The organism is Chitinophaga caeni (assembly GCF_002557795.1).
In the GTDB taxonomy this organism is placed as follows: Bacteria; Bacteroidota; Bacteroidia; order Chitinophagales; family Chitinophagaceae; genus Chitinophaga; species Chitinophaga caeni.
The window spans coordinates 1,495,343-1,553,013 of the sequence record NZ_CP023777.1 but is presented as its reverse complement, the minus strand read 5'-3'; the positions used below and the strand labels follow the sequence as shown (position 1 = coordinate 1,553,013).

The 57,671-nt window shown below is 42.0% G+C and carries 40 protein-coding genes (2 of these 40 running past the window's edge); 7 read left to right on the top strand and 33 right to left on the bottom strand.

Annotated features, from left to right (window positions below):
* The 5 genes from COR50_RS06525 to COR50_RS06505 all read right to left on the bottom strand — a co-directional run.
* Window positions 1–1,813 carry the 5' portion of a SusC/RagA family TonB-linked outer membrane protein gene (locus COR50_RS06525; RefSeq protein ID WP_098193248.1) on the bottom strand. 1,433 nt of this gene lie to the left of the window's left edge, so only the first 1,813 of its 3,246 coding nucleotides appear in the window; its start codon is at window positions 1,811–1,813; its stop codon lies off the left edge, out of view.
* Between the two features lie 584 nt (window positions 1,814–2,397).
* Window positions 2,398–3,858, bottom strand: a complete 1,461-nt coding sequence (locus COR50_RS06520; protein WP_098193247.1) for a SusD/RagB family nutrient-binding outer membrane lipoprotein — start codon at window positions 3,856–3,858, stop codon at window positions 2,398–2,400.
* 25 nt (window positions 3,859–3,883) lie between these two features.
* Complete coding sequence (locus COR50_RS06515; protein WP_098196118.1) at window positions 3,884–7,069, bottom strand: SusC/RagA family TonB-linked outer membrane protein; 3,186 nt, start codon at window positions 7,067–7,069, stop codon at window positions 3,884–3,886.
* A 666-nt stretch (window positions 7,070–7,735) separates the two neighbouring features.
* Complete coding sequence (locus tag COR50_RS06510) at window positions 7,736–8,443, bottom strand: IS1595 family transposase (RefSeq protein ID WP_098193246.1); 708 nt, start codon at window positions 8,441–8,443, stop codon at window positions 7,736–7,738.
* Window positions 8,444–8,717: 274 nt separating this feature from the next.
* Window positions 8,718–11,126, bottom strand: a complete 2,409-nt coding sequence (locus COR50_RS06505) for an efflux RND transporter permease subunit (protein ID WP_098193245.1) — start codon at window positions 11,124–11,126, stop codon at window positions 8,718–8,720.
* Between the two features lie 176 nt (window positions 11,127–11,302).
* Here COR50_RS06505 and recO point away from each other — a divergent pair, with 176 nt between their 5' ends.
* Complete coding sequence (gene recO, locus COR50_RS06500; protein ID WP_098193244.1) at window positions 11,303–12,040, top strand: DNA repair protein RecO; 738 nt, start codon at window positions 11,303–11,305, stop codon at window positions 12,038–12,040.
* Here the strand turns inward: recO and COR50_RS06495 are convergent.
* From COR50_RS06495 to rsfS, 4 genes are all read right to left on the bottom strand, one after another.
* On the bottom strand, window positions 12,029–12,826 hold the full coding sequence (locus COR50_RS06495; RefSeq protein ID WP_098193243.1) for a UDP-2,3-diacylglucosamine diphosphatase: 798 nt from the start codon (window positions 12,824–12,826) through the stop codon (window positions 12,029–12,031). The two genes, recO and COR50_RS06495, sit on opposite strands and share 12 nt — an antisense overlap.
* 109 nt (window positions 12,827–12,935) lie before the next feature.
* Window positions 12,936–13,571: a LutC/YkgG family protein gene (locus tag COR50_RS06490; protein ID WP_098193242.1), complete on the bottom strand. Its 636-nt coding sequence runs from the start codon at window positions 13,569–13,571 to the stop codon at window positions 12,936–12,938.
* A gap of 9 nt (window positions 13,572–13,580) precedes the next feature.
* Window positions 13,581–15,620, bottom strand: coding sequence for an ATP-dependent zinc metalloprotease FtsH (gene ftsH / locus COR50_RS06485; RefSeq protein ID WP_098193241.1), 2,040 nt, complete (start codon window positions 15,618–15,620; stop codon window positions 13,581–13,583).
* A gap of 80 nt (window positions 15,621–15,700) precedes the next feature.
* Window positions 15,701–16,102 carry a ribosome silencing factor gene (rsfS, locus tag COR50_RS06480; RefSeq protein ID WP_098193240.1) on the bottom strand — a complete coding sequence of 134 codons (402 nt, stop codon included), beginning with the start codon at window positions 16,100–16,102 and terminating at the stop codon, window positions 15,701–15,703.
* Between the two features lie 163 nt (window positions 16,103–16,265).
* On the opposite strand from rsfS, the gene COR50_RS06475 reads away from it, so the two are divergent.
* On the top strand, window positions 16,266–17,006 hold the full coding sequence (locus COR50_RS06475) for a biotin--[acetyl-CoA-carboxylase] ligase (RefSeq protein ID WP_098193239.1): 741 nt from the start codon (window positions 16,266–16,268) through the stop codon (window positions 17,004–17,006).
* Window positions 17,007–17,576: 570 nt separating this feature from the next.
* Window positions 17,577–18,641, top strand: coding sequence for a DUF2167 domain-containing protein (locus COR50_RS06470; RefSeq protein WP_098193238.1), 1,065 nt, complete (start codon window positions 17,577–17,579; stop codon window positions 18,639–18,641).
* A gap of 93 nt (window positions 18,642–18,734) precedes the next feature.
* Here the strand turns inward: COR50_RS06470 and COR50_RS06465 are convergent, their stop codons facing one another.
* From COR50_RS06465 to COR50_RS06450, 4 genes are all read right to left on the bottom strand, one after another.
* Window positions 18,735–19,064, bottom strand: a complete 330-nt coding sequence (locus tag COR50_RS06465; RefSeq protein WP_098193237.1) for a translation initiation factor — start codon at window positions 19,062–19,064, stop codon at window positions 18,735–18,737.
* Window positions 19,065–19,080: 16 nt separating this feature from the next.
* A complete protein-coding gene (locus COR50_RS06460) occupies window positions 19,081–19,959 on the bottom strand; it encodes a diacylglycerol/lipid kinase family protein (RefSeq protein ID WP_098193236.1) in 879 nt (292 codons plus the stop codon).
* A 17-nt stretch (window positions 19,960–19,976) separates the two neighbouring features.
* The gene (gene nadC / locus COR50_RS06455) at window positions 19,977–20,831 is read right to left on the bottom strand and encodes a carboxylating nicotinate-nucleotide diphosphorylase (protein WP_098193235.1); all 855 of its coding nucleotides are present in this window, start codon (window positions 20,829–20,831) and stop codon (window positions 19,977–19,979) included.
* A 138-nt stretch (window positions 20,832–20,969) separates the two neighbouring features.
* Window positions 20,970–21,374: a DUF4783 domain-containing protein gene (locus tag COR50_RS06450; protein WP_098193234.1), complete on the bottom strand. Its 405-nt coding sequence runs from the start codon at window positions 21,372–21,374 to the stop codon at window positions 20,970–20,972.
* 269 nt (window positions 21,375–21,643) lie between these two features.
* On the opposite strand from COR50_RS06450, the gene gpmI reads away from it, so the two are divergent.
* The 3 genes from gpmI (at window position 21,644) to uvrC (ending at window position 25,818) form a co-directional block, all read left to right on the top strand.
* A complete protein-coding gene (gene gpmI / locus COR50_RS06445; protein ID WP_098193233.1) occupies window positions 21,644–23,167 on the top strand; it encodes a 2,3-bisphosphoglycerate-independent phosphoglycerate mutase in 1,524 nt (507 codons plus the stop codon).
* 258 nt (window positions 23,168–23,425) lie between these two features.
* Window positions 23,426–23,998: a hypothetical protein gene (locus COR50_RS06440; protein ID WP_157760652.1), complete on the top strand. Its 573-nt coding sequence runs from the start codon at window positions 23,426–23,428 to the stop codon at window positions 23,996–23,998.
* An 8-nt stretch (window positions 23,999–24,006) separates the two neighbouring features.
* Entirely contained in the window at window positions 24,007–25,818 is a 1,812-nt protein-coding gene (gene uvrC, locus COR50_RS06435) for an excinuclease ABC subunit UvrC (RefSeq protein WP_098193231.1), read from the top strand.
* A gap of 424 nt (window positions 25,819–26,242) precedes the next feature.
* On the opposite strand, the gene COR50_RS06430 is transcribed toward uvrC, so the two are convergent.
* The 8 genes from COR50_RS06430 to COR50_RS06395 all read right to left on the bottom strand — a co-directional run bounded on the left by COR50_RS06430 (window position 26,243) and on the right by COR50_RS06395 (window position 36,911).
* Complete coding sequence (locus tag COR50_RS06430; RefSeq protein WP_098193230.1) at window positions 26,243–27,592, bottom strand: alkaline phosphatase family protein; 1,350 nt, start codon at window positions 27,590–27,592, stop codon at window positions 26,243–26,245.
* A gap of 179 nt (window positions 27,593–27,771) precedes the next feature.
* Entirely contained in the window at window positions 27,772–28,785 is a 1,014-nt protein-coding gene (porN, locus tag COR50_RS06425) for a type IX secretion system ring subunit PorN/GldN (protein WP_098193229.1), read from the bottom strand.
* A 23-nt stretch (window positions 28,786–28,808) separates the two neighbouring features.
* Window positions 28,809–30,344, bottom strand: a complete 1,536-nt coding sequence (porM, locus tag COR50_RS06420) for a type IX secretion system motor protein PorM/GldM (protein ID WP_098193228.1) — start codon at window positions 30,342–30,344, stop codon at window positions 28,809–28,811.
* A gap of 55 nt (window positions 30,345–30,399) precedes the next feature.
* The gene (gene porL / locus COR50_RS06415) at window positions 30,400–31,137 is read right to left on the bottom strand and encodes a type IX secretion system motor protein PorL/GldL (protein WP_098193227.1); all 738 of its coding nucleotides are present in this window, start codon (window positions 31,135–31,137) and stop codon (window positions 30,400–30,402) included.
* Window positions 31,138–31,262: 125 nt separating this feature from the next.
* Window positions 31,263–32,543 (bottom strand): T9SS ring complex lipoprotein PorK/GldK, encoded by a 1,281-nt coding sequence (porK, locus tag COR50_RS06410; protein WP_098196117.1) that lies wholly within the window; start codon window positions 32,541–32,543, stop codon window positions 31,263–31,265.
* Between the two features lie 266 nt (window positions 32,544–32,809).
* Window positions 32,810–34,876 carry a thioredoxin domain-containing protein gene (locus COR50_RS06405; protein ID WP_098193226.1) on the bottom strand — a complete coding sequence of 689 codons (2,067 nt, stop codon included), beginning with the start codon at window positions 34,874–34,876 and terminating at the stop codon, window positions 32,810–32,812.
* Between the two features lie 123 nt (window positions 34,877–34,999).
* Window positions 35,000–35,767, bottom strand: coding sequence for a uroporphyrinogen-III synthase (locus COR50_RS06400; protein ID WP_098196116.1), 768 nt, complete (start codon window positions 35,765–35,767; stop codon window positions 35,000–35,002).
* A gap of 76 nt (window positions 35,768–35,843) precedes the next feature.
* A complete protein-coding gene (locus tag COR50_RS06395; RefSeq protein WP_098193225.1) occupies window positions 35,844–36,911 on the bottom strand; it encodes a DUF4271 domain-containing protein in 1,068 nt (355 codons plus the stop codon).
* A gap of 100 nt (window positions 36,912–37,011) precedes the next feature.
* Here COR50_RS06395 and hemW point away from each other — a divergent pair, with 100 nt between their 5' ends.
* Window positions 37,012–38,136 (top strand): radical SAM family heme chaperone HemW, encoded by a 1,125-nt coding sequence (hemW, locus tag COR50_RS06390; protein WP_098193224.1) that lies wholly within the window; start codon window positions 37,012–37,014, stop codon window positions 38,134–38,136.
* Window positions 38,137–38,148: 12 nt separating this feature from the next.
* Here hemW and COR50_RS06385 read toward each other — a convergent pair whose 3' ends face one another.
* The 12 genes from COR50_RS06385 to COR50_RS06330 all read right to left on the bottom strand — a co-directional run.
* Window positions 38,149–39,168: an NAD(P)H-dependent glycerol-3-phosphate dehydrogenase gene (locus COR50_RS06385; protein WP_098193223.1), complete on the bottom strand. Its 1,020-nt coding sequence runs from the start codon at window positions 39,166–39,168 to the stop codon at window positions 38,149–38,151.
* A 378-nt stretch (window positions 39,169–39,546) separates the two neighbouring features.
* Window positions 39,547–40,908 (bottom strand): efflux RND transporter periplasmic adaptor subunit, encoded by a 1,362-nt coding sequence (locus tag COR50_RS06380; RefSeq protein ID WP_098193222.1) that lies wholly within the window; start codon window positions 40,906–40,908, stop codon window positions 39,547–39,549.
* Window positions 40,909–40,938: 30 nt separating this feature from the next.
* Window positions 40,939–42,387: a TolC family protein gene (locus tag COR50_RS06375; protein WP_198405790.1), complete on the bottom strand. Its 1,449-nt coding sequence runs from the start codon at window positions 42,385–42,387 to the stop codon at window positions 40,939–40,941.
* A gap of 157 nt (window positions 42,388–42,544) precedes the next feature.
* The gene (locus COR50_RS06370; protein WP_098193220.1) at window positions 42,545–43,213 is read right to left on the bottom strand and encodes an ABC transporter ATP-binding protein; all 669 of its coding nucleotides are present in this window, start codon (window positions 43,211–43,213) and stop codon (window positions 42,545–42,547) included.
* A gap of 52 nt (window positions 43,214–43,265) precedes the next feature.
* On the bottom strand, window positions 43,266–45,650 hold the full coding sequence (locus tag COR50_RS06365) for an ABC transporter permease (RefSeq protein WP_098193219.1): 2,385 nt from the start codon (window positions 45,648–45,650) through the stop codon (window positions 43,266–43,268).
* Window positions 45,651–45,652: 2 nt separating this feature from the next.
* The gene (locus COR50_RS06360) at window positions 45,653–48,082 is read right to left on the bottom strand and encodes an ABC transporter permease (RefSeq protein WP_098193218.1); all 2,430 of its coding nucleotides are present in this window, start codon (window positions 48,080–48,082) and stop codon (window positions 45,653–45,655) included.
* A gap of 38 nt (window positions 48,083–48,120) precedes the next feature.
* Window positions 48,121–50,547 (bottom strand): ABC transporter permease, encoded by a 2,427-nt coding sequence (locus COR50_RS06355; protein ID WP_098193217.1) that lies wholly within the window; start codon window positions 50,545–50,547, stop codon window positions 48,121–48,123.
* A gap of 15 nt (window positions 50,548–50,562) precedes the next feature.
* The gene (locus COR50_RS06350; RefSeq protein ID WP_098193216.1) at window positions 50,563–53,022 is read right to left on the bottom strand and encodes an ABC transporter permease; all 2,460 of its coding nucleotides are present in this window, start codon (window positions 53,020–53,022) and stop codon (window positions 50,563–50,565) included.
* A gap of 41 nt (window positions 53,023–53,063) precedes the next feature.
* Window positions 53,064–53,483, bottom strand: coding sequence for a hypothetical protein (locus COR50_RS06345; protein ID WP_098193215.1), 420 nt, complete (start codon window positions 53,481–53,483; stop codon window positions 53,064–53,066).
* 12 nt (window positions 53,484–53,495) lie between these two features.
* On the bottom strand, window positions 53,496–55,868 hold the full coding sequence (locus COR50_RS06340) for an ABC transporter permease (protein ID WP_098193214.1): 2,373 nt from the start codon (window positions 55,866–55,868) through the stop codon (window positions 53,496–53,498).
* A 26-nt stretch (window positions 55,869–55,894) separates the two neighbouring features.
* A complete protein-coding gene (locus tag COR50_RS06335; RefSeq protein ID WP_098193213.1) occupies window positions 55,895–56,584 on the bottom strand; it encodes an ABC transporter ATP-binding protein in 690 nt (229 codons plus the stop codon).
* A 68-nt stretch (window positions 56,585–56,652) separates the two neighbouring features.
* Window positions 56,653–57,671, bottom strand: the 3' portion of a protein-coding gene (locus tag COR50_RS06330) for an efflux RND transporter periplasmic adaptor subunit (RefSeq protein WP_098193212.1). 229 nt of this gene lie beyond the right edge of the window; the window shows 1,019 of its 1,248 coding nt (coding positions 230–1,248); the start codon falls outside the window, past its right edge; its stop codon occupies window positions 56,653–56,655.

The following is a 57,671-nucleotide window of genomic DNA, read 5'->3' as shown; positions in this document are numbered from 1 at the left end:
TATACCAGCCGGGAATCACCAACCCACCGGAATTGGTTTCAGAATTTAACTGGTTAAATTGACTTTGCCGGATATTATTACCAACTAACAAGGAAGCGCTAAAATCTGTGCTGAACCTTTTCTTGAAAGTAATCATCAAGTCGTTCAACACTTCTGAAACGTTAATCTCAGATTCGCCGTACTTACCTACGTAACCTTGCACATTATCTTCGGCGCTATAGTTACCCGTAGTAGAGTCCGCGGGCATACTGGAGAATTTAGGATATTTAAATTTCCTGCGATCCGAATAATAATCGACACCAGCCCTATTGGTAATATCTATCCATTCGGCAGGCGCCCAGGAAATGGTAAAATTACCGGTAATACGATCCACGTTATTTTGGTTCTTGTATTTGGCCAACAGGTAATACGGGTTTACGGTGTAAGCACCATAAAAGCCGTAGAGGCTATTACCATCACCATCAAATAAGGTTCCTTCCATCGTATTATACGGGTTCTTCAGGTTCTTACCGTTTAATGGAATATCTCTCGGTGTTTGTAATACGTTATCAAATACCGAGGCAACCCCCTGGCCCCCTTGTATCATATCGCTATTTATCTTGATATAATTCAGTGATACGGAAGTTTTGAAATTTTTGGCCAGTTCTGCACTCCCGTTAAAGCGCACGCTATAGCGGTTATATAAATCGGCGGATGTCGGCATTACCCCATCAGAATTCAATGAATTGAGGGACAAATAGTAAGCAGTTTTATCACTGCCCCCCGTTAATGAAAGATTATTTGTTAGTGCTTTACCGGTTACAAAGAAATCTTTCACGTTATCCGGTAAGGCGGAATAATTTTTCATTTGACGCACCCCGTTAATTTCCTGTCCCCATTCCTTCGGTTGACCATCAAAGGGGAAACCCCAGCTGAAATTTTCCTTGGGATCATCATAATTAAAGAAGGTACCATCGGGATTAATCTGGGTGCCACCCTGTCCATATTTGTTTTGCAAATCCGGTAATGACAATACTCTTGACAAGGTACCGGTAGTGCTAAAGGTGATATCCATATTTTTCCGTCCACCCTTACCAGATTTGGTGGTAATGATCAAGGCGCCGTTCGATGCCCTAGATCCGTACAGGGCGGCGGCAGCAGGACCTTTCAGGACTGTCATCGATTCGATATCATCCGGGTTGATATCATTACCCCTGTTACCGAAATCGATGGAAGAAAGCGAGCTGCTTCCGCCGATCACGCTGGAGTTATCAATCGGGATACCATCAATAACAATCAAGGCTTGGTTGCTACCGGTAATAGAAGAACCTCCCCTTAATACGATACGGGAAGAACTACCGGGAGCATTGGCGGTACCTGTAATGTTTACACCTGCAACTTTACCACTGAGAGAATTTAAGGCGCTTTGATTTTGGCCTTTCATGATTTCTTCGCTTTTGATTACTGGGGCCGAATATCCCAGGGAACTTTTATCGCGGCGGATAGCCTGAGCGGTAATGACGGTTTCATTCAAAGTTCTTATATCTTGTTCGAGCGACACATCCATAGTATTTCCGGAGATTGTTATTTCTTTCTCCTTCATACCGATAAATTTGACGATTAACACGTTTCTGCCTTCAGGTACATTAATAGAATAAGTACCGTCTACGCTCGTTACGGTTCCGAGATTAGTTCCTTTAACAATAATTGTTGCGCCAATAATTGGAGTACCATCCTCGGCAGAGGTTACTTTCCCCTTGATGGTTCGGGTTTGCGCAAACACCTGCCCGACAAAGAATATTGCCATGAGCAGGGCGAGTAGAACTCTTTTCATGTAGCATTTGATTTTGGTAAATAAATTTTTAAGATCCAGAGGAAACGGGAATAAATAAGCATGGTAATTGTTTCATCTTACATAGAATTGCTTTTAAAGTGGGTCATTTAATAGTATTTAATACCTTTTAAATCCAAATTGATCTTGATCGTTAACAAATTCGGCTGTTGAAGACTTCCCTACAAGATTTTTCAAGAAATAATCTCCCTGTTTTCAAATACCAAAAGCTTTATTATTGATGCTGGTTCAGCAAATAATAAAGTACTTGGCAAATGAATTTTAACCACTTGCTATAGCAGTTCAAATAGTTCCCGTTTCTTAAATTCTTTGTGCTATTAAGGTTACATCATCCAAATTTTAAAGCAAGGTTTATCTTCTAGTCAACTGTGGGTTATCCATTCTATAGTTTCCGTCTTTGGGTTTCCGTGAAATTCCAGGCAAATTAGCCGCTGTATAAATAACAAACGTAAGTTTAAAAAGTTGATCGAAATTAAAATTTCCTACTGAGAATCAACCGCATAAACAAAAAAATAGGGTGATGGAAGTACTCCATCACCCTAAACTTATCTTGATATGTAAAGAATCTAGTCTTTCACATCCCACCAAACTTTGTCACTGAGACTAACGCCTTTCGGTGTATTAGGATTCCTAACTAATTCATTATTAGGATATAAGAACCGTGTTGGAAACTTACCACCTAAACTTCCTACTTCAGACATTACGAAGAAATCGGGGAATCCCGTCCTGCGCCATTCTGTCCAAGCCTCGAAGCTTTGGTTCCCACACATCGCGAAGTATTTTTGCGTGATAATCGCTTTAACCTGCGCATTAATATCGGATGTGGGAAACTGTGCCACAGGTTCGTTTTGTAAATAGGCCTCAGCATCAGCGGAGCTCACTTCGTAAGCATCAAAACTTGCCTTGATACCTTTTTCAAATAAATCTTTGGCATCACCACTGCTCATTAATCCACGGGCAACTGCTTCCGCTTGCAAGAAATAGCTCTCGGAAGCAGACATTAATTTTACCGGTGCAGTTGCAGAGTTAATATCCTGTGCATCACCGGCTATAGCAGCCGTTGGGAATGATGGATCCTCCTCGGTTGTATTATAACTACCTTGCGGGATACCCATATAAACGGTATCCTTATTTAATTGGAAGAATTTACCAACCCTAGGATCATTATTTGCGTTCAGTTGATTTACTACCGTAGCACTACCCACTACATTCTGAGTTTTACCTAAACCCAGCATTTCTTCATAGAATGGATTACCGAAACCACCCGCAGCATAGTATTCTATCTTTGCATCTTGAGTTAAGAATGTTTTTCCTTCCAGTGATTGCAAAGCTGCTTCTACCATTTCCTGCGCTTCAGGTTGGTAAGACAAACGCATGCACGCCCTAAGTTTCAAGGTATTCGCGAAGGCCACCCATGCATTGATGTCGCCACCAAAGATTAAATCCTCTTTTTTAGGAGTAATAACCCCACCTTCCGCAAAAGAAGCTATCCCTTTATCGATTAAAGAAAAGATAGAATCGTAAATTGCTTTTTGAGATTCGTATTTAGGTGTAATATTCTCGGAACCTTGACCGGCTTCCGTATAAGGAATATCACCGAAGCCATCCGTCAATAACTGTAGATCATACGCTAGCATAATATTCGCCATGGCTCCGTATAATCTATAATCTGTATTCTCGGAAGACAGCTTTATAATATTCTTCAAATCGGTCATGGCACTGCTATACATCAATCCCCACTGCCTATCAAAAGAAGAGTTTACGGACATATACTGATCCAAGACTTTATATTGCGAAGAACCGGGATTCTGGGTAAAATATTGGGCCCAAAATGAACCGTATTGGTGCAAATTATTACCTACCACATGGGCAATAGTTGCTTCTGTTGTAGGCAGTATTAAGTTCGGATCTACCTTTTCCGGCAAGTTCCCGTTTTGGTTAACATCCAGGAACTTCGAACAACCAGTCATTGCCGTGGCACCAATCGCCATGGCAACTACTGTAGTTTTTATATTGATTTTTCTCATTTTCAAACATTTAACTTATCAAATACTAGAAAGAAACTTTCACGTTGAAACCGAAGTTGCGCAATGATGGTTGTGCCGTGAAGTCGAACCCTTGAGCATTTCCAGCACCCGTAGAGTTGATCTCCGGATCTGCGAACTCGTTGGATTTGGCCGTCCATAAGAATAAGTTATTGCCGAATAAACCCAGGGTAATATCACCGAAAGGTGTTCTATTCAACAGGTTTTTAGGCAACCTATATGACAAGCTAGCCTCGCGCAGCCTTACATAAGAAGCATCCACGATGCTTGTTCCCGGGGGCATATTGCTTGGATAATAAACTTCCGGATTAAATTTCCTGTCAGTATTTTCAACATATTTTCCATCTCCATCCAAGTACACAGAATTAGGCCAGATATGAGGATCACGTCCTCCGCGTACTGTTTCCGCGGATGTACCTACGAATGCCATAATATCCTTAGTACGGCTGAAGAATACGCCTCCTTGTTTGGTTTCAAAGAGCATATTAAAATTCCAACCTTTGTAATGGATATTAGTTCCGAGAGATGCTTGGTAATCGGGATTGTAAGAGCCTAAATAGCGTGGGCTATCAGTCCATTCAGGATATCCATCTTCATCTACAATTACACGTCCCTTGTCATCACGGGCAATGTCTACAGCGTAGAACGAACCATAAGGTTGACCTTCTGCTGCTACGATGGACATACCGTTGAATCCACCAACCACTAACTGGCCAGTCTTCACGCTGATTACATTACTAACATTCTTCGTAAATGTACCGTAGAATTCTACATTCAAACCGTAAGAAGTACGGATAGGTGTACCGCGTAATGATAATTCAACTCCCTTATTTTCAATTTTACCGGCATTCAACGTTGCTTGAACATACCCGGAAGAATACGCTAACGGTACCGGGATAATTTGATTCTTGGAAATGTTGTGATAATAACTAAAGTCAACCGTTAAATTGTTATTGAAGAAATTTAATTCGGTACCGATTTCATACGCGGTAGTAATTTCCGGCTCCAAGTTAGGATTCCCTACTTCATCATACACGGTAAAACCCGGTACGCCGTTGAAAGGAAATATTGTTGAACCAAAGCCGCCATTAATACTTGCTTTAGAATAATAGTTTGTTAATGAATACGGATCTGCATCATTACCTACCTGTGCAAAGTTCGCACGCAATTTACCATAGTTCAGGATATTGGAAATTCCTTTATCCTTCAATAACTCGGTAAATACCCATGAACCGCTTACGCTTGGATAAAAGAATGAATTGTTCTTCTTCGGTAATGTTGATGACCAGTCGTTACGCGCTGTCATATCCAAGTACAACATGTCCTTATAACCTAGGTTAATGGCTCCGTAAACCCCTACTAAACGACGTTTTTCGTCATAATTAGAAGTGGTCTGATTCCCGTTACTATTAGCAAGATTATAATAACCCGGAATAACCAAACCGCTGCTATTTGTTGCGGCGCTCAAGGAATGGTAAGCACGTTGACGGATGTTGTTACCTAGCATTACGGAAAGGCTCAAATCCTGCGTTAATTGTTTCTTACCGGTAATCATCAAATCATTGGTGATCTCGGAGAGGTTATATTCTACTTCGGAGTAAGAACCAACATTACTACGAATATTGTTTTGGTTATAATCAACCCCGCTTTGATCTACCGGTTTTACCGAGAATTTAGGCGCGATGTAGTTACGACGATCAGAATACACATCGGCACCTAACCTGTTCGTAACTTCCAACCAACTGTTGGCCTTGTAATGCAACGCGAAGTTACCCGCTACACGATCAACGTAGTTGTTGTTCTGGTAATTTTTCAGGATAAAATAAGGGCTTACTGTATAAGCACCGTAATACCCGTAAGTTCCTTTATCTAAATCATAACCATAATAAGGATTATTCAAATTACCCATCTTGTCCAAAGGAATGTCCCTCGGAGTTTGTAATACGTTGTTGTAAACGGATGAGGCACCTTGACCACCTGCAACCATGTTGCTGTTAATCTTAGTATAACTCACGTTGATAGAGCTAGTAAATTTGTTGCTCAATTCAGTAGTACCGTTAAACCTTACACTGTACTTGTTGTACTTGTCATAATCACCCGGCATTACCCCATCGGAGTTCAAAGCGTTTAAAGACAGGTAATAAGTCGACTTTTCACCGGCACCGGAGATTGACAAATTATTATTAGCAGACCTACCTAATTCAAAGAAATTCTTGATGTTATCAGGTTGCGCTACATAAGGCTTTTCTTGGCGAACGCCGTTGATCTCTTGACCCCAGCCCTGCATTTCGCCGTTGAATTTAGCACCCCAGCTCCAGTTTTCACGAAGATCCAACTGTCCGCCACCACCTTGACCGTACTCATTCTGAAGCTCAGGAAGTTTCAGGACATTGGAAAATGTTACCGCGGAGTTGAAAGTGATTTCATTTTTCTTGTTACCAGCACCTTTCTTACCTGATTTTGTAGTGATGATCACGGCGCCATTAGAAGCACGCGATCCATACAAAGCCGCGGCAGCAGGGCCTTTCAAGATTGTCATAGATTCGATATCATCTGGATTGATATCATTGGCACGGTTACCAAAGTCAGTTGACGCTAAGGAAGAACCACCTATTTGACTACTGTTGTCGATAGGTACCCCATCCACCACGATCAGCGCCTGGTTATTTCCAGCGATGGAAGAACCGCCACGTAATACGATACGGGAAGAACTACCGGGGGCATTAGCAGTACCGGTGATGTTTACACCGGCAACTTTACCGGAAAGACCATTCAAAGCGCTGGGCGCCTGGCCTCTTGTTAACTCATCACTTTTTACCGTGGGAGCAGAATAGCCCAGGGAGCGTTTTTCTCTCTTGATGGCATTTGCCGTGATGACAGTTTCTGTAAGTGTTTTTACATCGGCTTGCAATGTAACATTCACCGTAGAGCCGGAAATTTTCACTTCTTTGTCCGACATGCCGATAAATTTGAATATCAAGATATCCTTACCGTCCGGTACATTAAGCGAGTAAGTTCCGTCTACATTCGTAACTGTACCCAAATTGGTTCCTTTGATTATTACGGTTGCACCGATAATTGGCGAACCGTCTTCAACTGAAGTTACCGTACCGGTAATAGTACGGGATTGCGCCATCCCCTGCCCGGCCAGGGTGACCAGGAGCAGGAAAAGCACGACGAGCCTTTTCCTCATAAGCATGATTTAGTTGTTTAACGAAAATTTAACTCTCAAATATAATATCGTTAACAAATAGGAAAAATTTTTTTATAACTAAAAAATGTTGTAACGGACATTAGGAGAAGAAAACATGGAATAATCTATTAATATAATTCGTGAAATCCGCCAGGGTAAAGGACTTAAAGAGGGGAACAAATTAAGTTTAAAACACAAAAAACAAATTTATATTATAATGATAATTGAATATTTGTAAAAAATGCTATTCGTTTAGTCGTTATCGTTATAATAAAAAAAGCAGGCAATAGGAGTATTGCCCGCTTGTCATCAACCAAAATCTAAATCGAAAAACTTAACGTTTTCGTAATTCAGAAAATCTTTATATCATGATGAAATGCACCAGCATGCTAGTATACATACATATGCATTTAGATAAATATTTTTAAAATAATATTAGAAAAAATGCCAAGTGCTTGTTCCCTATCCGAAGTGAAAAAGTAAGGTTTCCGTTAAGCGATTCTTCCTTGGTTTTACAATTCTAACTTAACGAACATTCACTGACATTTGTTCAATCTTAGTCCTTTAATTTAATTGATATAACATATTTTAAGGAGATTTTAATCACCTAAATATTACATTATTCAATACTTTATTAAATATTAAATAATGATAAAAAATATATTATCATGATAAGTTTAAAGGGTAATTTTTTAGCAAGTCTAACAACACATTATACAAATCCCTGGTGCGATGGTTGTACCTAAACTCGCATTCTTTCAAGTGTAAGTATACCGTATTGCGGTTTAAACCCTTGAATTTTGCCAAGCGATGCTTCGTCAAAATCCAGAATCCGTCCACATCATCGATTATGTGTTGGTGGTGTGCTCCCACCAGGTGCTGCCCCGGGAGATGGTATAAACGGTATTGCCCTAAATCCACTACCCCGTTGTATTTACGTATTCTATCCGCGGTACCTACCGTCTCCAGTATGGATCTACCGCGAACCACGGCTTGTATCATGGAGCGACTGATATCGGGAATGATTTCCGTGAAAACCTGGCTATCAAGGTGATATATGCCAAAAATTACGGGGCGGTTGTTCCTTTCAACATTCAATCGCAAAGCATCGTCTTCTACATCACCATCGTGTTGTAAAACTGGTTGCTTGGCGTGAATAATCTTGGGAAGGGAGTGAACCGGAACAGGGGAAGTTTCTTCACAACTTTTAACTATTTGAGAACGGATCTTCTTCAAATAGCTGTTTACTGTGACGCGGCTTACCCCGCTTATGCTCGCAATTTGCGTAGCTGTGAGGTCTTCGGAGAATAGCTTTAATATCTCCTTAAACTTGCGCTCAGACAGGTGAGCGCCTTTTAAGAACTTATTCTTCATCGGCGGATGCTAAAAAGGTTATAAAATGGCATTATAAACTTCCTACTTTTCATCCGCTTTGGATGGCTAATTTATACGAGCGGTATGTTCTATATTATGAATGTAGGTTACTAGATTATTTTATAAATATATAATTCCTTGCTATACTAGTCCTATAGGGCTTTAAAGCTAAATTATAGTGTAATATTATTAACCTTATTTACAAAAAAAACACGGTGCAACATTTATTTATATTGCACCGTGTCCGGTTTCGTAACATATTTTCTTGTTAGGATTACTTTTCTTCTTCCAAGCCTAAATCGGCCATCTCGATATCCTCTTCTTCATCTAAAGCATTCCATAATTCTTTCTTCTTAGCCTTTCTCAATATTCCCTTTTCCATCCATAACAGCATGGCCGGCAATATGGTAAGGTTCGTGATCATTGCCATCACCAAGGTTAGGGAGGTTAACCATCCCAATGCTTTCGTTCCACCAAACTGTGAGAAACTAAAAATCATGAATCCGGCAAAAAGGATTAAGGATGTATAAATAATACTAAGGCCCGTTTCATGGATCGTTTGTTTAACGGTGGCAGAGATATCGTAATTATTTAAAGGCAGCTCTTGCTTGAAATTGACAAGGAAACGGATCGTCACGTCAATCGCGATTCCCAAGGCTATACTGAAAACCAGCACCGTCGAAGGCTTGATCGCAATTCCCATCCAGCCCATCACGCCTGCCGTCACGATTAGCGGGATTACGTTCGGAATCAGCGAAATAATCAGCATCTTGAAGGAGCGGAATAAATATAGCATACAGAAGATGATCAACACGAATGCCAACAATATACTTTCTGTCAAGCCGCTGATAATAAACCGGCTTCCTTCGAGGAAGATTACCGAGGTACCGGTGAAAGTTACATTATAATGGGCCGTATCGAATATTTCGTTGACTTTAGGTTGTAAGCTGTTTAAAATCGCGGGCAGCTTTTCAGAGCCCACATCGGCCATATTTACGCTCATCCTCGCTATTTGCCGCGTGCTATCCATGAAAGATGAAAGTAACTTCGAATAGGTAGAATTATCTTCATCACCCGTTCCGGATTTCATCCTAAGATACCTCGCCAGGAAGCTAATATCAAAAGAATTGGGAACGGCATAACTGGTACTATCCCCGTTATAAAATGCTTGCCGTGCAAACTTTATTCCTTCAGATATAGACAATGGCCGCGCGAATGCTGGTTGTGCCTCGATCAACTTCGACAGTTCATCCAACTTCGTAAGGGTTTGTAAACTGATTACGCCGTTTTTGCGTTTCGTGTCAACGGCGATCTCCAAGGGCATCACCCCTTTAAAATTATGCTCGAAGAATTTCAGGTCGGTATAAATCTTATCCGTCTTAGGGATATCATCAACCATGAATGCCTCTGTTTTCAAGCGGGCCATTCCCCATAATGCCAATACCACCATCAGGCTGGTAAATGCGTACACGAAAGGCCTGTATTTAAACACTAAGCCGGTTAGGAAATCTAATATACCGTTCACGGCACCACCTTCGAGATAACTGGTATTCGTATGCTTTGGCGCTTTTAAGAAACTTAGTACGGAAGGTAAAAGAATAAAAGAGATCAGGAAGATCATCATGATATTCAAGCCTGCAACCAAGCCAAATTCCTTCAAAATGGCGCTGTTCGTAAACCAAAACACCCCGAAACCGATTGCCGCCGTAATATTTGTAAACAGCGTTACGATACCCATTTTTTGTACCATGCGTACCAAGGCTTTCATCTTGTTGCCATGGCCAGCGTATTCAGAATGGTATTTATTAAGGAAATAAACGCAGTTAGGGATACCGATTACAACGATTAACGGAGGAATCAAACCGGTTAACAAGGTGATCTTGTAACCGAACAAATATATCGTGGCCAATGACCATACAACACCGATAGCCACGACGATCATACTGATTAGTACATCGGTTAAACTCCGGAAGAATAAGAATAATATCACGGCCGTTAGCAAGAAGGAGATACCCAGGAACAACTTTAATTCGTTGGCCACCTTAACCGCCATATTGGTACGTATAAGTGGTAAGCCACTCATATACACTTCCTGTTGTTGTTGCTTCCCAAAGTTATCCGCGAGTTCAGTAATTTGTTTGACCACGCCTTCCCTTTGTGCAGAGTTTAATACATCCTTGTTTATATGTATAGCCATCAGGTAAGCATTTCCTTCCTTGCTGTATAACAAACCCCGGTAAAACGGGAGGTTCAGAAAACTTGCAGATAGGCTATCTAATTCTTGTTGGCTTTTCGCCCCGGATTGAAATATGGGAACCGCGGAAAGTTGTCGCGTGCTATCATTCTTAATCAAGTTTATGGCAGCGGGGACGCTTAAAACGTTTTCGACTTCAGGGATAGCTTTAATGGCCCGGCTTAAGGCCACGTAATCATTAAAGTAAGATAAATCGAAGAAATGATCGGTTTGCACACCCAGCACCATCATGTTGCCATCTTCGCCAAATTGCTTTTTAAATTCTTGGTATATCTTGAATTTCGGGTTATCGCGGGGGATCGCGTTCACGTAATCATAGCTCATCTTAACCTTGCTCGCGAAATAGCCCATCGCTACCGTACTTACCAATAAACCAATTAATAAAGGTATACGGAATTTTAACACAAAACCTGCTAGGCGTTGCCACATATGGATCGATCAAATTTAGTAAATGGCCTAAAGGTAATTAAAGTATCGCAGAAATGGGAATCCCCGATCTGCTACAGGTAATGATCTGCGAATATTTAATGCGATTATAAGCCCGCATCCTCCTGCTTCTCGATTAACGTGATGAAATCACCGGGAAAATTCTGAAATTTGCCTAAATGTTGCACAAAACTCCGGGAATAGTTTTAAGAACCGTCAAATATGGTGAAGCTAGCGTGATCGTAAGCGTATTCACGGAGCTTTTCGGGCTACAATCTTATATAGTGAATGGCGCCAGGTCAGGAAAACCAAAGTCGGCAAAAGGAAACTTATTGCAGCCTGGCAATATATTGGACCTCGTCGTTTATCACCAGGAACAAAAGAATATCCAAAGAATCTCGGAGTTTAAGTTGGCCTATATTTATACCAACTTGCATGTAAATATCGTGAAGAATACGGTGGCGTTATATATGGTGGAATTATTGCAAAAGTCGTTGAAGCAGCCGGAATCTCAACCTTCATTGTATTATTTCGTTAGCAACAGCTTGCAGTTACTGGACCAAGCAAATGCTAATACCGCGGCCAATATACCTTTGTACTTCACATTGAAACTGGCTTCGCACCTGGGATTCGGGATCAACGGTCACTTCTCAAATTATTCTCCTTTCCTGGATATGCAAGAGGGTACTTTCACAGATTTACCCCCGCACCATAGTCACCACTTGGATGCCTTGCATAGCGAAATAACGGATCGATTTTTACGGGTGCAAACTACCGTGGAATTGGAAGGAATCTCTTTGAATAAAGACAGGCGGCGGATTTTATTGTACCGCTATCTCGACTTTTTCAAATTACATATGCCTGATTTCACGGAGTTACATTCCCCACCGATCCTCCATGAAATCCTAGATGCCTGATGGCGGCTGCACTGCTGCCAAGTGCGTGGGATAATATTCCAGTTGCATTGCTTTCCCATCAAATACACCGTAGGTAAAATAATTGAGCCAATCACCCAGGTTGATATAGCGGCTATTCTCCCCCACTTTCAAATCTAGCGGTAAATGCCGGTGCCCGAATATGAAGTAATCGTAATGTTCTTTCTGCAAGATTTCCTTGCTGTAAATTGCCAACCACTCATCCTCTTCACCCAGGAATTTTTCCAGTTCCATGCCGGTTGCCGCGCGGCTTTTACGGCTGAAATAATTGGCCAGGCCGATGCCCCAACTGGGGTGCAAGATCGAGAAAAGCCACCTGCAAACCGGGTTTCTGAAAACTTTCTTCAGCAATTTATACCCGTGATCACCTGGGCCTAGCCCATCGCCATGGCCGATATAAAATTTCTTCCCGGCAATTTCAAAAATTTGTGGTTCGTAGTAAACCGGGATGTTCATCTCTTCTTCAAAGTAGCCATCCATCCACATATCATGGTTACCGATAAAGACGGAAATGCCGATTCCTTTATCCGATAATTCAGCAAGTTTACCCAGCAAACGGACATATCCCTTGGGAATCACCTGCTTGTACTCAAACCAAAAATCAAACAGGTCCCCCACCAAGAAAATGTGGGCGGCATCCTTTTCAATTTCGTTGAGCCATTGTAATAATACCCGCTCCCGTTCCCTGCTCTTCGCCGGGTTCGGTGCACCGAGGTGAAAGTCTGATGCGAAATATATCTTTTTATCTGCTGGCAATTCTATTTGCATGATCGCAAAGATAGTAAGTTGTCCGTGTAAAAATACTTAAAGCAAAAGGTGTTGTCGTACTAAACAGCTTGACAACACCTTTTAATATAATTATCTAAAAAATACCTTATTATTCATCCAGCAAGAAAACATATACTTCCTTGGGACCGTGTACTCCAACTACCAAGGTTTTCTCGATGTCGGCAGTACGGCTGGGCCCGGTGGCGAATGAAATCATGGATGGCAACTGGTGCGGGTACTTTTCTTTCATCTTTTGAATGGCATCTTTAATATCAAACACCAACTGGTGCGTATGCGCAATCACGATATGATAAGGCGTGTACACCGGCAACGCCCTGCCCGAAGGTTGTGCAGCGCTCAACACCATGGAACCCGTGCGGGCCACGAGAAATTCAACGCTTGAAATAGCCGCTTCCATCTCCAAGAACTCTCCATTGTTGATATATTTCAACTGGTAAGGTGCTAGCATCTTGTTGATAGATGGTGTTTGGCACTGTACATTTCCCCAACCTTTGTTCTCCACTAAAGTTTGCAAATTTTCTACCATTTCATCCCTGGAAGAACAGAAGATAAACTTCCCCCCCAACTTGGTAAATTCCTCCGCAAACTTCAACTCCAATCCTTCATGAGCCGTATTATATACAGAAGTATTACCTTCTGCATTCGGGAACGGCAGCGGAACCGATTGGCTCAGCGCGTTCCTTACTCTTTTCAGTATATTTTCCTTGGCAGGAGAAATTTTCATACGAGATTATTATTCCGGTTCTGATGCATTTACTGGTGAAGGATTGATAATATCTGAGGGGTGAACGCCATCAGTAGTCATTCCTTCTTTCGCCACGGGATGTTCTTTGCTTTCGTAAGGTCGTTTGCCGATCAAGCGTTCCAAATCATCCTTGTATAACACTTCTTTCTTCAGCAATTCTTCGGCCAAGATCTTCACTTCCTTCATACGCTCAGTTAATAGCTCCTTGGTGCGCAAGTAAGCTTTTTCGATTAGCAAGCGAACTTCTTCATCGATCAGCTTGGCAGTTTCTTCTGAATAAGGTTTTGTAAATGCTTGGTCGCTGTTTGGATCGTAGAATGAAACATTACCCACTTTATCGTTCATACCATATACGGTCACCATCGCGTAAGCCATGCGGGTAATTACTTGCAGGTCATTCTGTGCACCTGTTGAAATTTTACCGAATACTAATTCCTCAACTGCGCGGCCACCGAGGGTCATGCACATATCATCCAGCAACTGTTCCGTATTATACAAATATTGTTCTTTCGGTAAATATTGAGCATAGCCTAAAGCAGCTACACCCCTCGGCACGATGGTCACTTTCACTAGAGGATTCGCATGCTCCAAGTACCAACCGCAGATAGCATGGCCGGCTTCATGGTAAGCGATCACTTCTTTTTCTTCAGGAGATATGATCTTATTTTTCTTTTCCAAACCACCGATCACGCGATCGATTGCATCGTTGAAATCTTCCGTTTCTACTTCCGTTTTGCCTTTCCTTGCAGCAATTAACGCCGCTTCGTTACAAACGTTGGCAATGTCGGCACCGGCAAAACCGGGCGTCATGGAAGCCAATTTCTTGATATCTAGATTCGGGGAAGTTTTTATCGGTTTCAAATGCACTTCGAAGATATGTTCCCTGCCAGCCAAATCCGGTTTGTCGATAGATATTTGACGATCGAAACGACCCGGGCGAAGCAAGGCGCTATCCAATACATCCGGCCTGTTGGTTGCAGCCAAGATGATGATACCGCTGTCGGTACCGAAACCATCCATCTCCACCAACAATTGGTTCAAAGTGTTTTCACGTTCGTCGTTACTCATCATTACATTCTTTCCACGGGCGCGGCCGATCGCATCAATTTCATCGATGAAGATGATACAAGGCGCTTTCTCGCGGGCTTGTTTGAACAAGTCGCGCACGCGGCTGGCACCTACCCCTACGAACAATTCCACGAAATCGGAACCGGACATAGAGAAGAAAGGTACCTGTGCCTCACCGGCCATCGCTTTGGCCAACAAGGTTTTACCTGTTCCCGGGGGGCCTACCAATAAGGCGCCTTTCGGGATTTTACCACCCAAAGCAGTATATTTCTTCGGATTTTTCAAGAAATCTACGATTTCCATCACCTCCACTTTCGCTTCATCCAAGCCTGCTACATCGTTGAAAGTAATTGTAACGCGGGTTCCCTTGTCAAATAATTGTGCTTTAGATTTCCCGATGTTGAAGATACCGCCCGGGCCACCGCTTCCACCGGAGGGACCGCCCATCTTGCGCATTAACAAGATCCATAGCCCGACGATTAGAATAATCGGTAGTAATAAAGACATGAAAGGCTCAATCCAGCTAGTTCTCTCCACGTATTTAATTTCAACGCGGTTAGCTACCGGAACGGATTCCTGGGCTTTATCCAGTTCATTCTGAAAGCTTTCAATGGAACCGATGGTAAATTGAAAATGCGGGCCGGCATTGTCACCGAAGCGACCCTGGGCCACATCTTTGAACTTAGGATTATTCTTTAATTCATCTTTTTTAATATAAACTTCAACTAATTTTTTATTTACAACGGTAAGATGATCTACCGCGTTAGTCGGGAGAATTTCAACCTGGAACTGTTTAAAACTGATTTCCTTAGGATTTGTCCCAAAATCAAGGAAATTCAATGCAATCAGCGCGATACCAATGAAGGCGTACACCCAATATATATTGAATTTTGGTCCATTTTTTTTAGGCGGTTGTCCTGATCCAGGTTTTTTATTGTAGTTATTGCCTCCTTTTTCCATGATCGTTCGCTCCTTTACGAGTTATTGTTTGCAATCGGATTATTTAAATATTAATATCAAATCGAACAGATTTGTTCAAATTAATCGAGGTGTTCCGTCCTTTCGGCGTCACTCCACATTTCTTCCAGGTTGTAGAATTTGCGATTTTCGGGGGTAAAGATGTGAACCACAACATTTACATAATCCACCAAAATCCACTGCTGACCGGTTTTCCCTTCGTGTTTATAGGGATCTTCACCTACATTCTTCTTCACTTCTTCCTCCACGAAATCAGCTATGGCGCGGATCTGTGTACTTGAATTAGCTTCGCATATGATGAAAAAATCAGCTACAGCTTCAGGAATATTGCGGAGATCGAGAGAGACGATATTCTCCCCTTTTTTTTCCTGTATGGCCTTAATGATCGTTGTAAAAATTACACTGTCCTGAGTGATGCGCGTTACCGCTTTTTGCCTGGTATTTAGAACGGTTAAGGGTGCCAAATAAAACTTGTTTTCGTTAAAAATAATCTATAATTATCAAAATTACTAAACACAGCCGAAATTAAACTGCCTATCTCCTTATTAGTCGAATTTCCTTAGCTTCCTAGTCTAAAAGAAATGTTAAAATGATGTACTTTGCTGCTTCATTTTAACCAGAGATACCGTGATAGGAAGTCCATTTCATGTATTAGCAGTAGTTGACAGCACCAATAACTATGCCATGGCCGAGGTAAATTCCGGCAATGTTACAAACGGCAGCGCGTACTTTGCCATGGAGCAATTTGCAGGTAAAGGTCAGCGTGGTAAACAGTGGCATTCTCCACCCGGTGAGAATATCGTTCTCACAGTTGTTGTTCAGCCACCAATCAAGCTTTCACAACAATTCCTGCTCAGCGCTACCATCGCGCTCGGTGCCGCTGATTTCTTTGCAAAATATGCAGGGGATGAAACCAAGATCAAATGGCCGAACGACCTCTATTGGCGTGACAGAAAGGCAGGTGGCATTTTGATTGAGAACGTATTGCGCGGTAGTCAATGGCAATACGCCATCGTGGGCATGGGGATCAATATTAATGTGCCGCAGTTCCCCGGGGGCTTGGTTAACCCGGTTTCCCTTCGCCAGATCACCGGGAAAGAATGGGATTCCTTGGCATTGGCGCAGGATCTTTGCAGTTTCCTGGATCGCCGGTTCAACGATTTACCCCTCGTTTCAGAAAAAGCGCTGTTAGATGAATATAAGAGTAAACTGTTCCGTTACCAGGAAACCGGCTTGTACAAGATGGATGGCGAATTTTTTTCGGGCATTATCCGCGATGTATTACCATCGGGCTTATTGCAATTGGAAAGGGATGGAAAGATACTTAGTTTAGGTGTTGGCGAGGTTGAATTTGTTAAGACAAGCTAACAGGGGCTAAATGCTCAACATTCTATGAACGGCAATCCTGCAACCGGGTAATAAATAGCGCTGTTCGGAAATGAACAAAAAGTGTCTCGAAATTGGTCAAATGGCCTGTTTGGGGAATTGAATTTATCGTCGAACAGAATATATAGTTACAGGAAACATCTTTCGTTTCTGCTTTAACCTGGTACGTTGGAGAAGCCAAAATGAAAGCTTCTTCCTAATGTACTTCTCCAAAGTTAGCCAGCTGGCGGCACCAGGCTATAGATTTTGGTAGATAATTGGTGCTTACAATTTGGCCATTCTTTCCATTTCTACCAAAACTAAAAATGCAACATTTTTGCATTCTACAGTTAGAATTGTCATGATATTTATCATAAAAATGCCCTACTGTCGCGTATATACAGCAGTTAATTTTATCAAATATTTAACAATCACCCCATCATAAAAAATAAAACGTTCGTGTCATAAAAATACAGCAAAGCGGCCATAGTAAAGAATTATATATGTTTTATTTATATTTTTTCTGATATTGTACCAGCATAATAACTTTTTAACACTAACTATCTATTTTTTATGTTGCGAACATCCCTATTCTTATGCTGCTTATTAGCAGCTAGCCTCGGCCTATTTGCCAACCAGAACCCGCCTGAAGATTCTACCAAGTTTGCTGAAATCGACCCCGAAACCTTACGATTCGTATTGAAATCTGATTCCATTTATCAAACGATCGATTATCAAACAGGTAAAATTGCGCTCCCGGGCGGCAAGGTAGCATTGAATATCCCTGCTGATTTCAAATTCATCGATGCCGATAAAAGCAAGCTGATTATCGTTGATATTTGGGGTAACCCTCCCACATCAGCAGAAAATGTGCTGGGTATGATTGTGAAAGACAGCCTCTCGATGGAAAATAACTCGGACTTTGCCTTCGTAATTTCATTCGATGCGATGGGCTTTGTGAAAGATGATGATGCTGCCAAGATTGATTATGATGATCTCCTGGTAGATATGCAGAAGGAAGAAGTCGAAGTAAATAAAGAACGTGCAAAAATCGGCTACGGCGCCATCCATACCAAGGGATGGGCTCAGAAACCATTTTACGACAAAGAACATAAAGTGCTGCATTGGGCTAAGGAGCTACAGTTTGAAGGTAGCGAATCCAGCACCTTAAACTATGACGTGCGCGTTTTGGGAAGGCACGGTGTTCTATCTATGAACGCGGTTGGCGGGATGGAAGTATTGCCGGAAGTCAATAAAAACATCGACAATGTATTGAAGATGGCCACTTTTACCGAGGGCAATACCTACCGCGATTTCGATCCTAAAATTGATAACGTGGCCGCTTGGACGATCGGTGGCTTGGTAGCAGGTAAAATCCTAACAAAAGTTGGATTCTTTGCCATCCTGCTAAAATTCTGGAAGCTGATCATGTTAGGTATTATCGGGGCATTCGGCGCTATCAGGCGTTTCTTCACGGGAAAAAAGAAAAAGAGCGAACCTACTGCGGATGACGCCGCCGCCACGGAAGAAGAGCACCAAGAAACAGCTGTCGAAGCAGGTGAAAATCATCCCGATACCCAAGCTGAAGCAACAGGAGAAAACACGGGTAACAGTGATAACGATACACATCGCACATAATTTTTTACAGCACTCATAACAAGAAGAAGCCGCTTCCCCAAGAAAGGAAGCGGCTTCATAAATTATGTTGATGCCGGTGCATTCAAGCCCGGGCTATTTCGCTTTATATCCCCAATCTTGCAACCATTTCACTACTTTTTCCTTGTAATCTCCCTGGATCAGGATCAATCCTTCTTTCACGCTGCCGCCGGTCCCACATTTAGTTTTCAATTCCTTGCCCAATTTTTGTAAATCTTCATCCTTACCTATAAACCCATCAATCAATGTCACCACTTTCCCCGCCCTTTGCTTGGTATCTAGCTTCACACGGAGCTGTTGTTGGTTGGCAGGAAGCGTATTTACTTCTTCCGCCGGCTCGTAAGGACTGAAACTGGGATCGGTAGAATAAACAATACCGCTAGCGTTATTTCTTTTCTTACTCATGTTAATCAATTTTAGGTTAAGGTATTATGATATTGATAGCTGCTGGTAAAATCTTGAATGTTACCTGCCCGGGACTACCTATGGGAACAGCATCGCCATCTACTTGCAAGCAATCTACATCTTTCCCGGTAACTACGATTTCTTGCCCGGTAAAATGATGCATGTATTTTGACCGCGTAACGGTTCCTTTTAACGAATGTAAAGTAAGCGGCAATAAACCCCAAAAACCGATGGGCGGAACAAGGCAAATATCCAACTTTCCATCGAATACACTGGCATCGCCAGCGATTTTAAAATCGTATCCAAACTGGTTACCATTGGCCACGGTAAATAAGAATGCTTCCTGCTCCAGTTCTTTTGTACCCGATTTGATAGCATATTTGCCGGGCTGATAATTCTTAAAACCACCGATCACCAACCGGGCGTAATTAATCAAGCCCCTTTTCTTGCTATGCTGGAATTGATCCGCTATCAATGCGTCAAAGCCGATCCCGGCATTACTCAAAAACAAGTGCCCGTTCGCATAACCAACGTCCATTTTCCGCTGTTTGCCCCCGGCCAAAACCTGGAAGGCTTTAGCGGGATGCAAGGGGATCGATAATGCCCTTGCCAAACCGTTTCCGCTGCCTAAAGGAATGATGGCCAACTTAGTATCGGTGTTGATTAAGCCTTTGGCGATTTCATTGATCGAGCCATCGCCGCCAACAGCCACAACTGTATCTACACCATCTTCAACAGCCTTTTTAGCCAGGTCGGTACCGTGGCCAAGGTATTGCAAAGTAGCCAATTCCACTTCGAAGGCCGGTTTTGGTAAATATTGATCAATCCAAGTTTGAATATCTTTATTCCGATCCGTACCGGCTTTCTTATTAATTATAATCAGTATTTTTCTCAAGAACCAAGCAGTTTAAATTATGATAATATCACGGCTTTCAAGCTCAAATCGAGGCTTACCGCGTGATGGATGATGGCGCCAACCGAAATATAGTCAACCCCGGTTTCAGCATAATCCACGATATTTTCCAAGGTAATACCACCGCTGGCTTCCGTTTCAAACTTACCTTCAATCATTCCTACGGCCTCTTTAACCTGCGCGGGACTGAAATTATCGAGCATGATACGATGCACTTTCCCCAGGGCTAAAACTTCCTGCACATCAGCCAAGTTACGGGTCTCCACTTCTATCTTTAGTTGTAAATTTTTCTCTTTCAAATAAGCCACCGTTTTTTCGATAGCAGCTGTAATGCCGCCACTAAAATCGATATGATTATCTTTCAACATCACCATATCATATAAACCCATCCTGTGGTTAACCGCTCCCCCGATCCGCACAGCCTCTTTCTCCAGCATACGGAAATTGGGTGTTGTTTTACGCGTATCCAGCAACTTGGTATGATAACCTTTCAATAATTCCGTATAAGTTTTGGTCAGGGTTGCGATGCCACTCATTCTCTGCATACAATTCAGCACCAAGCGTTCCCCCATCAACAATGCGTGTACAGAAGCTTTCACTTCGAAGGCTTGCTCCCCTGCTTTCATCGGCTCTCCATCCTTTTTAAACGCCTTGAATTGCGTACCGGGATCCAGGTGTTTAAAAATGGCTTCAGCCACTTCCATTCCTGCCAGGATGCCTTTCTCCTTGATTTTTAGGATGGCCGTTCCCCGGGTAGTCGGCGGAATGATAGCTAAAGTACTATGATCGCCATCACCGATATCTTCCGCCAAGGCACTGGTAATAAATTGATTCAAAGCTGCCGCAGGTAACATACATTCATTTGTTTAATGAGTGGTAAAATTAGGATGGAGAATTGAGAATTCCATTGAAAATGACCTATCGGCGCATAAAAAAGTCCCGGTTATAGAACTAACCGGGACTTTTAAAGAAATTATTCATCAGCCCTAAGGCTATTTATTATCAAACCTTAACTCCGTGAGTACAAAGGTATTACCTTTCTTCTTCAATCGGAAGGTGGTGCGGTATTTAGTGCCGCTGGTAGTAACCATGTTCCCAACTCCGAATTGTGAGCTACCGTTACTCGCTTCACCTTTGTGAATAATCTCAAAAGTTTTTACTGAATTTTTGCCGAAGAAATCTTTTAAAATAATTTCAGCTTGTGCTTTGCTGTACGAATCGGATTTTCCTGTAACGTTAATCTCAACATTATTATCGAGATAACGGGACAATCCATTAGTATCGCCCTGTTTAAGTGCTTTCACCACATCATCAAATGGGCCTGGACCCGAGACCGCGAAAGCAGTTAACAGTGCACCGAGCACTAGGGTACCCAGCACAAACATTAACTTTTTCATTGTCCTTTGTTTAATATAATCAATATACTTTTTACCGGTTATAATTGGCGCTAAAACTATGCCAAACTATTGATAGACAAGGAAATCCCACAATCGTGCTATGGAACTTAAGCCACAAATTATGATTTTAATTTAATATATAATAATTACTTAACGTTCAACTGCAATAATTAGGCATTGTGGCTAGCTTTTTTAAAAAAATTAAAATTGCGCGGGAATTAATTTAATTTCACAACCTCATTTTAGAATTAAATAAAACCGGGTATTGTATGAAACAGAAAAGAGCCATTTTAATCATTATGGATGGTTGGGGACTTGGAAAAGTTCCTACCGCGGATGCGATTGCACATGCTAAAACACCTTTCGTAAGCAGCCTTTACCATCAATACCCTCATAGCACCCTGGTAACTTGTGGCGAAGCCGTAGGTTTGCCAAACGGTCAAATGGGGAATTCCGAAGTTGGACACTTAAACCTGGGAGCTGGGCGCATTGTATACCAGGAACTTCAAAGGGTCAATGTTGCCATCAGGGATGGAATATTAGCTAAAAACACGGTATTACTAGATACTTTTAATTACGCCAAAAGCAATGATAAGGCTTTACATTTTATCGGCCTCGTGAGTAATGGCGGCGTGCATTCCCATATTAATCACCTGAAAGCCCTCGTAAGCCTAGCCAAGGATAATGGTCTTAGCAAAGTCTACATCCATGCCTTCACCGATGGGCGCGACACCGACCCCAAAAGCGGCTTAGGCTTTATAAATGAATTACAACAACACCTGGATCAATCCGTTGGACAGATTGCCAGCATAACGGGCAGGTATTACGCGATGGATCGTGACAAACGTTGGGAAAGGGTAAAATTGGCTTACGATGCCTTGGTTAAAGGCGCCGGCACCCCGTCCCAAAACCTGGATGCCGCGATCAAAGCTTCTTATGCGGAAGGCATTACCGATGAATTTATCAAGCCCATCATCCATGTTGGCGACGATCAAAAACCCTTGGCAACGATCCAGGATGGCGATGCAGTGATCTGCTTTAACTTCAGGACCGACCGCTGCCGCGAAATTACCGAAGTGCTTACACAACAGGCATACCCTGATTATGGAATGCAACCCTTAAGCTTGCATTATACAACTATGACGGTGTACGATCACAAGTATAAAGGCATTTCTGTATTATTCGAGAACGACGATCTTAAAAATACGATCGGGGAAGTATTAGCTAAAGATGGGAAAACCCAGATCAGGATTGCCGAAACCGAGAAATATCCGCATGTTTCATTCTTCTTCTCCGGTGGTCGCGAGAAAGAATTCGATGGCGAAAAAAGAATCTTGGTACCTTCTCCAAAGGTGGCTACATATGATTTAAAGCCGGAAATGAGCGCTAATGAATTGACCGATGCCCTCGTTCCGGAAATTAATAATAAAACCGCCGATTTCATCTGTCTCAACTTTGCCAATGCAGACATGGTGGGGCACACCGGTGTTTGGCCGGCAGTAATCAAAGCAGTAGAAACCGTTGACCATTGTGTTCAGAGGGTAGTTACAGCGGCCTTGGAAAATGATTACACCGTATTCCTGACGGCGGATCATGGTAATGCGGATTACATGGTAAATGATGATGGATCTCCAAACACGGCACATTCCCTTAACTTGGTACCATTCTTCGTAATCAGCAAAGATTTTCAGGGAACTCTGAAGGACGGGAAATTGGGAGATGTTGCGCCAACTATCTTGAAATACATGGAATTACCAATTCCCGCAGAGATGACCGGGGAAACATTGATATAAATCGCTCCCGATTAACAATATGTTAAAGCCTTCCTACGGGGAGGCTTTTTTATTGACCCAGCTGTAACATTTGCCGATCAACGCCCGTTTAACCCTTACAAAAGCAAGTGTAGAGCAAGTTCCTTCATCCATAAAAATATTTTTTCCTTTTAATCCGGGATAATTTTTTTAGTGCTCTCGACAGATTTGCTCATGCATCAGATGCGCTGTTTTCACAGCGCATTATTTATTTATCCCCCGATGATGTAATTTTGTTGCATGAGATCTATTCCAGGATTGGCAGTACTATTTTTATGTATGGCTGCAATGGCTTGCAAGTCGGTTTTAAATGTGGACAATGACACCGCATCACCATATAAGTCATTAAAAAAAATGATTGCCGCGGAGAAAAAACGTTTGCAGGCAGCCGATTTATCGATGCGCGAATCTGTTTCGTTCAATGGCAGATCAGACACCGTGCGGATGCAACGCCGAAGTTCCGATAGCGCCACCTTGGAATACCTGTTTAAATCTTTCATAGATGCTGATATAACGAAACCTTCATTAAACGGGCAATACAGCAGCAACGAAATTGTTAACAACATTACCGGGGATTCGACTTTTATTTACTTGGCAAAAGGCAAGCAAAGCCGTCCGAAGGAAATAATGCTGGAAGTTGATAGTTCCGGAAATTTTCGTTCCGTAAAGGTTGTTTCCTCTATCAAGAATTTAATTTACGAGTACAATCAATCTTTGTTCTACGAAAGAAACAAGGTTGTTCGAATTTATATTACGCAGAAAGTTTTGTTTATGAACCCATCCGAGATGAATGTCTTGGTACAGTTTCAATAGGAAAAAATATGACAAGTAATGCTTTTCAACAGCTTGCACATACTATTCCCAGCCATGCCGGGATTTATAAATATTACGGTGAGGATGGAGAACTGTTGTATGTAGGGAAAGCAAAAAATCTTCGCAAAAGGGTCAGTTCATACTTTGTTAAACACCACGATAATTTCAAAACCAGGAAATTAGTTGAAAGTATCGACAGGATCGAGTTCACGATAGTGGATTCAGAACAAGATGCCTTCCTCCTGGAAAATTCATTAATTAAACAATTCCGCCCCAAATATAATATCGACTTAAAGGATGATAAAACGTATCCTTTCATCGTCATAAAGCACGAACCTTTCCCCAGGGTCTTCCTGACGCGGCGTGTCATCAAGGACGGTTCCGAATACCTGGGTCCATATACGTCTGTACAGAAAGTAAGGGAGTTATTGGAAGTGATTAAATACAATATCCCGCTTCGTACGTGCAGCCTGAACTTAAGCCAACAAAATATTCGCAAAGGTAAGTTCAAAGTTTGCCTGGAATATCACCTGGGAAACTGCAAGGGGCCATGTGAAGGCCTCCAATCTGAAGAAGATTACCGCGATCACCTCAAACAGGTAAAAGATATCTTGAAGGGTAACCTATCACCGGTATTGCAAATGTTCAAATCACGAATGCAGGAACATGCGCAAAACCTGGAATTTGAAAAAGCGGAGATCATGAGAAAAAAGATTGATAGCTTACAAGAATATCAATCCAAATCCACTATTGTAAATACCCGGGTTGGGCATATAGATGTGTTTAGCATTCTAACTGATGGCGAACATGCTTATGTCAATTACTTGCGGGTATTACACGGCACAATCTCAGATACGAAAACAGTGACGCTGGAGAAGAAATTGGAAGAAACAGATGAAGAAGTGTTAACCTATGCCATAGGTTACCTCAGGGATGCATTTAACAGCCACTCGCGCGAAATAGTTGTACCGTTCCCCATCGGGTACCCGGAAGAACAGGTAGAAATAACCGTACCGAGGGGAGGTGATAAGAAGAAGCTCTTAGAACTTTCGCAAAAGAATGTGAATTATTTTAAAGAGGAATTGAGAAGGAAGAAGATCCTGCACCTGGAAGGGAAAAGCGATAGCGAGAAAAAGAAAGTATTATATCAATTACAGGCCGACTTGGAACTGGCAGCCCTGCCCACCCATATAGAATGTTTCGATAACTCGAACTTCCAGGGAAGCTACCCCGTTTCGGCCTGCGTAGTATTTAAAGATGGGGTCGCCAGCAAAAAGGATTACAGGCATTTCAATATTAAAACGGTAGAAGGCATTAATGATTTCGCGTCGATGACCGAAGTAGTACGCAGGCGCTACAGTAGGCTTTTGGCAGAGCAGCAACCATTGCCGCAATTGGTAATCATAGATGGGGGAAAAGGTCAATTGGGCGCGGCCATGCAAAGCATCCGCGATCTCGGTCTTGTTGGTAGCATGACCGTCATCGGCTTGGCCAAGAATGAAGAGGAAATCTTTTTCCCGGGCGACAAGGAAAGCATTAAACTACCATTTGATAGCGAGAGTTTGAAACTAATCAGGCGGATTAGGGATGAAGTTCACCGTTTCGGGATTACATTTCACCGGCAAAAAAGAAGTAAAGGGACATTTAAGAATGAACTTGAAAGCATTAAGGGGATCGGTAAAAATACCGCGACGCAGTTATTAAAAACCTTCCGCTCAGTCAACAAGGTCAAGGAACAAAGTTTTGAGAACATAAGCCAGGAGATCGGGCCATCAAAAGCCAAGCTGGTTTGGGAACATTTTCACGGGCAATCGCAATAAAAGAGAGCCCGACTAGAAAATCGGGCCCTTCAAGTTAACCATTTTTTTAATTAAGATTTAACCCGTCTTTGTCATGTATACTTTTCAGCTAGCCTAATCTTACGATTATACAATATGCCGCTTCGAGTGATAAAGACAAAAAGCTAGTTATTGCAGATGTGATTTAGGTAGTTCCTGTATATTATTACAAGGAATTTATAAATCAGCATTTACTAACCCTAAGATATAAAGCATGTTCTTAAATTTTGTTAAGCGTTTGTTATCAGGAATATTTTTTTCTGATCAGACAACTGGAGTCTCAACACAACAAACTGCATATCAATATTTTATAAAGACATCAAAAAACATGTGAACAATGCGTTTTTTTAACTAGTTACTAATTAAATATCGCTAGTGACTAAAATTTTCTCTCTACTGAAAAGTCCTATTTCTTTAAAAGGCCCGGGTATAACATACCATCTCCCTGGGGCATGTTTAAATGAAGTAATTCAGAAATAATCGGGGCAATATCTACTAAACCCATCTTCGGAATTACCGCGCCGGGCTGAATGTGGTTTCCAAAAGCAACAAAGCCTGTCTCTATTTCTTTAAAATCCGGGAAATAGCCATGGGTTCCACCTTTCGCAGCCCTGCTGAAATTCCCGGTTGCTTTCGTGTTAAAAACAACGCCGGGAATAGGTGCTAATGCTAGGATAGCATCTTTATCTGCGCCGATTTTATCCAGTTCCGCGCGATCCTTTATAACGAATAATTTGCGTTCCCGGTTGGGTAATGCGTTTAATAACTGTAGCACTTGCTTTCTTATGGTTGCAGAATCCTTTAAATGCTTAACATGCAAAAAAGCAGATCCCCCGGCAGTATGAAAATATGCTTTCCAACCGTTAGCATTTTTTGAATCGTACAATCCTGCTTTTGCTAATAGTAAATTTGGCGCTAAAGAAGTATGTATATCAACAAACCCGTGATCGCCGGTAATGATAAAAGTTGTAGTACTTGTTAAGCCTGCTTTATCTACAGCTTCTATAATGGTCTTAATACCGCGATCTACCCCAGCAATTGCAGCACGTACCTTTTCACCGTCGCGGCCTTGTTCATGCTCGAAATGATCTACAGTAACAAGGTGTACCGCCAGGAAAGCCGGCTTGTATTTCCTGACCAGGTAACCGCTAATCCTGGCTAAGTTTTCATCCATACCGATGTAGTCCCCATTAAAATCAATTTCTTCTAACTGCCCCACAGCGCCGTTTTCTACCTCTTCGTATAAGCCCGGGGGGTTGGTATGCTCTGCAACCGCTTTTGATACCACCCTCGATTCCCCTTTCGATTTAGGTAAATACCAATACTCAGGTAAGTTATATGTTGCCGGGGAACCAACTGAAACAGGCCAAAAAACGGAAGCCGTAACTAATCCTTTCTCCTTGGCAACGCTAAAAATTGTAGGCACCTGGATTTTCTCATATTCCCAGTTCCATCTCCCGGTTACCCCTAGCGGCTCCGATGGCGTATTGTAGTAAATACCGTGTTGCAGCGGTTTTACCCCGGTAATCATCGTGGTATGTGATGGATAAGTTACCGTGGGAAAAACACCTTCTACCCCATCAGAATAGGCGCCGTTTTGCATTGCTTGGCGGAGGTGTACCATATTCCAACCAGCATCCTTGTAAAACTCCGGTCTAAGACCGTCAATACTAATTAATATAACGTGGTTTTCTTGTGCGTGCACGTTAACATAGCCGAGGCAAGCCCAGCAAAGTGACAGGAATATTTTTTTCATCTGCAATAAAAAAATTATGGTTAGGAGCGCCCATCCCGGGCTATATAAATTGCAGTAGCGAAGGTAAAAAGGCTAATATTACCGGAATATTAAGTTTGGATAGCGCAAGGTAAGCAGTAAAATAAAAAACGGTGATACCAAAATTGGTACCACCGTTGCTAATTATATCAAGGGAAAGACTAGTATTCCCAGAAATCTTGTTCTTTATTAAATATGCGGTCCTTGATCGCCTGTCCTTCCAGCAAGCGCATTACGCCATCTTTAATATAGTCTTTAATTTCGCGGTTATACGGATTCTTCTCTTTAACTACATAGCTTGTAAAGAAACGCATTTCGAACAAGTCTTCCCAGCTCATTGTAGCAGCATCATTGTTTTGGTTATACACATCGAAACGAGCCAAAACAGGACGTAGATCGGGATAATACACCCAGAACAAAGGAATGGTTCCCCGGAGGCTGCCATCTTCATTCAAGCGTGAAACCAATGGAGCGATTCCAAGGATTCTCACTTTCAGTGCGGACGCTTCTTTATCAAACACCCATATTTCCCTGATCTTGTATTGCTTAATGGTTTCCGGGTTAAACTCATCGCGGGTTTTCACCCAGGTTTCTTCACCGGTTACGGGGTCTATACTCCTTACATTCTTCTCTTCCCCGGTCAACTTTGTCATGATCTCTTGATAAGACATCGTCGTAGTGAAGCGATCGTCGATCGGGTTGAAAGCTTCCACTTCATTATTCTTAATGGAGTTGAGAAGGATGTTGATGAACAATTGGTTAACACCATTTTCGTCTTCCACGTTGTATTGGAAAGGTAAGTTCATCTTTTCGCGGATATCGATCACTTGCCAGATCTCTTTCTCCCAAAATTCGTCATCTTCACGGATGTGATCATACTCCAGTGGTATCCGATCCCTATTCGCGTTTTTCGCAGTAATACCATTCACGCGGAGAGACACGCGGGGAGTATCCGCAGCTTGGTAAGGAGCCGGTGCTGTAGCTGGCACATTTGCAGGGGGCGGAGGTGTTGCCACCTCGTTTCCGGTAGCAGGGTTGGTTACCGTTTCGTTATTGGTACCGGTATTGTTGCTTTCAGAAGCCCTTCTCCTTCTTTGTGCATCAGCATCTACAGCGATTAGGAAGAAAACCCCTAACGCGATCCAAGTGAATTTTTTGAATATTACTGCTCGCATAGCCCAGTAATTTTTTAAAATGATTAATTGATCTTAAATGTTACAGAAGGTAAATCCCGTACAATGCCATCAGGGCCTTTCACGCTGATGTTATCAAAGTAGACGAAATCACCCGGTTTCAAGCTACGAATCGAACCTGATAACTTGGGTGGAAAGTAAGGGGAACTTGCAGTTTCCTCTACCATATCCCTTCCTTTTGCATCGATAGACATCGTGTAACGAACGATATCGAAACGTACGCCATCGAATACGAAGTTTTCCAAGTCTGCTCTCAAACCTTGCTGTACTTTAAAGTCGGCAGCCTTCATGCTTGGGCCTTTAGACATACCTACTTTCAATACAGGATCCGGCATGTATTTTACGCGGAACTCTTGAGAGGCGATCGATTTAGTTTCACCGTTCTGTGTTGCGGTAACGTTCACTTTAACAGTACCTGACTTTCTCACGGTAGCGATATAGTGACCTGCGCTTGTTTTTTGTAAGCTTCCGCCATCGGTAATCGTTGCATTGATCGCTTCGGCAGGATAACCTGCGGCTGTGATCGTTAGCGGGTTTTGAAGACCGATGTAGAATACGTTCATTTTATCGGCAGAGATAGAAGTTGCACTAGCGCCTACATTATATGTTTCGCTGAAAGGTTGTTCGATCATTTTACCGTTCGGACCTTGCAGGCGAATGATACCGGAGATGGTCTTAGGACCTAAACCAGAAACGATGCTGGAATAAGTACCGATACCATCTTTCACATCGATAGGCGCACCGTTTACGATAATTTCAGGAGTAACTGTACTACTGTACGCCCCGATCATAATCTGTGCTTCAACTTTCTGACCAGACATTAAATTTTTAGAGTTCAGGGAAACAAACCCTTTCAACTGGTCAAATTTAAAGTCATCCGCGTGTACTTGGTTTAATAAATCTTCCACGATCATCGTTTCAGAGTTACGGATATCATTTTGAAATTTACTTAACAAGGTGATACCGGCAATAACGGGTACATCAGCGAAGTGGTAAGTAGGCCAATCTTTCTTCTCTATTCCTTTAGAAGCCTCTTTAGGCAACTCTATGTTTAAAGGTAATGTTCTGCTAAACTCTTGTAATTTATCAGCAGGAACATTTGTAAGTAAAACTTTGCGTAAGGCTTCTAATTTAGATTTAAGTTCATAACCTTTTTTCTCGGTAAGCATTAGTTGGGAAACCACGTTTTGTTCGCCCTTATTTTTCAACTCACCTTCATCATTCAAACCACCACTTAATCTTACGAGGTCAGACTTCATCCCTTCCAAGTAATTGAACATTGAATCAGCAGCAACTTTCACATTGTCCGCTTTCTTTTTGAAAGGCCCTACCTTTTCGGGATCATCTGCTAATTGTTTAGCAAAAATCTTGTAGGTCCTATCATTTTTTTCTTCAACTACTTTATTAGAAGTTAAAATAGAATTATTTACGATATCGAATGCATTTAATATTTCGGCAGATACGTTTAATGCTAGCATCGCCGTGAGAACCAGGTACATGAAGTTAATCATCTTCTGCCTGGGATCTTTAGGTAGTGCCATAGTCTTTTAAAATTTGAAATGAATATTCTAATTGTTCGTTCAAAATAACTATGTACTATTTACCTTGCATTGCAGTCAACATATTACCGTAAACGGTATTCAAATTACTCAAGTTTTTAGCCAACTGTGAAATTTGTTCTTGCGTTTTCTTAGCATCATCCACGCTACCGGTCATTGCTTCAGAAGCCTTCAACAAGTTACTGTAGAAGCCATTCATCGCTTTGAGGTGGTTATTAGTATCTTGCAATTCCAATTCATAAATGGCATTCAAAGAAGCCATGTTTTTTGTCATTGACTGTACTTGCTCGTGGAAGTTGCGGGTAGATTCTGATGCAGAATTAAATGTAGACACTGCTGCAGCAGCATTTGCATAGGTTTGTGTTAAAGAACCGATTGCATTGGCCGCTTCTTTAGTTTTGGCGGTGTAATCGCCGGTAACGGCTACCACATCGCTGATGTCTTTCATTTTATCTACAGTAGAACCCAGTTTTGAGAAATTTTCGCTTAATCTTTTCAGATTTGTAGGCGTAATATCTGCCTCTTGCAACATCTGATCCAAGCCAGCAACAGCCGGGGAACCAGTATATGCAGGTGCAGCAGGCGCAGGCGCACTTCCATCCGGTACAAAGGCATATACCAAGAATACCAATGCTTCAGTAGACAAACCTACTACAAGCATATGGCCGGCAAGAGGCCAGTGCATCAATTTAAACATCGCACCCACGATCACGACAGCTGCCGCGATACACACGAAGAAATTAAGCCATTTCGCTGATTTAGGATTCATAGCCATAGGTCAAAATTTTAGTTTTTTAAAAACTAGTGATTTAAAGGTTAAAAATTATGATATAGATTAAATAGGAGCTCTTTGTTGCCAACCATGCATTCAATTAATATGGCTATTGGTCTAATACTTTATCAATGACGACTAAAATCATTCCTAGAGCGGCTCAAGAACGCGATCGTACAACGGAAGCCGATGTAAGATTTGGCGCTGTCTTGATACTCGTAGGACCGTGTTCCATTCTGCAAGAAATACCCGATATCTTTCCATGAACCACCTCTAACTACCTTGCGTTTCATCTTTGGAGGATCTGTATCCTTAATATCTTTCCTTAAATAAGGGTTCATATCGGAAGTAAACGAGTAAGCATTTTGATAGAATACGTCTTGTGTCCATTCTGCCACGTTTCCGGCCATATTGTACAATCCGTAATCGTTCGGGAAGTAAGCATCCGCCCTAACGGTATAGAAACCGCCATCATCAGGGTAGTTACCCCTGCCCGGCTTAAAGTTTGCTAACAAGCAACCGTTCTTGTTGCGGATGTAAACACCACCCCAAGGATAAGGCGCTTGTTCGCGGCCACCCCTGGCAGCATATTCCCACTGCGCTTCCGAAGGCAATTGGAATTTATCCTCGGTAAACAAGCCCTTGCTCCTTCTATAATCTTCCCAGAAACGGCTGCGCCATTCACAGAAGGCATTGGCTTGGTGCCAATTTACGCCCACCACCGGGTAATTATCGAATGCCGGATGCCAAAAATACATACGGGTCATCGGTTCGTTATATGCATAAGAGAAGTCACGTATCCAGCATAATGTATCAGGATATATGGCCACATCTTTTTTCTCAATGAAAGAAGAACGGGGTTTGTCCTTGTTTTCCAACAACTTAGCCTTATCAAAGTTGAATGTTTCCGCATGGTATTTCAACTTGCGGATATCCACCTCTTTACGGCCGTACAAACGGTCGTCGGCTGCATAAATCAACGCATCCAATTGCTCAATCGTAGCAGGATCCTTCCAGTTAATCTTCTGTTTCCAGTCGATAAAATCCTGGCCATCCACGTTGGTTACATGCCCCAACAGGATATGAGCAATAGAATCTCTAACCCATTCTACAAATTGTCGGTACTCGTTGTTCGTGATTTCAGTAGCATCCATGTAAAAGCCAGAGATGGAGATCGCTTTGTTCCTAGCTGTAAAAGCATAGTTCACGTCTTCATCGCTGGGTCCCATATGGAAAGTTCCAGAAGGCACGTACACCATTCCGATAGGTACGGGAGGCGTATACTTAGGTCTTGGACTGACACCAATTAATTGGCCTTGCGCATTTTTGGGGGCTTTTTTTCCACCACCACAACCTGCAAGAATCACTAAAAGTATAGCCAACATCCCTTTCAAAAAATTAAGCTTCATAAGGGTGACTTTCATTAGAATATGTTTTTCTATAATCCGGCCAGATGCATTTGCCTGCCCGCAGCACTCTTTAGTCACTCTCCTCACTCTGGTTGATGATATGAAAGATAGCAAATGTAATAATTATTTTTAATCCGTAGTTACTTTTTAGCCAACTTTTTCAGCTTGAAAAAGGAAAGCTCGGTAACGTATTAAAACGATAATTTTAACATTTTATTATATCATCTCGCCAAAATTCTCTAAACCGTATCGCAAGTTACAAATTCCTATATTAAATTAATAATTTCTTTTATATAATGAACAGGTTTAATGCAATGATAATCTTTACACAGGTATACCAGGGTATCGCCAGGCACCTCCCGACCTTCCAGCAAGGGAATCGATTTCTGGTCTGAATCAGCCCCTATCAAGACTTTGAAGGGGATAAAATATTGGTGGGCTTCCTGCATCCGCAGTTTATAATCCTTCCCAACTACCGCAATCTCCCGGGTGCCGTCTAACAGTTGTAACATCAAATTTGCCCATATCCCAAACGATGTAGGATACCTGGTTATTGTCTGGGATAGGCGCGAAATCATGCCTATGGCCTGGTCACGGTACTGCTTATTATCAAATACAATAGATAAATAGAGAAGGTTTTGGGCCATGATAGCATTCCCGCTAGGGGTAGCCCCGTCGTAGATCTCTTTTTTCCGAACAATTACGTCTTCCTGCCGCTCTGCCGTGTAATAATAGTATATACCTTGCTCGTCAACAAATAAACGGTTGATATGCTCCGTCAATTGTGTTGCTTTATTTAAATATTCTAAGCTTCCCGTAACTTCTTGTAATGCAATGAGTGAGCGTACAAAATAAGCATAATCATCCAAAAATGCAGGGTATTTTGCCTGGCCGTTTTTAAAGGTATGGTATAACAACATGCCTTCCTCGCCGCCTTGCTTAAAATATGCCCAAATAGCATCTGCTGCTGTAATAGCCGCTTGTCTATATGCGTCAATCCCAAGGCTCGCATAAGCTTTACAATAAGCATGAATCATTAATGCATTCCAAGATAGGATTGCTTTATCATCCAAGCCCGGCCGAACCCGCTCTTCCCTGGCTTTTAGCATCTTGGCCCTGCTTTCCGCCAGGCTGTTGGCCGTTGTTTCGGGATCCAGCGCCCTGCTTTTCGCGAAAGCTTCCAATGGCTCTTGTACCCATAAGATATTGGTTTCTTCCCAATTCCCTCCTTCCGTCACCCCGTAATACTCGCAGAATATACCGGCCGCATCACCTAATACGGCCTCAACTTCCGCTTTTTGCCAGGTATAAAACTTCCCTTCAACACCTTCAGAATCGGCATCCAGCGCGGCATAAAATAGTCCTTCGAGCGATGTCATCTCCCGTTGAACAAATTGTAATGTATGCGCGACCGTATCGGCATAGACCTGGTTGCCGGTCATTTGATAAGCATCGCAAAGTACATCTACTAACAAGGCATTATCGTACAACATCTTCTCAAAATGTGGAGCCAACCACTGTTCATCAGTAGAATAGCGTGCAAAACCTCCCCCTAACTGGTCGTATATCCCGCCCTGGAGCATTTTATCAAGACTGAGTAATGCTTGTTTCAGTGCTGCCTCATCCCCGTAAACATGATAATATTTCAATAAGTATTGAATGTTAAATGTTCCGGGAAATTTAGGTGCTTTCCCAAAGCCCCCCCAGGTATTGTCTGATTGTGCTAAGATGTTTTGAGCAATAGTATCCAATTGGGATTTCGTAAAAAGTTCTTCCAGCGGTAATTTCAGATCCAATTTAGGCTGGGCTTGCATGCCGAATTGATTGGATTGGGCGAGGTGCTCAACGAGGGTCGCTGCTTGCTGTTCGATATCAGTTCTGCGGTTATGAAATGCATCGTTAATAGCCAGTAGTACTTCTTGCCAAGATGGCCGCTTATAAGCTTTTACAGGAGGAAAATATGTTCCGCCGTAAAACGGCTTTTTATCTGGCAATAAGAATACATTCAGGGGCCATCCCCCGGAACCGCTCATGGCCTGTACTGCATCCATATAGATATGATCCAGGTCCGGCCGCTCTTCACGATCAATTTTTATATTAATGAAATGCTCATTCATAATCCGGGCCGTGGCCTCGTCTTCAAAGCTTTCCCTTTCCATTACATGGCACCAATGGCATGCGGCATAACCGATACTTACCAAGATAGGCTTATTCTCTTGTTTTGCCCTTTCCAGCGCTGCTTCTCCCCAAGGATACCATTCTACCGGGTTATGGGCATGCTGCAACAGGTAAGGACTTGTTTCATGTATTAAATGATTGGAATATTCCCGCATGGTTATAGGAAATTTATTTTAGCAACACCGGTCTTGAAGGCAATACTTTATTAAAAAAAAATAGACAGTCATTATTATAACGACTGCCTATCAAAATAAGTTTATTTTATTGATCTTTTCGAATTATTTTTTTGTGCTCATCTCTACGAGATATTTCTCCAAAGCAGCCACCATGGATGGCGCTTGCGGCGAAGGAGCTTTGACATCCAAGCGTAGACCAAATTCTTCAACCGTGGCGGAAGTAGTTGGTCCGAAAGCCGCAATATGAGTACCGTTCTGTTTGAATTTGGGAATATTCTCGAAGAGGGAACGTACGCCGTAAGGACTGAAGAACACGATAATATCATAGCTGTTCTTGGTCAACAATTCCTTTACATCATTAGAAACGGTGCGGTAAAGCGTGGCAGTGGCATAATCGCACTTATTGCTTTTCAACCATTCCTCGATATCCTTTTTTTGGCTATCGGAACAAGGGAATAAGAATTTCTCATTTTCGCGGTGCTTGTTCATTACTTCCAACAAGCTCTTAGTAGAACCATCGGCACCGTAAAACACTTTTCTTTTCCTGTAGAGAATAAACTTCTGAAGGTACAATGCAATCGCTTCCGTGATACAGAAGTACTTACAGTCCTGGGAAACTTTTAATTTCAGCTCTTCGCAAACCCTAAAAAAGTGGTCTACAGAATTCCTACTAGTAAAAATAACCGCAGAGTGAGATAAAATGTCGATCTTTTGCTTCCTGAATTCTTTTCCCGAAACACCTTCTACCCTAATAAAAGGTTGAAAATCTAACCGTACGTTGAATTTCTTCGCTAAGTCGAAGTAAGGGGATTTTTCAGTTTCAGGCTTAGGTTGGGAAATAAGGATTGACATTTGTTGTTTCACTTGCATTTCTTTTTTTGGCCCGCCTTTTATCATACTTTTATTTGCTCTTGTTAACTAATTTTTGGTAAACCGGTTCCAAATTTTACCCGTTAACTATCTTCAGTAACACCTTGATGATAATCAAAACCGGCATTACTTCGAATGTGCAAAGGTAAAGAAAAAAATGCAATTTACTGAACGACAGGTACTGTTTTACTAGGGAATATGATCTAACATACCTATAACCAACTAACAACACAATTAAGAATAATGATATGTATATACCCACCTTAGCTAGCTCCGGATTACAGAACGCGAGGACTACTAAGAAAGGAACCAGGATAACACCCAATACTTTGTTTATCAAATAAAGTATAAATATATAGGAGTCTGTTAGCTCCATGCTACCAAACAACCAACCGGAGAACCTTAAAACAACATACTTTATAAAGTAAATCAAAGCGACCAACAGCATCAACCCGGGGATCAACATCCATTTAATCTCGTTCTTAACATAATCCAGCCGGTTCATTAGCAAGTATAAATACAGGCCCAGGGATATGACAAAGAAAATATTCAATAAAAAGTTCGGGAACGGCGATTGGGATAATTGATCTTTTAGTTGCCGCTGGCTCAGGGTGGGATTAAAAAAAGCCCGGAACAAATCACTGAAAAACTTGATATACGATACCCGGAAAATGCCCAAGATCAATAATACCCCGGCAATTACGTATACCAGCCAATCGTCTTGCTGATCTTGCCGAAGCCTGTTGATATCGTTAAGGGCTGTTTCCTTAGAATGAATAAAATACCGGTTATGTGCCTCCAAGGAGTCAAGTAATACTAAGTAAGCCGATCTTTGGGCTACCAGGGGCGAATCGACCCTGTCAGTATCTTTATCTTTCCTGTCAGTATCTTTATCTTTATTGTAGGATAATTTTGTGATCCCAGTTTGCTGCCGGGCTTGGCTTCGCACTTCGGGGCTTTGACTTTGTTGCCGGGGTGGATTGCGATGCGAAGAATCTGTTTTACCTTTGGAAACTTGCGGAACAGCCGCTTGTTTTAGTGTAGCGGGAGCTGATGTTTGCTTTTCTCGACGGGTAGTATCTACCTGGGCATAGCTACCAAGAGAAGAAAAGATAATGATTAAAAGGATCCAAATTCGCAACATAAAAAATTTTAGCAAGTAGGCTGATTCCAAAATTTAAGCAAAACTCTTACCTATTTCCGAGCTTTGCAAATATATTATTTCGATTTTTTATTTCAACCCGATGGCCGGTATTTACCTTCATATTCCTTTTTGCCGTAAGGCTTGTCACTACTGTAATTTTCATTTCTCCACCACCACCTATTACCGGGAAGAGATGGTAGCGTCCATCTTGCGGGAATTGGAACTGAGGAAATCATACCTTCAAAACCAACCCATACAAACAATTTATTTCGGCGGGGGAACGCCCAGTTTATTGGAAGGCCCGGAAATCTTGGGTTTACTCAACAGTATATACAAGCATTTCCCTGTTGAAAAAAGGCCTGAAATTACCCTGGAAGCCAACCCCGACGATCTCCATCCACAAAAACTAAAAGTCCTAAAAGACTGCGGCATCAACAGGTTTAGCATCGGCATCCAATCTTTCTTCGAAGAAGATCTCCGGTGGATGAACCGCGCACACAATGCCCTACAAAGTAAGCAATGTATCTTAGATGCTCAAGATGCCGGCTTCGACAATATCAGCATAGACTTAATATACGGCGGCCCGACACTCACGGACGATGCTTGGCAGCAAAATGTAGACCAAGCTATTTCGCTCGGGGTTCCGCACCTATCTTGTTATGCCTTAACAGTTGAGCCTGGTACAGCTTTAGATCATTTTATTAACAAGAAAAAAATTCCTGCTATCGATCCCGATAAAGCAGCCATGCATTTTGAATCTTTGATGCAATGGACGGAAGAAGCGGGCTACGAACATTACGAAATATCGAACTTCTCATTGCCCGGAATGCATTCCAGGCATAATAGTAATTACTGGGAAGGCGTTCCTTACCTGGGCCTCGGGCCTTCCGCGCATTCTTTCGATGGTAACAGCCGGCAATGGAATATAGCCAATAACCAGTTGTACATGCAATCTTTGCACAAAAACCTGGTTCCATTTGAGCAGGAAATACTAAGCCCGGCTATGAAATTGAACGAATATGTCATGACTTCCTTAAGAACCGCCAAGGGATGCGACCTGGAAAAGGTCGCGCTGTATTTCGGTGAAAAAGAAAGGTTGATAATCGCTACTGCTAGCAAGGAATTTATTTACAAGGGCTGGGTTATAGAGGAAGGACAAGTGTTGAAGCTCAGCCGGGAAGGCAAGTTTTTTGCAGATGGCATCGCGGCTGAACTCTTTATTTAAAATTTCATTTCCCTAAATAAATCCTTTTTCGAGGGATAGGAATGCTTCTTCGGCTTTAACCTGTTCCCATAAAATGGCATATACCGCTTGGGCAATCGGCATAACGGCGCCAACTTGTTCATTTACACCGTAAATTGATTTACAAGCGTAATAACCTTCCGCAACCATGTTTAGTTCGAGCTGGGCAGCTTTAACGCTGTAGCCTTTACCGATCATGTTCCCAAAAGTCCTATTACGGCTATGTAGAGAATAGCAGGTCACTAATAAATCTCCCAGGTAAGCACTGGCATTATAGTTATGTACAGCCGGGTCTTCATCGTAAGGGGTATTTAACTGTTCGAATTTTTCGAGGAAAGCCTGCATTTCCCGGAAGCAGTTAGTAATGTAAACACTCAAGAAGTTATCGCCATATTCCAAACCATGCGCAATACCGGCGCCCAAAGCATAAATATTTTTAAGGACTGCCGCGTACTGTACCCCTAAAACATCTGTATTCGCGATCGTTTGCAAATAATCATTACTAAAATAATCTGCCATTATTTGCGCTTCTTCCAAGGAAGTACCGCTAAATGTAAGGTAGGATAGCTTTTCATTCGCAACCTCCTCGGCGTGGCAAGGTCCAGTAATGGTAAAATACCTTTCCAACGGCAGGTTGAATTCCGTTTCCAAGTATTCATTGATCAGGATATTTTCGGGTGATACGAGCCCTTTTATAGCAGAGATCACCTTTTTACCTTTGAAAATATCTTTCGGCAAAGGGGCTAATACATCTTTCAAAAAAGCGGACGGCACAGATAAGATGATGATATCGCAATTACTAACAACTTCGTATACATCCGGGTTAGGATGTAATAGCTGCGTATCAAAATAAACCGAGGCCAGGTAATGTTTATTATGACGGCGATTTTCAAGATGCCGTATAGTGTCCACATTACGAATCCACCAATGAATATTATGCCCGTTATCTGTTAAGATTTTGGCCAAAGCAGTAGACCAGCTACCGCTTCCCAAGATTCCAATTTGATTTCCCATATCTGTTTATAAACCAGGAATTTGATGCAATGTAATATAAAATCAAACATCAATACCGGTTATCCGGGCAGAAAAAGCAATCCGTGAATCAAAAATTGGAAATGTACACAAATAATTAAGGCGTAAAACAATAGGGGCAGGATTTAGGGCACGAACATCGAGAGAACATTCGTCAACATTATGGTACCCCCGAGTTACCCTGGAGGAGTCTTCCCCGTGATGGATGTAAATAGAAAAATCTTGGGGAAAGTTTCAGTCAATAAGACAAGCAATTAGCCTCAATTTCAATGAATAAGTTGAGAGAATAACTTCCATTAACAAAAAATCCCCGTTGCCTAAATACAACGGGGATCGATCTAGTATTTTGTTTGATAACGATTACTTGGTCGGTTCAAAGAGTTGATCTTTCGGTACCACCTTGATTTTCGAGCCGGACTGAAGCGTCCTGGAGATGGCCGGGTAAGGAGCACTCACCACTTGATCACCGGCTTTTAAACCGGTTTTAATTTCAATGAAGTTATCATCTTGGATGCCAGTAACTACAGGTACCGCTTTCACGGTATTGTCCGCTTGAATAACGAACACTACTTCCTTATCATCTTTTGCCTTTTGCGGTTCATCGCTATCGGCTTTGGGCGCCATCGATGCATCTGCTTTCTTATTGGCTTTCAGGCTATCGGATAAGCTCCGCGTGGTAACAGAATTGATAGGAACTGCTAAAACATCATGTACACGCTTCGTTTGAATATCTACATTAGCACTCATCCCGGGTCTTAAAGGCCAGGACCTGGAATTTTTAGGATCCAACAAATCCTCATAAGATGAAGGCAACACCCTTACATGCACGATGTAATTCGTTACTTGATCTGCTGAGCTAGTGGTGCTTGTGGAAGAAGCCAAGTCTTTACTGGAGCTGGCGATCTGCGTTACAATGCCTTTAAACTTGCGGTTATTGTATGCATCTACCTCGATTAAGGCGGTATCCCCATATTTGATTTTAGGAATATCATTTTCACCTACATCCACCTGCACTTCCATAACACTCATATCCGCGATGCGCATCATCTCGGTACCGGCCATTTGTCCTGTACCTACTACGCGCTCTCCTTTTTTCACCGGAAGTAAGGAAATAATACCACCCATAGGGGCATTAATCGTAGTTCTACTAAGATTCTTATTAGCTTCTGTAAGATTTGCCTGGGCGCTGGCCACGGCAAACCTGTTACTTTCTATTTGTTGCTGGGCAGCCTTGTAATCTGCTTCGGCAGAGCGGTATGTTGCTTCTACAGTTTCAAATTCGGAGCGGGAAATCACCTTTTGATCCAATAAGGTTTTATTACGATCATAAGCGGCTTTAGCCTGTGTTAATTTTGCTTTAAAGGAATTTAATGCCGCGTTGGTATTTGCTAATTGGGCCTCGGATTGACTCAATGCAGCAACGGCCTTATCCCTTACAGAACCGTATATATCAGCATAAATCCGTGCCAATGGCTGACCTTTCGTTACGGAATCACCCTCTTGAACATATAAATCCACGATCTCACCTGAAACGTCTGGACTAACTTTTACCTCTGTTTCGGGGTAAATTTTACCTGTTACAGAAACCACTTCGATGATATTCTTAGTCTCAGCTTTGTCTACCGCGACCTTTATAGAATTGTCCTTGGGAACCAGGACAGAATAAAGGATAAATAATACTAAGAGTGATAACGGAATGATCCAAATCAGCTTTTTTCTCATAAACTGTTATTGTATTTCACTAGGCAGCTCTTACAAGGTGATCTTCTGATCCCTGTAAAACTCTAGTAATTTCACTTTAAAAATATAGTCGTATAAGGCATACAACCGATCTGTTTGCGCTTGAAACAGGTTCGTTTGTGCTGTAATATATTCTATTGAGCTCAACAATCCAACATCGAAACGCTTCGTGGCAAAATCATATGCTTTCGCGGATGACTCTTCGATTCTCAAGGCAGACTTATACTTATCAAGGGCAGCTTCGGCATTGGCATAAGCAGTATATACATCTTGGCGCAATTGCTGGGTGTTAATATCGTACGTTAACTTACGATTTTCCAGCTGTAATTTAGCGTTTTCTACTTGTCCGCGTGCTTGCCAACCATTTAATATAGGTATCCTGATGGATGCCCCGATATTCTGACCGAAGTTATTATCAAACTGTGTACCTATCGAGGTTTTGTCTTGATAAGAATCTTCTGTTATCGTATATGTTTGATACGTTTGATTGTTAATATCTACTAAACCGATGGGCAATTTCGAAGAAGTACCCGTAAATACCCGGTGCGTAGTTTGGTTATTGTACGCAGTATTGAGGTTGGCGCTCAGGAACAAACTCGGTAAGAGCGTAGCCCTGGCGGCTTTCAAAGTTTTTTGCGCAGATTTAATGCGTAGTTTGTCTACTTCAGTTTGCGGTTGGTTAGCCAAAGCGGAACTGAAGACCATTTCCGGAGCGACCTGGTCCAAAGAAAGCAGCGGTACATTCTTGATATCCGCTGGCAATTGCACATCGAAAGGCGTTTCAAAATCGAAATTGAGAATCGCTTTCATTTGCAATACGGCGATGATATAATTATTTTTCGATGTAACCAATGATGAACTATCGCGGGCCAATTGCGCCTCAATATCGGCTTGGTTGGCTTCAGAAACCGATCCTGCTGCTACCAACTTCTTAGTATTATCCAATTGCGCTTGGGTTTGTTTTACCTGCGATTGGTTGACCTTGATTGTTTCATTGGCCAAGATAATTTGCAAGAAGGCATTGGCTATGTTAAAAGCAATATCATTTTTAGCTTTCTCCAATAATTTGTAGGTGGCTTCTGCTTCGTAACGGTTGGCCGCAATTGTATTGCGCACCCTGAACCAGTTAAATAATTCAATACTGGCGCCGAGATTCGGGCTGGTAGAGAAGAATGATACACTTTCGGCCACGTTCGTATTCGGGTTAATGTTCCGTCCATTATTGAAAGTTCCACCGATACTAGCGTTTAGCGTAGGGATTTGCGATAGCCTGCTCTGCTTCAACGTGAGCTCGGCCATACGCTTATCAAGCACCGATTGCTTGAGTGTCAAGTTATGTTCTAAGGCATACTGTACACATTGCTCGAAAGTCCATTTTTCCTGCGCGTGGGAAACAGTACTCATTGAGGTTATCAATATGGAAGCAAGCAGCAGTATTTTAGGCAGGATCCTTAATTTCATAATTTGACAAAAATATAATAATTGATATGATACCTTTTCTACCTTATTGATAAATGGTAATTTACTATTAGGTATGGCTAGTTGCCACACGAATTTAATGCAAAACATCATATAACCGTGTTTTGATGGACAAAATATCTTTAAAGTAACCTAGTGGCTAACTTTTTTGGATAATACCGTCGCTTATTTCTATAATACGGTTGCCGTACTGGGCGTTTATATCCGAGTGGGTTACCTGGACAATCGTGATACCATCGTTCATATTGAGTTCTTTAAACAACTCCATGATTTCCTTGGCCTGGGTTGAATGCAGGTTCCCGGTTGGCTCATCTGCAAAAATAACCCTGGGCTGAGCCACCAGGGCACGGGCGATGCCTACCAACTGTTGTTGCCCCCCGGAAAGTTGGCTGGGAAACAAGTCCTTCTTAGCTACGATATTGAAACGATCCAAAATATCGGCCACCCTGCTTTTGCGTTCGTTTGACGAGATGCTTTTATATAGCAAAGGGGTTTCGATATTTTCATATACAGTTAACTCGTCGATCAAATGGTAAGCCTGGAACACGAAGCCTATACTATCACGGTGCAATTGCGTCCTTTTTTTCTCACTTAGCTTATGCACGGGTTCTGAAGCCAGTAAATATTCCCCGGAGGATGGTTCCTCCAATAGGCCCAATATATGCAATAATGTTGATTTTCCTGAACCGGAAGGCCCCATGATGGATACAAATTCACCTTCATTTATCGTTAAATTAACATTCTTTAAAACTTCATTTTTCCCAAAACCTACCGGGTAGTGCTTGGAAACTTGGTGTAATTGTATCATGATTTTATTTTATTTGAAATTGATCTTTGAAAATAATATTTCTCCCCGGGAATTATTCATTCATTTTTAAACTCTCTGCCGGTGATACCAAGGCCGCTTTTAAAGACTGGTACCCCACGGTTAACAGGGCTATTAACAAGGCTATAATGCCGCTAAGAATAAATATCCATGCACTGATACCTACATGGTAGGCAAAACTATTCAACCAGTTATGAGCTAGATAATATGCTAACGGAACCGCGATCAGGATACCGATACATACGAGCTTGAGGAAATCTTTTGATAACAAGAATAATATTTGCTGTACCGTAGCTCCCAATACTTTCCTGACACTGATTTCTTTCGTTCTCTGCTCCGCAGTATAAGCAGCCAAGCCAAGTAATCCCAGGCAGGAAACCAATATCACGATCGTAGCAAAAACGGTTAAAATATACGCGGTTCGCTGATCATCTTTATACATGCGGTTAAATTCATCGTCCAGGAAATGATATTCAAACGGCACGTCCGGTAAGAAATGTTGCCATACGGTTTGAACTTGGTCAATGCTTTTCCTGGTGTCCCCGGTAGTTTTTACCATCATTTTCCCGAAATAATCGTATTCCAGGAAAATCACCAAGGGTTGAATTTTTTCTTTGAAAGACGCGAAATGATAATCTTTTACAACCGCACTGATCGTACCTACGCGCCCATTCATAGTAATTCTTTTTCCCACGGCGCTTGCCGGGTCGAGCCCCCATTCTCTTGCCGCCGTTTCATTAATCATGAAATGCGTCCTTGCATCCGCTTCTTTTGATAAGTCTTTTACATCGGCATCGGTGAAATAATTACCGGAAAGCAAGCCTATATCCAGCAACTTCACGAAATCCCTTTCAACCGGGATCGCCGTAACCGCCAGGTTTAGATTCCGGCCTTTACCCTCAATTTCATTGACAGAATATCCACCGTTCGTATTAACCGGCGAATCATAGGAAGCAGATACGGCGCTCACCCCGGGCTGTTGTAATAATTGTTGTTTAAAGGCATCAAAATTCTTCCCTGCATGCCCATTTACATCCAACACAACTACATGGCTCCTGTTCATGCCGGGCTTTGAATTCCTGATGTAATTCAATTGCGAGAAGACAACGAATGTGCCGATGATAAAAAATACGGAAGCAGCGAATTGAAAAACGACCAATATCCGCCTCAATCCTCCTCCACGGAAGCTACGCCCACCTTTTAATACTTTCAGGGGAGAAAAGGATGACAGGAATACAGCAGGATACGTACCAGCTAACAATGTTAGCCCCATCCATAGTGAACCGCCGAGTAAAATCATTTCCTTTACTGAGAATAATTTCCATGACAGCATGCGACCCGACAAATTATTAAAATAAGGCAACGTGATGAATGCGATCAAAATACCGATCAATAAGCCCAACATAGTGATGCAAGCAGTCTCAACCAAAAATTGTAGAAACACTTGCCACTTCCGGGCCCCGATGGCTTTCCTTACACCGATTTCCTTCGCCCTTTCAGAAGACCTTGCCGTAGCTAAATTCATAAAATTGATACACGCGATTAGTATCATTAAAAGTGCTACCACATTCATCGCGTAAATATATCGTATATCAACATTCGCAACCATCGCATCATGCGGGCTATGTAAGTGAATGGATGTAAGCGGTTCATAATCCAACTTAAGCGTGAAGCCTTCCGGTGGAGTTTGGCCGCCAAATAACACCTGGATGATGTTTTGATTAACTTTTTCGCGAATCTGGCGCATGTTGCTACCCGGTTGCACCTCGATATAAGTGTTATAATTCGGTCTATTCCAATTGGGCGTCTTCCCATCCGGCAAATCCATAAAAGACGCTACCATATTGAACCGTAGTTGCGAGTTAGAAGGCACGTCCTTCATTACACCGGATACTTGGTAGGGTACTCCTCCAATGTCAAGAACCTTACCTACCGCATTGACAGTAGAAAAATATTTTTTCGCGGCGGATTCAGAAATCACCAAGCTATTGGGCCGTGTTAAAACTTTATCCTTATCCCCGGCAATTAATGGAAATGTAAATACAGAAAAGAAGTTATTATCGGCATACAAAAATTCCTTCTCACTAAACAAGTTACCGTCAATCTTTAATGTTCTCACCCATGGCGCGATACGCACGGCACTTACAATTTGCGAGGAAGCCGATTTCAGTGTTTCTGACAAAGCGCTCGGTGTATAAACATGATCCTCGGCGCCACCGTTCTCTCCATAGGTCACTTTTACCCTGTATAATTGATTTGCATGTTCATGAAACTGATCGAACGTGGTTTCATGTTTTGTAAACATTGACAACAAGATGAAACAAGCCGTTCCTATTGCCAAGCCCACGATATTGAGTAATGCATACGATTTACGTTTCCATAAATTTCTCAAAGCGATATTCCAATAATTTTTCCACATAACTATTCAGTTTTAAGGGATTTTACAGGATTCATTAATGCGGCCCTAATCGATTGGTAGCTGACCGTAACAAGGGCGATTATAATCGCTACCAGCGCAACCAGCAATAGGTACCACCAACGGATGCTGACATGGTATGCGAAATCGGACAACCAGCTATCCAGGAAGTAAAGCGCCAGCGGTAATGCCACCACGATACCTAAACCCACCAGTTTCATGAAATCGAAACTCAATAATACCGTTATGTTCATGATACTAGCGCCCAGGGTTTTACGTATCCCGATCTCCTTGGTTCTCTGCGCTATTACCAGCAAGGAAATTGCAAACAATCCCATACAAGAAACGATTACCGTTAAAATAGCGCCTGAAACGAATATGCTGGACAACTTCTCTTCACGCTTGTATTGCCGCTCAATATTTTCATCCAGGAATGAACCATAGAATTTCTGATTAGGAAGTATCTCGTTCCAAGCAGTTTCTACGGCTTTCATACCATTTTCATATTGCCCACCCGCAACCTGTACAAATGCGTAAGGAATATAATCGTTATTGGTCGCCAAGGTGATCGATAATGGTTCAATTTTTTTATGTAAAGATTGGAAGTTATAATCTTTCATTATCCCGACTATCTTCATTTTCGGGCCTTCATCATTAATTGGCAACTCTAGCCCAATCGGCTCCCGATCTTTGATATCCAGGTGTTTCCACATGGCCTCGTTAATGATTATCCCGAACGAATCCGTTGCATATGCCTTGTTGAAATTCCGTCCTTTGATAATTTCTATACCCAATGTAGGAATATAATCATAGCTGGCGCTCAACCAGTTGGTTTCAACATCATGTTCTTCAAACCTGAACCCAACACGCGAAGTCATCGTGCTGCCGTCTTTCCCTAAACCCAAATTATTGCTAGCGCCACTAACATATTTAATGGAGCTATTGTTTTGAAGTTTATCTTGCAGTAGTTGAACCAGCTTATTTCCGTTCATCAGGTTGGCGATCGGTACGCTGATAACAGCGTCCTTATTAAATCCAAGGGGTTTACTTTTCAAGAAGTTCAATTGTTCCCAGGCAACAAGTGTACAACAGATCAAAATAGATGAAAATACAAATTGCATTACAATCAACCCGTTCCTGAAATAATTCTTACGGTTAATCTTTAGTTTACCCTTTAAAACTTCAACTGTATTCAATTGCATCATAACAATTGCCGGATATCCGCCTGCAAATAAGGTCAGCAAGACAAAAGATATAACGACACCCAGTATGTTCATGGGTTTCAAAACATTCACCAGCTTTAAATTAGCGCTGAATAAAGAATTATATTCCGGTAAAATCAGCATGGCCAAAGCCAGTCCAACGATGAGCGAGATAAAACATACAAAAAAGGCTTCCCCCCAAAGTTGGAAGAACAATTGCCTCTTAAATGCGCCTAACATTTTCCTCATGCCGATTTCCTTGGCCCTGGTGAATGAACGACCGACAGAAAGATTGATAAAATTGATACAAGCGATCAGTAATAAGAAGATCGTGATAACAATTAATAACACCGGGATACTTTTCTTAATTGAACTCCCTGTTCTCGTGATGCCGCTAAAGTGTATTTCGTTGATCGGGATCGTCTTTATTTCCTTGTAATTACCGCCAGGTCCGGGATTGATACCATCTTTCTTTGCTTGTTCAATATCTTCGGCATAGTATTTATTTAATACGTTAATCGCCTGGCTTTCAAATGTAGCGGGGTTCGTACCGGGTCTCAATTGCACGAATTGTTCATGGCTCGAATTATGCCAATTATCCTTACTATCTTCGTAACCGTAACTTTTTTCAAAGCGTGTCAATATTTCGAAATCAATGGATGAATTTTCAGGAATATCTTTCAAGATCGCGGTAACCACGTAATTATCCCAACCGTCAAGTGATTTTAGTTCGATCGTTTTGCCGATCGGGTCTTCCTCCTTAAAGTATTTCTTTGCCGCCGTTTCAGTCATTACGGCATTATTCAACTCTCCTAAAGGATTCGTTTTATTTCCTTCTATCACCGGGAAATTGAACATCTTAAGGATACCGGGATCAGCACAACGAGAATAAGCACCGAAAGTCTTATCCTTGTATTTCAACTGCCCCGGCCCGCTGATGATCCTGCACGCATTCAAAACACTAGGACATTCATTTAATAATGCAGGTACTAAAGGAATAGTCATATTAGAACGCTCCTCGACCTCACCGTTCGCACCGTAGTTCCTAAAATATATTTGGTATAAATCTTTCTCATTTGGATGGAAATTATCGAAGGAAAATTCCCAAGAGGCTGTCAACCCAAGCAACAGCGCTGCCCCGATGGCAACGGAAAGTCCGAATACGTTGATACCTGTAATAACTTTCGACTTCCAAATATTTCGCCAGGCGATTTTGATGTAATTCAAAAACATATATTGAAAAATTTTACATGTTTATGTACAGATGTTATTTATTCATCTTTTAATGAAATAACGGGATTCATAGTTGCTGCCCGGATCGCTTGATACGAAACCGTTAATATGGCAATCAATAATGCCCCTAATCCTGACAGCAGGAATATCCATCCGTTGACGGTAACGCGGTATGCATATTCTTGCAGCCATTGATTGATATAATACCATGCAATAGGAGTTGCAATAAACAATGCAATAATCACGAGTAGAATAAATTCCCTTGATAACAAACTCAAGATTCCCATTACGCTGGCGCCTAGCACCTTGCGTATACCGATCTCTTTTGTTCGTTGTTTTGTTGAGTGAATGGCTAAACCTAATAATCCCATGCAGCTAATGAAGATCATTAAACCACATGACCATGCCAACAGGTAACGCACTTGTCTTTCCTTGGAATACAAGTTCTTAACTTTCTGGTCAAAGAACTCTACATTATTGATGTTAAACGGAAACTGCTGATCTGTTAATTCCTGTAGCTGCTTGATGGCTGGCCCCCAACCTTCACCGGATTTCGGTGGATTTAGTTTAACGAATATCGCGCGGGAGGCATATTTATCCGGGTACATGGCCAACGGGGCAATCTTCTCATGCAAGCTCCTGAAATTAAAATCTTTCAATACACCGACAACCGTCCTGACACCTCCAACCCCATCAATCGTCTGAAGCAAAGCATCAGCAGGTTGTTTGAAACCCAACTCTTTCGCAAAACTTTCGTTAATAATCAACTCCTTACTCGAATCGGATGGCAAAAAGTTTCTCCCGGCAACTAATTTCAATTCGAATAAATCGATATAATGCTCATCAACGACCCTTTGTTGAACACTTCCTTCCCAGTCTTTTCCATTAGCAGTAGCCTTAGCCCCCACCTGGATCGAACCGAACCAGATAGGAGCCGCATTTGCAGTACTGATGGACTTTACAGCAGGCATGGCGGCTAAACTGTTCATCATTACGGATTTGGCCGAACTGATATTCCCTCTCCAGGGCATTTGTATCTGCACGATGGCATCTCTTTGATAGCCCAGGTCCTTAGAAAGCACATATTTCAGTTGCTTTGATACGGTCAATGTGCCCACGATGAACACGATGGCAATCGTAAATTGCGCCACTGTTAATACCTGGCGGAGGGTGAACCTGCGTTTCCCATTATTCATTAAAAACCTGTTTCTCAGGATCAAAATCGGCTTCAAGCGAGATAATACCAATGCCGGGTATAAACCTGCCAAAATACTTACCGTTACAATCAACAATAATAAATATGCTATTATGTGACTATCCAGTAACATTCTCCACGTCATGCCCACCGGCAAAAATTCTTGGAAGAGGTTCAGCAAAACGGGAATGAATGCAAGTGAGAGCAATGCTGCCAAGAAGGTCAACAAGGTACTTTCTCCTAAGAATTGTAAAATGAGCCGTAACCTTGAGCTTCCTAAGGACTTACGGATGCCGATTTCCTTGGTCCTGATACTGCCTTGGGCTGTATTTAGGTTGATAAAATTAATACATGCCAAAGTCAGCAAGCAAATTGCAACTATAAACAATCCTTTGAAAACGGTTTTACTCGCCTGGTGCTGATTAAAATTATCATACCCGTTATCGAAGTGCATTTCCTTGATGGGTTGTAATATAAAAGCACCTTCACTATCCGGACCTTCAACATTCCGGGCACGCAATTTCGCCAATTGCTGATTAATATTCTCCGCGGTTACACCGGGATTTGTTTTGATCAATAACTGGTTAGCATCGCTGGTATTCGTCCACTTTCCCCAGGACCAGGATTCATAAATCGACGTATTGGGAGTTTTCCAAGAAATAAAATCTTGGAAAGTAAAGTCTGTCCGCCCTTTTAAAGGAGCTACGATTCCCGATACCGTGTAATGTACCGTATCATTGTAGGTCACCACTTTTCCCAACATGGCAGCCGGGGAAATGTCACCGAAGTATTCCTTGGCTCGATCTGCATCCAATACCATATTGTAAGGCTCATTTAAAGCTCCGGCGCTGCCTGCCAACCATTTGTAAGGGACGATATCGAAATATTGGGAATTTGTTAATACAATATGCGATTGATCAATAAAAAGCTTATCCGGTGCCCCCGGTATGGTAACCTTTGTTTGATAATAGCTACAAATTAAAGGCGCTACCGACGCTATGCCTGAAATTTCTTTCGGAACTGCTTCAAAGACCGGCGCGGGCACCCCGGCATTCTTAGAATAATTGCTGGGAGCGCCAATATTACTAACGATCCTGTAAATTCGATTACCATCCGGCAGAAATGCTTCATACGTGGTTTCAAATCGAACCATCATATATATAACTATAGCGGCGCTGATACCAATAGCTAAACCCAATATGTTAATAAAGGAGAATGCTTTATTTTTTTGAATATTACGCCAGGCAATTTTCATATAATTTCTTAGCATAATGAAACGCTTTTATTATTCGGATTTTATAGTAGTAACAGGGTTCACCAAGGCAGCTTTAATGCCTTGAAAACCCACTGTAAATATTGCAATAAGTAATGCTAAAACTGCCGCTCCGGCAAGCATCCACCATTCAACCGAGATGCTATATGCAAAAGCACCGAGCCATTTGCTCATCATCCACCAAGCCAGCGGACAAGCGAGGAGAATAGCAATAACAACCAGTTTCAAAAAATCGTAAGATAGCAGGGATACAATTTGTGTAACGGAAGCCCCTAAAACCTTCCTGATACCAATTTCCTTGGTTCTTTGTTGCGTAGAAAAGGCTACCAATCCAAACAACCCAATACAAGAAATAAAAATCGCGATAGCCGTAAATGTATTGACAATATTCGCTGCTTGCCGATCAGCTTGATAATTAGATTTAAAATCGCTGTCCAACATGGAATATACAAATGGAGATTCTGGAAATATTTCTTTCCATTTTCCCTCCATCATATTCAAAACATCTTTTACATCCCCCTTCTTCGTACGAACTAATAGGTAATTAAAGTCGTTCTGGTAAGAACTCAACATGAAAACATAGGGCCTGATCTCCTCGTGCAAACTGCTGAAGTGGAAGTTTTTTACCAAGCCAACAACTTCGAGGTCGGTACGTTTCCCGTGCCACTCGTTGACAATTGTTGCCCCGGCCACGTTCTCTCCCGGTTTAAAACCCAGGGCCTTGGCTGCGGCCTCATTCATAATAATCCCCCGGATACTATCATTAGCATATTCTTTTGAAAAAAGCCTACCTTCCTTCAATTGCACATTCAGCGTAGGTAAATAATCAAAATCAACGCCGGTATTTTTTGTTACAACAGCTTTGTCAATGCTCTGGCCGGGCCTGAATAAACCGAAATCAGAAAAATTCGGCACCCCGGGATAATAATCGGTTGCCCCGGCGCTCACAATCCTGGGATCATTAAGAAGGCGATCTTTATACACCGTGTAATGTTCGCGCAATTCAGGCGTTCTAAGCGGGATAACGACTTGGTTTTCCTTGTCAAAACCCAGGGGTGAATCATTCAGGAAACGCATTTGAAACTGGATCACTAACGTAGCGATGACCAGGCAAATAGCGATGCAAAACTGGAAAATAACTAGCCCTTTTCTCAATAACACCGCGGAACTCCCCCTCGTAACTTTCCCTTTCAAAACCTCAACCGGGTTGTACCTTGACAGGTAAAAGGCGGGGTAACTACCTGCTATGAAGCCGGTTAGCAAAGTCAATAGAATAGAAATAGTTATCATCCAAGGGTTCAAAAAGACGGAATAATTTAGCTGCCTTTCCGTAAGTTGATTGAATAGCGGCAAGAAAAGCACAGCAAGAAAGATGGCTATTATGAAAGATATGATCGCAATGAAGAGCGATTCTCCCAAATACTGGCGGATCAGCAAAGATTTTGAAGCTCCCAAGGACTTCCTCACGCCCACTTCTTGCGCTCTTTTAGCTGCCCTTGCAGTACTTAAATTCATAAAGTTAATACAGGCGATTAACAGCATAAAAATAGCGATGGAAGCGATGATATACAGGTACAGTTTACTGGTTGTTGGCGAGAGAATATAATCGCTTATGTCAACAGAAAAATGGATCTGATCAACAGGTACGAGTTTAATTTTTTTGTCAATACCCATCAATTCTAAATCTTTCTTGGCATAGGTTTCCATGAAACCCGGCAAAAGCTTCTCTAAATCATTTTGAGTATATCCATCTTTTAGACGGATATACGTATAAAACATATTATTTGCAGCAAATTCGACATCATTTGAACGGATAAAATCAGCGACCCAACCCATCGTTAAAGGCATAATAAACCGCGCGTTGATATGCGATAAGTTTTTACCTTCATCGTACACACCCGTAACTTCCAGGTTGAATTTACCCATATCGCTTTCCACCTCGATAAATTTTCCTAAGGCCGGGGCGCCTCCAAATAATTCCCTTGCCAAATTTTCTGACAAAACAATCGCATTCGTAGCCGCTAATGCCGACGTAGCGTTCCCTTCAACGAAATTGTATTCGAATACATCAAAGAAGGTACTATCCACGTAATACCCTTTAGACTGGTAGGAAGCAATTTTTTGTTGCTGTTTATTGGTATAATGAAATAATATTTTATCCGATCCGGGGTTTGAAAATAGACGTGTAGTTTGTTTAACTTGCGGGAAAGCTTCTTTCAATGCCGGAGCAAAAGGGGCAGATGAAGTTGCGGCTTTTAATATTCCGGTGGATTCCCTAAAAAAATCTGACTCCAACAAGTATATATTTTGCTTTCCGTTCCAGTGCCGATCATAAGACAATTCATGGTAGATATAAGCAACCAGTAACATACAGCAAGACAATCCCAATGCCAAACCAAAAACATTGATGGTTGAAAACATCTTGTTTCTCCACAAATTCCGCCATGCAACTTTGAAATAGTTAAAAAACATGTAGATTCAATTTTTGGATAATAATCAATTTGTTCCGGCTATTAAGATGCCGCTTTTTTTCCACCGCATGCCTGCTGGGCTTGCGCACAGATGCTTGCTTTCTTGTCACAAAAATTCTTCTCTAGGCTGATATTATGTCGAGTCTTTGGTTGAACCAGGAATCCCATTGATATCACGGTTAGTAAGCAACCGATCGCTGTTCCCCATTTTATTAAGCGAATTCCCGGTTTTGCTATTGTACCGGGTTGGTCATTTCGATATTCCCGCTCTTCTTCTTGCCGGCATAAATGAATCATGATAAAAAACTGCATCCCGCTGATTACTAATAACAAGATGATTGACAATACAAAAATTGTCGGCATATAAAACTGGCTATCGTCAACAGTAGCGTTGCTCGCCAAATGCTGGAAGCTAAAAAGTTGCTCCACGTATTTTGCTATGTCTAATTCAATTCCTACCATGATCAAAGATTTTTATTCTGATCTTAAGGATTTTACAGGGTTTACCAATGCCGCCTTAATTGATTGATAGCTCAACGTTACCATGGCAATTAAAACGCTCAATGCCCCTGCTGCAATAAATATCCAAGGCTGTATTTTAACCCTGTAGGCAAATGATTCCAACCAGGTATTCATCGCGTAATATGCAATCGGTGCAGCAATTATGATGGCTATTAAAACCAGCTTCATGAAATCTTTCGATAATAATCCCACGATGTTGACTACCGAAGCGCCTAAGGCTTTCCTGATACCGATTTCTTTATACCGTTGTGCCGTAGAATAAGTAACCAAACCGAATAAACCGAGGCAAGACAAGAAAATCGCGATGCCGGCAAAATAGTTAAATAGGCTTGCCTGCTTTGTATCTGCTTTATACATATTATTGAACGTATCGTCCAAAAATGCATAGTTAAATGGCAAATCTGCATTATACTGCTTCCATAATACTTCCAACTTATCGATTACCGCTTTTTCCTTACCCGGTGCAATTTTCACATATAGCCTGTTGGTAGATGCAGGCATTTTTACAAAAACGGTGGGCTCGATCTTGTTATGCATGGAAGTCATATGAAAATCTTTTACAACGCCTATGATCGTACCGTTTTCCTCGTATAAAGAAAATCTTTTACCTACCGGATCCTTCATTCCCATTAGTTTTACTGCCGTTTCATTAAGGATAATATCGGTCTTACTACCACCTTCCCCGGCAAAGAAATTCCTCCCTTCCGCCATTTGCAGCCCCATCACGGGAATAAAGTTTTCATCTGTATAAAGGGGATGTATGATGAAGCCGTCATCCTCGGGCTTACCGTCCCAATCTGTATCCCCCGTAGTTGTGCCAATGTTCAAGATATTACCGCTGGCACTTGTAACGGCGATTACCCCCGGCATGTTCTTAACCTCGGCAACCGCACGCTCCATTTTATCATAAGCTATATTAGCGCCGTAAAAGCTAAGTACCTGCTCTTTATTAAATCCAAGGTCCTTATTATGTATATAATTCAACTGGGAGGCGACTACCAGCGTGCCGACTATGAGGGCCGTAGAAATAAAAAATTGTATCACCACCAGGGATTTCCTGAAATAAGCATTCCCGGAACCGATCACCCCTTTGCCTTTCAAAGATCTCAGGGGATTAAAGGAGGACAACAGGAGCGCAGGATATAAGCCGGCGATGACCAGGGTGGCTAACAGCACAGTTGCCATAACCCCGATCAATTTTATATTAAGCAGGCTAAATGAAAACTCTTTCCCACTGACATTATTATAATACGGCAATAATAAATTGATGCCTAGTATGGCTATTGCGAACGCAAAGATGAAGATCAACAAAGATTCAGACATGAATTGCTTGAACAACTGCGCTTGTGTAGCGCCCACCACTTTCCGCAAACCAATTTCGCTCAAACGCTGGTTAGCCCTGGCTGTTGAAAGATTTACATAATTAATACATCCTATCAACAGGATAATGATCCCGATGATTAAGAAGATCCTCACGGTTCTCAAGGCCGTAGGCTCACCATCGGGTCCGTAGAGATGTATATCAAACAAACTTTGCAATGCCCATACACTAGAAACATCGTACTGGTTATGCCGATGTTGTAAAGCAGTAAGTTGTTCGTCTATATTTTTTGTATTTACATTCTTGTCTAACTCCAAAAACGTATAAAAATTCCAGTTACCAAAATCAGTGGCCAAGGACTTCCAATAAGAATTGGGTTGGTAACTACTATTTAAAATATCCAGTGGAAAGAGAACATCGTAACGGATCGATGAATTACTAGGAAAATCATTGACAATACCCGATACAGTAAATGTTTGATCCTTATCGATCATTACAATTTTATTGAATGCAGCGGCTACACTACCGAAATATTTCAGGGCAGTTTTTTCAGTTATTATGATAGAATGATTATTGGGAAAAGGTTTAGACGGCTCCCCCATCAACAATTTATAATCGAACATCTTGAAGAAGTTCGAGTCTACATAGCCGCTCTTCGTATCATAAAAGATCTTATCCCCAACGCTGAAAGAACTTACATTATAATTACCCCCAATCCTCACCGCCTGTTTGATACCCGGAATTTCTTTAACGGCAGTAGCTGCAATACCTGCGGGAGAACGATCCCAATACTTTACATTATCCCCGCTTTTAAAATAATTCGTTACCAGGTAAATTTGATCTCCCTTACTATGCATCCGGTTAAAGCTGAGCTCATCTTGCACGTACCACAACAATAGAACGCTGATACAAATACCGAGCGCTAAACCACCGATGTTAATTGCCGAATATAATTTCTGACGTTTCAAATTGCGCCATGCTATCTTGAGATAATTCCGGATCATGGATAAAGATTTTGGTATTAGGATTATTATACGTGGAACTGCTCCTTGATATTCTCCGTCACTACGCGGCCATCAAATAAATTGATAATCCTGTGAGCGAAACCTGCATCATAAGGGGAGTGCGTCACCATTACCAAGGTTGTACCGGCATCGTTCAGCTCTTGCAACAATTTCATCACTTCTTCACCGTTCGTAGAATCGAGGTTACCGGTAGGCTCATCCGCGAGTATTAACTTCGGTTTTGCCACTACCGCCCTGGCAATGGCTACCCTTTGCTGCTGACCACCTGAAAGTTGTTGCGGGAAGTGGTTCCTACGGTGCATGATATTCATCCTTTCCAATACCTCTTCCACCCTTACCTTCCTTTCAGAGCTGGGAACTTTCAAATACAACAGCGGCAATTCCACATTTTCATAAACGGTCAGTTCATCGATCAAGTTAAAGCTTTGAAATACGAAACCGATGGCGCCCTTTCGCAACTGCGCACGTTGGCGCTCATTCATTTTTCCTACTTCTTGACCCCAAAAATGGTATTCACCGCCATTAGGGTTATCCAAAAGACCAATAATATTCAGCAAGGTGGATTTACCGCAACCGGATGGCCCCATGATAGCAACGAATTCGCCGTCTTGGATCTCCATATTGATACCATTTAGGGCAGTAGTTTCTACTTCCTCGGTAGTGAATACTTTTTGTAGATTAACTGTTTTGATCATATCGATGTCTTTTCTTGTGAATGTAATTTTAGAATGACGGAAGGAGTTTTATTATAGCGATTTAGATTTTAAAATTGTAATACTTCTTTATCTCCAAAGTTTTCATAACTCGAAGTTATTACCTGGTCACCCGGTTCTAAACCTTCCAGCACTTCGAAGAATTGTGGATTTTTTTGTCCTAGCGTAATCTTACGTTTTACGGCTTTGTTGCCGGACTTATCAACCACGTATACCCAGTTACCACCGGTATCGCTGTAAAAACCGCCGATTGGCAACAATACGGCTTCGGAAGATTTCCCCAATTCCAGGCGGATCGGGGAAGATTGGCCGCGGCGAATGCCATCCGGCGCATCCTTGGTGAAATTCAGATCCACTTCGAAGCGCCCGTTTTTCACTTCGGGATATACTTTGGTGATAACCAGTTCATTAGACTTCCCGTTAAATTCGAAGTTACCTTTCAAACCGGTAAATACCCTGGAAATATAGTGCTCATCAATCTCTGCACGCATTTTGAAACCATCCAGGTCATCAATTTGACCAATATTTTGACCGGCATTGATATTGGTGCCGATTTCTACATCGATCGAAGAAAGTTGCCCAGATACCGGCGCTCTAACAACCAGGTTAGATAAATTATCTTTCATCATTTCCAGGTTACGTTGCGTCCTGGAGATGGTCCCTTCCAGTTGATGGATTTGCAACCTCGAGTTCTCCAGCTGAAATTGTTGCGACTGCACTTCGATATCCCTTTGCTGTTTCAATCGTTCGTAATCCAGTTTCGTTTTGATGAACTCCTGCTGCGCGATCACTTTATCCTTGAACAGTTTTTCATTCCTATCATATAAATCCTTTGCTTGGGCTAATTGGTAATCTAGATCAGACAGGCTCTTCTCCATCGAAAATTTGTCTTGCTTCAGTTGCAAGCGGGTATTCTGTAATTCGTTGATCAAGCGGTAGATTTCCGTTTCACGATTCACAAAATCCATCATAAGCCTTTGATTTTCAAGCCTAAGAATAGAATCTCCGGCTTTAACCATGCTCCCGCCTTCCAGGAATTTCTGCGCTACATAGCCCCCCTCAATGGCAT

What these genes read in the sequence shown, in the direction of transcription:
- porM (WP_098193228.1), bottom strand. Translation starts at nt 30,344, where the DNA reads ATGGCACTACCTAAAGATCCCAGGCAGAAGATGATTAACTTCATGTAC.
- COR50_RS06335 (WP_098193213.1), bottom strand. Translation starts at nt 56,584, where the DNA reads ATGATCAAAACAGTTAATCTACAAAAAGTATTCACTACCGAGGAAGTA.
- ftsH (WP_098193241.1), bottom strand. Translation starts at nt 15,620, where the DNA reads ATGGAAAAAGGAGGCAATAACTACAATAAAAAACCTGGATCAGGACAA.
- COR50_RS06395 (WP_098193225.1), bottom strand. Translation starts at nt 36,911, where the DNA reads ATGTTGCGAATTTGGATCCTTTTAATCATTATCTTTTCTTCTCTTGGT.
- recO (WP_098193244.1), top strand. Translation starts at nt 11,303, where the DNA reads ATGTTGCACAAAACTCCGGGAATAGTTTTAAGAACCGTCAAATATGGT.
- COR50_RS06505 (WP_098193245.1), bottom strand. Translation starts at nt 11,126, where the DNA reads ATGTGGCAACGCCTAGCAGGTTTTGTGTTAAAATTCCGTATACCTTTA.
- COR50_RS06405 (WP_098193226.1), bottom strand. Translation starts at nt 34,876, where the DNA reads ATGCGGGAATATTCCAATCATTTAATACATGAAACAAGTCCTTACCTG.
- COR50_RS06385 (WP_098193223.1), bottom strand. Translation starts at nt 39,168, where the DNA reads ATGGGAAATCAAATTGGAATCTTGGGAAGCGGTAGCTGGTCTACTGCT.
- COR50_RS06380 (WP_098193222.1), bottom strand. Translation starts at nt 40,908, where the DNA reads ATGAGAAAAAAGCTGATTTGGATCATTCCGTTATCACTCTTAGTATTA.
- porK (WP_098196117.1), bottom strand. Translation starts at nt 32,543, where the DNA reads ATGAAGCTTAATTTTTTGAAAGGGATGTTGGCTATACTTTTAGTGATT.
- COR50_RS06465 (WP_098193237.1), bottom strand. Translation starts at nt 19,064, where the DNA reads ATGAGTAAGAAAAGAAATAACGCTAGCGGTATTGTTTATTCTACCGAT.
- COR50_RS06360 (WP_098193218.1), bottom strand. Translation starts at nt 48,082, where the DNA reads ATGTTTTTGAATTACATCAAAATCGCCTGGCGAAATATTTGGAAGTCG.
- COR50_RS06365 (WP_098193219.1), bottom strand. Translation starts at nt 45,650, where the DNA reads ATGTGGAAAAATTATTGGAATATCGCTTTGAGAAATTTATGGAAACGT.
- COR50_RS06470 (WP_098193238.1), top strand. Translation starts at nt 17,577, where the DNA reads ATGTTGCGAACATCCCTATTCTTATGCTGCTTATTAGCAGCTAGCCTC.
- nadC (WP_098193235.1), bottom strand. Translation starts at nt 20,831, where the DNA reads ATGTTACCTGCGGCAGCTTTGAATCAATTTATTACCAGTGCCTTGGCG.
- COR50_RS06520 (WP_098193247.1), bottom strand. Translation starts at nt 3,858, where the DNA reads ATGAGAAAAATCAATATAAAAACTACAGTAGTTGCCATGGCGATTGGT.
- gpmI (WP_098193233.1), top strand. Translation starts at nt 21,644, where the DNA reads ATGAAACAGAAAAGAGCCATTTTAATCATTATGGATGGTTGGGGACTT.
- COR50_RS06340 (WP_098193214.1), bottom strand. Translation starts at nt 55,868, where the DNA reads ATGATCCGGAATTATCTCAAGATAGCATGGCGCAATTTGAAACGTCAG.
- COR50_RS06355 (WP_098193217.1), bottom strand. Translation starts at nt 50,547, where the DNA reads ATGCTAAGAAATTATATGAAAATTGCCTGGCGTAATATTCAAAAAAAT.
- porL (WP_098193227.1), bottom strand. Translation starts at nt 31,137, where the DNA reads ATGGCTATGAATCCTAAATCAGCGAAATGGCTTAATTTCTTCGTGTGT.
- COR50_RS06350 (WP_098193216.1), bottom strand. Translation starts at nt 53,022, where the DNA reads ATGTTTTTTAACTATTTCAAAGTTGCATGGCGGAATTTGTGGAGAAAC.
- COR50_RS06440 (WP_157760652.1), top strand. Translation starts at nt 23,426, where the DNA reads ATGAGATCTATTCCAGGATTGGCAGTACTATTTTTATGTATGGCTGCA.
- COR50_RS06450 (WP_098193234.1), bottom strand. Translation starts at nt 21,374, where the DNA reads ATGAAAAAGTTAATGTTTGTGCTGGGTACCCTAGTGCTCGGTGCACTG.
- COR50_RS06400 (WP_098196116.1), bottom strand. Translation starts at nt 35,767, where the DNA reads ATGCAAGTGAAACAACAAATGTCAATCCTTATTTCCCAACCTAAGCCT.
- uvrC (WP_098193231.1), top strand. Translation starts at nt 24,007, where the DNA reads ATGACAAGTAATGCTTTTCAACAGCTTGCACATACTATTCCCAGCCAT.
- COR50_RS06515 (WP_098196118.1), bottom strand. Translation starts at nt 7,069, where the DNA reads ATGAGGAAAAGGCTCGTCGTGCTTTTCCTGCTCCTGGTCACCCTGGCC.
- hemW (WP_098193224.1), top strand. Translation starts at nt 37,012, where the DNA reads ATGGCCGGTATTTACCTTCATATTCCTTTTTGCCGTAAGGCTTGTCAC.
- COR50_RS06510 (WP_098193246.1), bottom strand. Translation starts at nt 8,443, where the DNA reads ATGAAGAATAAGTTCTTAAAAGGCGCTCACCTGTCTGAGCGCAAGTTT.
- COR50_RS06375 (WP_198405790.1), bottom strand. Translation starts at nt 42,387, where the DNA reads ATGAAATTAAGGATCCTGCCTAAAATACTGCTGCTTGCTTCCATATTG.
- COR50_RS06345 (WP_098193215.1), bottom strand. Translation starts at nt 53,483, where the DNA reads ATGGTAGGAATTGAATTAGACATAGCAAAATACGTGGAGCAACTTTTT.
- porN (WP_098193229.1), bottom strand. Translation starts at nt 28,785, where the DNA reads ATGCGAGCAGTAATATTCAAAAAATTCACTTGGATCGCGTTAGGGGTT.
- COR50_RS06370 (WP_098193220.1), bottom strand. Translation starts at nt 43,213, where the DNA reads ATGATACAATTACACCAAGTTTCCAAGCACTACCCGGTAGGTTTTGGG.
- COR50_RS06490 (WP_098193242.1), bottom strand. Translation starts at nt 13,571, where the DNA reads ATGAAAATTTCTCCTGCCAAGGAAAATATACTGAAAAGAGTAAGGAAC.
- COR50_RS06495 (WP_098193243.1), bottom strand. Translation starts at nt 12,826, where the DNA reads ATGCAAATAGAATTGCCAGCAGATAAAAAGATATATTTCGCATCAGAC.
- COR50_RS06430 (WP_098193230.1), bottom strand. Translation starts at nt 27,592, where the DNA reads ATGAAAAAAATATTCCTGTCACTTTGCTGGGCTTGCCTCGGCTATGTT.